General features: G+C 62.8%; 51 protein-coding genes (2 of these 51 only partly in view). 22 read left to right on the top strand and 29 right to left on the bottom strand.

Annotated elements, in window-relative coordinates; genetic code table 11:
- From NP945_RS14535 to NP945_RS14525, 3 genes are all read left to right on the top strand, one after another.
- Nucleotides 1-1,807 carry the 3' portion of a propionyl-CoA synthetase gene (locus NP945_RS14535; protein ID WP_256746721.1) on the top strand. Its footprint begins 101 nt before the window's first position, so 1,807 of the gene's 1,908 nt are visible here — the last part of the coding sequence; its start codon lies beyond the left edge, outside the window; it ends in the stop codon at nucleotides 1,805-1,807.
- 113 nt (nucleotides 1,808-1,920) lie between these two features.
- Entirely contained in the window at nucleotides 1,921-3,003 is a 1,083-nt protein-coding gene (locus NP945_RS14530; RefSeq protein WP_027039748.1) for an acyltransferase, read from the top strand.
- A 245-nt stretch (nucleotides 3,004-3,248) separates the two neighbouring features.
- A complete protein-coding gene (locus NP945_RS14525; protein WP_127395428.1) occupies nucleotides 3,249-4,007 on the top strand; it encodes a metallophosphoesterase family protein in 759 nt (252 codons plus the stop codon).
- A gap of 76 nt (nucleotides 4,008-4,083) precedes the next feature.
- On the opposite strand, the gene NP945_RS14520 is transcribed toward NP945_RS14525, so the two are convergent.
- The 6 genes from NP945_RS14520 to NP945_RS14495 form a co-directional block, all read right to left on the bottom strand.
- Nucleotides 4,084-6,471 carry a polysaccharide biosynthesis tyrosine autokinase gene (locus NP945_RS14520; RefSeq protein WP_256746720.1) on the bottom strand — a complete coding sequence of 796 codons (2,388 nt, stop codon included), beginning with the start codon at nucleotides 6,469-6,471 and terminating at the stop codon, nucleotides 4,084-4,086.
- Between the two features lie 225 nt (nucleotides 6,472-6,696).
- Nucleotides 6,697-7,593: a UTP--glucose-1-phosphate uridylyltransferase gene (locus tag NP945_RS14515; RefSeq protein ID WP_127328794.1), complete on the bottom strand. Its 897-nt coding sequence runs from the start codon at nucleotides 7,591-7,593 to the stop codon at nucleotides 6,697-6,699.
- 74 nt (nucleotides 7,594-7,667) lie between these two features.
- Nucleotides 7,668-8,636, bottom strand: coding sequence for a glycosyltransferase family 2 protein (locus NP945_RS14510; protein WP_128287566.1), 969 nt, complete (start codon nucleotides 8,634-8,636; stop codon nucleotides 7,668-7,670).
- Nucleotides 8,626-9,576: a glycosyltransferase family 2 protein gene (locus NP945_RS14505; RefSeq protein WP_256746719.1), complete on the bottom strand. Its 951-nt coding sequence runs from the start codon at nucleotides 9,574-9,576 to the stop codon at nucleotides 8,626-8,628. Before NP945_RS14505 ends, NP945_RS14510 begins: the two co-directional genes overlap by 11 nt.
- On the bottom strand, nucleotides 9,576-10,571 hold the full coding sequence (locus tag NP945_RS14500) for a glycosyltransferase family 2 protein (RefSeq protein WP_256746718.1): 996 nt from the start codon (nucleotides 10,569-10,571) through the stop codon (nucleotides 9,576-9,578). The genes NP945_RS14505 and NP945_RS14500 overlap by 1 nt, the downstream gene beginning before the upstream one ends.
- A 40-nt stretch (nucleotides 10,572-10,611) precedes the next feature.
- On the bottom strand, nucleotides 10,612-11,784 hold the full coding sequence (locus NP945_RS14495; RefSeq protein WP_256746717.1) for a glycosyltransferase: 1,173 nt from the start codon (nucleotides 11,782-11,784) through the stop codon (nucleotides 10,612-10,614).
- Nucleotides 11,785-11,969: 185 nt separating this feature from the next.
- On the opposite strand from NP945_RS14495, the gene NP945_RS14490 reads away from it, so the two are divergent.
- Both NP945_RS14490 and NP945_RS14485 read left to right on the top strand, forming a co-directional pair.
- Entirely contained in the window at nucleotides 11,970-13,466 is a 1,497-nt protein-coding gene (locus tag NP945_RS14490) for a lipopolysaccharide biosynthesis protein (RefSeq protein ID WP_256746716.1), read from the top strand.
- A gap of 52 nt (nucleotides 13,467-13,518) precedes the next feature.
- Nucleotides 13,519-14,541, top strand: coding sequence for a phosphoribosyltransferase family protein (locus NP945_RS14485; RefSeq protein WP_306283151.1), 1,023 nt, complete (start codon nucleotides 13,519-13,521; stop codon nucleotides 14,539-14,541).
- A gap of 18 nt (nucleotides 14,542-14,559) precedes the next feature.
- Here the strand turns inward: NP945_RS14485 and NP945_RS14480 are convergent, their stop codons facing one another.
- From NP945_RS14480 to NP945_RS14440, 9 genes are all read right to left on the bottom strand, one after another.
- Complete coding sequence (locus NP945_RS14480) at nucleotides 14,560-15,639, bottom strand: glycosyltransferase (RefSeq protein WP_256746714.1); 1,080 nt, start codon at nucleotides 15,637-15,639, stop codon at nucleotides 14,560-14,562.
- Nucleotides 15,640-15,713: 74 nt separating this feature from the next.
- Entirely contained in the window at nucleotides 15,714-16,163 is a 450-nt protein-coding gene (locus tag NP945_RS14475; protein WP_127267655.1) for a hypothetical protein, read from the bottom strand.
- A 13-nt stretch (nucleotides 16,164-16,176) separates the two neighbouring features.
- A complete protein-coding gene (locus tag NP945_RS14470) occupies nucleotides 16,177-17,619 on the bottom strand; it encodes a GMC oxidoreductase (RefSeq protein WP_256746713.1) in 1,443 nt (480 codons plus the stop codon).
- 92 nt (nucleotides 17,620-17,711) lie between these two features.
- Nucleotides 17,712-19,043 carry a UDP-glucose/GDP-mannose dehydrogenase family protein gene (locus NP945_RS14465; RefSeq protein WP_127267657.1) on the bottom strand — a complete coding sequence of 444 codons (1,332 nt, stop codon included), beginning with the start codon at nucleotides 19,041-19,043 and terminating at the stop codon, nucleotides 17,712-17,714.
- Nucleotides 19,044-19,110: 67 nt separating this feature from the next.
- A complete protein-coding gene (locus tag NP945_RS14460; RefSeq protein WP_127328801.1) occupies nucleotides 19,111-19,968 on the bottom strand; it encodes a family 16 glycosylhydrolase in 858 nt (285 codons plus the stop codon).
- 149 nt (nucleotides 19,969-20,117) lie between these two features.
- Nucleotides 20,118-20,513, bottom strand: coding sequence for a hypothetical protein (locus NP945_RS14455; protein WP_127322326.1), 396 nt, complete (start codon nucleotides 20,511-20,513; stop codon nucleotides 20,118-20,120).
- Between the two features lie 291 nt (nucleotides 20,514-20,804).
- A complete protein-coding gene (locus tag NP945_RS14450; protein ID WP_127328803.1) occupies nucleotides 20,805-21,827 on the bottom strand; it encodes a glycosyltransferase in 1,023 nt (340 codons plus the stop codon).
- Between the two features lie 95 nt (nucleotides 21,828-21,922).
- Nucleotides 21,923-22,774, bottom strand: coding sequence for a nucleotidyltransferase family protein (locus tag NP945_RS14445; RefSeq protein ID WP_256746712.1), 852 nt, complete (start codon nucleotides 22,772-22,774; stop codon nucleotides 21,923-21,925).
- Nucleotides 22,775-23,053, bottom strand: coding sequence for a hypothetical protein (locus NP945_RS14440; protein ID WP_256746711.1), 279 nt, complete (start codon nucleotides 23,051-23,053; stop codon nucleotides 22,775-22,777).
- Nucleotides 23,054-23,567: 514 nt separating this feature from the next.
- Here NP945_RS14440 and NP945_RS14435 point away from each other — a divergent pair.
- From NP945_RS14435 to NP945_RS14410, 6 genes are all read left to right on the top strand, one after another.
- Nucleotides 23,568-23,720 (top strand): lasso peptide, encoded by a 153-nt coding sequence (locus NP945_RS14435; RefSeq protein ID WP_013891488.1) that lies wholly within the window; start codon nucleotides 23,568-23,570, stop codon nucleotides 23,718-23,720.
- A gap of 137 nt (nucleotides 23,721-23,857) precedes the next feature.
- Nucleotides 23,858-24,172 (top strand): PqqD family protein, encoded by a 315-nt coding sequence (locus NP945_RS14430; protein WP_127267623.1) that lies wholly within the window; start codon nucleotides 23,858-23,860, stop codon nucleotides 24,170-24,172.
- Nucleotides 24,156-24,719, top strand: coding sequence for a lasso peptide biosynthesis B2 protein (locus tag NP945_RS14425; protein WP_256746710.1), 564 nt, complete (start codon nucleotides 24,156-24,158; stop codon nucleotides 24,717-24,719). The genes NP945_RS14430 and NP945_RS14425 overlap by 17 nt, the downstream gene beginning before the upstream one ends.
- Entirely contained in the window at nucleotides 24,716-26,638 is a 1,923-nt protein-coding gene (locus tag NP945_RS14420; RefSeq protein ID WP_256746709.1) for a lasso peptide isopeptide bond-forming cyclase, read from the top strand. Before NP945_RS14425 ends, NP945_RS14420 begins: the two co-directional genes overlap by 4 nt.
- Before the next feature lie 59 nt (nucleotides 26,639-26,697).
- On the top strand, nucleotides 26,698-27,621 hold the full coding sequence (locus tag NP945_RS14415) for a serine kinase (RefSeq protein WP_372337969.1): 924 nt from the start codon (nucleotides 26,698-26,700) through the stop codon (nucleotides 27,619-27,621).
- Nucleotides 27,622-27,629: 8 nt separating this feature from the next.
- Nucleotides 27,630-29,474: an ABC transporter ATP-binding protein gene (locus NP945_RS14410; RefSeq protein ID WP_256746707.1), complete on the top strand. Its 1,845-nt coding sequence runs from the start codon at nucleotides 27,630-27,632 to the stop codon at nucleotides 29,472-29,474.
- Nucleotides 29,475-29,571: 97 nt separating this feature from the next.
- Here the strand turns inward: NP945_RS14410 and NP945_RS14405 are convergent, their stop codons facing one another.
- Nucleotides 29,572-29,847: an exopolysaccharide production repressor exox gene (locus NP945_RS14405; RefSeq protein ID WP_256746706.1), complete on the bottom strand. Its 276-nt coding sequence runs from the start codon at nucleotides 29,845-29,847 to the stop codon at nucleotides 29,572-29,574.
- Nucleotides 29,848-30,448: 601 nt separating this feature from the next.
- On the opposite strand from NP945_RS14405, the gene NP945_RS14400 reads away from it, so the two are divergent.
- Both NP945_RS14400 and NP945_RS14395 read left to right on the top strand, forming a co-directional pair.
- The gene (locus tag NP945_RS14400) at nucleotides 30,449-31,126 is read left to right on the top strand and encodes a sugar transferase (protein WP_023811581.1); all 678 of its coding nucleotides are present in this window, start codon (nucleotides 30,449-30,451) and stop codon (nucleotides 31,124-31,126) included.
- A 100-nt stretch (nucleotides 31,127-31,226) separates the two neighbouring features.
- Nucleotides 31,227-32,492: a polysaccharide biosynthesis/export family protein gene (locus NP945_RS14395; RefSeq protein ID WP_256746754.1), complete on the top strand. Its 1,266-nt coding sequence runs from the start codon at nucleotides 31,227-31,229 to the stop codon at nucleotides 32,490-32,492.
- 191 nt (nucleotides 32,493-32,683) lie between these two features.
- Here NP945_RS14395 and NP945_RS14390 read toward each other — a convergent pair whose 3' ends face one another.
- The 5 genes from NP945_RS14390 to NP945_RS14370 form a co-directional block, all read right to left on the bottom strand.
- The gene (locus NP945_RS14390; RefSeq protein WP_256746705.1) at nucleotides 32,684-33,997 is read right to left on the bottom strand and encodes an O-antigen ligase; all 1,314 of its coding nucleotides are present in this window, start codon (nucleotides 33,995-33,997) and stop codon (nucleotides 32,684-32,686) included.
- 201 nt (nucleotides 33,998-34,198) lie between these two features.
- A complete protein-coding gene (locus NP945_RS14385; RefSeq protein WP_256746704.1) occupies nucleotides 34,199-35,026 on the bottom strand; it encodes an SDR family NAD(P)-dependent oxidoreductase in 828 nt (275 codons plus the stop codon).
- An 88-nt stretch (nucleotides 35,027-35,114) separates the two neighbouring features.
- Nucleotides 35,115-35,609 (bottom strand): acetone carboxylase subunit gamma, encoded by a 495-nt coding sequence (locus tag NP945_RS14380; RefSeq protein WP_128364530.1) that lies wholly within the window; start codon nucleotides 35,607-35,609, stop codon nucleotides 35,115-35,117.
- On the bottom strand, nucleotides 35,606-37,810 hold the full coding sequence (locus NP945_RS14375; RefSeq protein WP_128287580.1) for a hydantoinase B/oxoprolinase family protein: 2,205 nt from the start codon (nucleotides 37,808-37,810) through the stop codon (nucleotides 35,606-35,608). The genes NP945_RS14380 and NP945_RS14375 overlap by 4 nt, the downstream gene beginning before the upstream one ends.
- 13 nt (nucleotides 37,811-37,823) lie before the next feature.
- On the bottom strand, nucleotides 37,824-39,983 hold the full coding sequence (locus NP945_RS14370) for a hydantoinase/oxoprolinase family protein (protein WP_256746703.1): 2,160 nt from the start codon (nucleotides 39,981-39,983) through the stop codon (nucleotides 37,824-37,826).
- A gap of 112 nt (nucleotides 39,984-40,095) precedes the next feature.
- Between NP945_RS14370 and NP945_RS14365 the strand changes: the two genes are divergently transcribed.
- Entirely contained in the window at nucleotides 40,096-40,875 is a 780-nt protein-coding gene (locus tag NP945_RS14365) for a LuxR C-terminal-related transcriptional regulator (RefSeq protein ID WP_256746702.1), read from the top strand.
- On the opposite strand, the gene NP945_RS14360 is transcribed toward NP945_RS14365, so the two are convergent.
- Nucleotides 40,820-41,218 carry a type II toxin-antitoxin system RelE/ParE family toxin gene (locus NP945_RS14360; RefSeq protein ID WP_372337968.1) on the bottom strand — a complete coding sequence of 133 codons (399 nt, stop codon included), beginning with the start codon at nucleotides 41,216-41,218 and terminating at the stop codon, nucleotides 40,820-40,822. The two genes, NP945_RS14365 and NP945_RS14360, sit on opposite strands and share 56 nt — an antisense overlap.
- A complete protein-coding gene (locus NP945_RS14355) occupies nucleotides 41,215-41,496 on the bottom strand; it encodes a type II toxin-antitoxin system ParD family antitoxin (RefSeq protein ID WP_023811572.1) in 282 nt (93 codons plus the stop codon). The genes NP945_RS14360 and NP945_RS14355 overlap by 4 nt, the downstream gene beginning before the upstream one ends.
- 278 nt (nucleotides 41,497-41,774) lie before the next feature.
- Here NP945_RS14355 and NP945_RS14350 point away from each other — a divergent pair, with 278 nt between their 5' ends.
- From NP945_RS14350 to NP945_RS14340, 3 genes are all read left to right on the top strand, one after another.
- Nucleotides 41,775-43,946 carry a thiamine pyrophosphate-dependent enzyme gene (locus tag NP945_RS14350; protein ID WP_256746701.1) on the top strand — a complete coding sequence of 724 codons (2,172 nt, stop codon included), beginning with the start codon at nucleotides 41,775-41,777 and terminating at the stop codon, nucleotides 43,944-43,946.
- A gap of 84 nt (nucleotides 43,947-44,030) precedes the next feature.
- Nucleotides 44,031-45,593, top strand: coding sequence for an ABC transporter substrate-binding protein (locus tag NP945_RS14345; protein WP_164761653.1), 1,563 nt, complete (start codon nucleotides 44,031-44,033; stop codon nucleotides 45,591-45,593).
- Nucleotides 45,594-45,709: 116 nt separating this feature from the next.
- Nucleotides 45,710-46,939: an aminotransferase class III-fold pyridoxal phosphate-dependent enzyme gene (locus NP945_RS14340; RefSeq protein ID WP_256746700.1), complete on the top strand. Its 1,230-nt coding sequence runs from the start codon at nucleotides 45,710-45,712 to the stop codon at nucleotides 46,937-46,939.
- 33 nt (nucleotides 46,940-46,972) lie between these two features.
- On the opposite strand, the gene NP945_RS14335 is transcribed toward NP945_RS14340, so the two are convergent.
- Nucleotides 46,973-47,710 (bottom strand): GntR family transcriptional regulator, encoded by a 738-nt coding sequence (locus NP945_RS14335; protein WP_127267755.1) that lies wholly within the window; start codon nucleotides 47,708-47,710, stop codon nucleotides 46,973-46,975.
- A gap of 146 nt (nucleotides 47,711-47,856) precedes the next feature.
- On the opposite strand from NP945_RS14335, the gene otnK reads away from it, so the two are divergent.
- Nucleotides 47,857-49,230 carry a 3-oxo-tetronate kinase gene (gene otnK, locus NP945_RS14330; RefSeq protein ID WP_256746699.1) on the top strand — a complete coding sequence of 458 codons (1,374 nt, stop codon included), beginning with the start codon at nucleotides 47,857-47,859 and terminating at the stop codon, nucleotides 49,228-49,230.
- Entirely contained in the window at nucleotides 49,230-49,868 is a 639-nt protein-coding gene (locus tag NP945_RS14325) for a class II aldolase/adducin family protein (protein ID WP_256746698.1), read from the top strand. The genes otnK and NP945_RS14325 overlap by 1 nt, the downstream gene beginning before the upstream one ends.
- A 105-nt stretch (nucleotides 49,869-49,973) precedes the next feature.
- On the opposite strand, the gene NP945_RS14320 is transcribed toward NP945_RS14325, so the two are convergent.
- Genes NP945_RS14320 through NP945_RS14300 form a run of 5 tightly spaced genes read right to left on the bottom strand, consistent with a single transcriptional unit; the run spans nucleotide 49,974 to nucleotide 55,244 of the window.
- Nucleotides 49,974-51,245: a CaiB/BaiF CoA-transferase family protein gene (locus NP945_RS14320; protein ID WP_127808158.1), complete on the bottom strand. Its 1,272-nt coding sequence runs from the start codon at nucleotides 51,243-51,245 to the stop codon at nucleotides 49,974-49,976.
- 35 nt (nucleotides 51,246-51,280) lie between these two features.
- The gene (locus tag NP945_RS14315; protein ID WP_127328823.1) at nucleotides 51,281-52,312 is read right to left on the bottom strand and encodes an ABC transporter ATP-binding protein; all 1,032 of its coding nucleotides are present in this window, start codon (nucleotides 52,310-52,312) and stop codon (nucleotides 51,281-51,283) included.
- A complete protein-coding gene (locus NP945_RS14310; RefSeq protein WP_127328824.1) occupies nucleotides 52,309-53,385 on the bottom strand; it encodes an ABC transporter ATP-binding protein in 1,077 nt (358 codons plus the stop codon). Before NP945_RS14310 ends, NP945_RS14315 begins: the two co-directional genes overlap by 4 nt.
- 3 nt (nucleotides 53,386-53,388) lie before the next feature.
- A complete protein-coding gene (locus NP945_RS14305) occupies nucleotides 53,389-54,231 on the bottom strand; it encodes an ABC transporter permease (RefSeq protein ID WP_127276927.1) in 843 nt (280 codons plus the stop codon).
- Complete coding sequence (locus tag NP945_RS14300) at nucleotides 54,231-55,244, bottom strand: ABC transporter permease (protein WP_023811560.1); 1,014 nt, start codon at nucleotides 55,242-55,244, stop codon at nucleotides 54,231-54,233. Before NP945_RS14300 ends, NP945_RS14305 begins: the two co-directional genes overlap by 1 nt.
- A gap of 184 nt (nucleotides 55,245-55,428) precedes the next feature.
- Between NP945_RS14300 and NP945_RS14295 the strand changes: the two genes are divergently transcribed.
- The 3 genes from NP945_RS14295 to NP945_RS14285 form a co-directional block, all read left to right on the top strand.
- On the top strand, nucleotides 55,429-56,238 hold the full coding sequence (locus NP945_RS14295) for an IclR family transcriptional regulator (RefSeq protein WP_127266932.1): 810 nt from the start codon (nucleotides 55,429-55,431) through the stop codon (nucleotides 56,236-56,238).
- 132 nt (nucleotides 56,239-56,370) lie between these two features.
- The gene (locus NP945_RS14290; protein WP_127328828.1) at nucleotides 56,371-57,123 is read left to right on the top strand and encodes an SDR family NAD(P)-dependent oxidoreductase; all 753 of its coding nucleotides are present in this window, start codon (nucleotides 56,371-56,373) and stop codon (nucleotides 57,121-57,123) included.
- A 212-nt stretch (nucleotides 57,124-57,335) separates the two neighbouring features.
- Nucleotides 57,336-57,671 carry the 5' end (the start) of a glucoamylase family protein gene (locus tag NP945_RS14285; protein ID WP_127266934.1) on the top strand. Its footprint extends 1,014 nt past the window's final position, so the window shows 336 of its 1,350 coding nt (coding positions 1-336); it begins with the start codon at nucleotides 57,336-57,338; the stop codon falls past the right edge of the window.

The following is a 57,671-nucleotide window of genomic DNA, read 5'->3' as shown; positions in this document are numbered from 1 at the left end:
CAAGGTGTTCGACGCCACGGCTGGCGTCTATGGCCGCTGGTTCACCGGCGCCACCTGCAACACCTGCTACAACGCCATCGACCGCCATGTCGCCGGCGGGCGCGCCGACCAGATCGCACTGATCCATGACAGCGCGATCACGGGAACGATCAGGAAGTTCACCTATGCCGAGTTGAAGCGCGAGGTGGTTGCACTCACCTCGGTGCTGAAGAACCGTGGTATTCGCAAGGATGACCGCGTCATCATCTACATGCCCATGGTGGCCGAGGCGGCCATCGCCATGCTGGCCTGTGCCCGCATCGGCGCCGTGCATTCGGTGGTCTTCGGCGGCTTTGCCTCGCATGAGCTTGCCACCCGCATCGACGATGCCAGGCCGAAGCTGATCATTTCGGCATCCTGCGGCCTGGAGCCGGGCCGCGTCGTCGCCTACAAGCCGTTGCTCGACAAGGCGATAGAGATTTCCCGCCACAAGCCGGACGCCTGCCTGATCCTGCAGCGCGACCAATTGCGCTGCGAGCTGAAGGAGCATTTCGACATCGACTACGCCGATGCCGTCGCCCGCGAACGGGCAGCGGGCGCCAATGTCGATTGCGTGCCGGTGCTGGCCACCGATCCGCTCTACATCATCTACACATCGGGCACGACCGGCCAGCCCAAGGGCATCGTGCGCGACAATGGCGGCCACATGGTCGCGCTGAAATGGACGATGGAAAACGAGTTCGGCGTCAAGCCGGGCGAGGTGTTCTGGGCGGCATCCGATGTCGGCTGGGTGGTCGGCCATTCCTACATCGTCTACGGACCGCTGCTGCATGGCTGCACAAGCATCCTGTTCGAAGGCAAGCCTGTGGGCACGCCCGATGCCGGCACCTACTGGCGGGTGATAGCGGAGCATGGTGTCGTAGCCCTTTTCACCGCACCGACCGCGTTCCGCGCCATCAAGGGGCAGGACCCGAAGGGCGAGTTCATTGCGAAATACGACCTCTCGAAGTTCCGCACGCTGTTTCTTGCCGGCGAGCGCGCCGACCCGGAAACCATCAAATGGGCGGAGCAGAAGCTGAATGTGCCTGTGGTCGACCACTGGTGGCAGACCGAGACCGGCTCGCCGATGACGATCAATCCCGCCGGCCTTGGCCTGCTGCCGGTGAAATACGGCTCGCCCGGCGTGCCGATGCCCGGCTACGACATCCGCGTGCTCGACGATGGTGGCCATGAGGTGCAGCGGGGCACGCTGGGCAATGTGGTGATCAAACTGCCGCTGCCGGCCGGCTGCCTGCCGACGCTTTGGAATGCCGATCAACGGTTCCGCCAAGCCTATCTCGACGAGTTCCCCGGCTTCTACAAGACGGCGGACGCCGGCATGGTCGACGAGGACGGCTATCTCTACGTCATGGCTCGCACCGATGACATCATCAACGTCGCCGGCCACCGGCTGTCGACCGGCGCCATGGAAGAGGTGCTTTCGGCCCATCCCGATGTCGCCGAATGCGCGGTGATCGGCATTGCCGACGCCATGAAGGGCCAAGTTCCGCTGGGCTTCGTGGTGTTGAATGCGGGTGTGACGCGTGACGTCGGCCTGATCGAGAATGAAGTGGTCGGCCTTGTGCGCGAACGCATCGGCCCGGTTGCCGCCTTCAAGACGGTGGTGACGATCAAGCGCCTGCCCAAGACGCGTTCGGGCAAGATCCTGCGCGGCACCATGCAGAAGATCGCCGACAAGGAAGAATGGACCATGCCGGCGACGATCGACGATCCGGTCATTCTCGACGAGATCACTGCCGCCTTGAAGGAACGCGGAATCGGACTTTGAGCCACTGAAGGGTGGGCCGCGGACGACCTTTTCGATCGGCAAGCAATACTTTTATTGTGCGACGCAGCAATGCACCCTAAAGTCGTTCGCGGGGGGACATCGACAAAGGTCGCATGGCTCAGCAGAAGATTACATTTGGTGGCGTAGACATCCTGCGCTTTCTCGCCGCCGTCATGGTCATGGTCTACCACTATGGCTTCTGGGTGTGGGCGTATCCGGACGGTGTTTCGGCGCGCGCGACGGGCGGCGTTCCCCCGCAGCCGGCAATAGGCGCCTGGGTCGAATCCGGCTGGGTCGGCGTCCAGATCTTCTTCGTCATCAGCGGTTTCGTCATCGCCTTCAGCGCCGAAAGGTCGACACCCCTACAGTTTTTCGAAGCAAGGGTGAAACGGCTGGCGCCGGCGGTCTGGATCTGCGCACCGGTCACGGCGGTGGTGCTGCTGCTTGTCGGGCTCAGTTGGCCGACCGATGCCGTCATCAGGCTCCTACGCACCGGCCTGTTCGTTCCATACGCGCCATGGGTGGACAGCGTCTACTGGACGCTGGGCATCGAGATCGCCTTCTATGCCATCGTCTGGATCCTGCTCAGCTTTGGCCGCTTCCATCTGATGGAGATTGTGGCCGTCGCCATCGGCTTGGTCAGCACGCTGTTCTGGTGCCTCTACTATCCGCTCGGCTGGGCCGATCTTGCCGAAACACGCACACTCGACCTGCTGCTGGTGCATCACGGCGTTTTCTTCGCCACCGGCGTCATGCTGTGGCTGATGCGCATCAAGGCGGTGACAGGCGCCCGACTTGCCTTCTGCGCCCTGTTCCTGGCCGGTGGTGTGCTGCAGATCGCCAGTTCAGTCGACGTTCATATCCTGAAGGTCGGGCGGGATATGCCGTTCGCGCCGCCGATCCTCATCTTCCTCATCGGCATCGCGCTGATGGCATGGTCGCTGCGGCTCGACCTCTCCTGGAGCGGCTGGCGCCGGATCGGGCTGATGACCTACCCGCTCTACCTGCTGCACGATGTCGTCGGCGCGGCCCTGCTCGGCATCCTGGTTCGCGCCGGTCTGCCACATCTGTTCTCGATGGCGGTCGTCGGCGCGACGATGATCGCGGCAAGCTGGCTGGTGGCGATCGAGGCCGAACCACGCATCCGGCTGCTGCTCGACCACACCGTTTTCCGTTATCGGCTCAAGGCAGCCTGACGACGATCCGGCAGCCCGGGCCGGCCGCCGACCTAAAGCATGTCGCGCCTGAGCGATTCAGGCCCGCTTCAGGCCTTTGTTTCCACAGATCGTTGTCCCAAAACCGAGCTCATTTCTGAGCGACATGCATTGCGGTCCCGACCCGGCGGGGCTGCATTTTCCACGATTGCGGAATTCTCCGTTTCGGGCATGATAACAGGCACTTATGCCTTCCGTATGAGAGCTTGCCTCGAGACGCCCCGCACGTGAACCTGTTCCAGCGAAAACCCCGCATCGCGGCGCGTGCGCGCCTCGATATCGACATGCAGGACGCCGTCGTCTATGCGATCGGTGACGTGCATGGCTGCTACAAGGAACTCCGTGCCCTGGAGCAGAAGATCCTGCTCGATTCGCTGCGCTTCCAGAGCCGCAAGATCATCGTCATGCTTGGTGACTACATCGACCGGGGGCTTCAGTCGGCGCGGGTGCTGGATCACCTCCTGGCGCCGCCGCCGAAAGGGTTTCAGCGCATTTGTCTTGCCGGCAACCACGAAGTGGCGATGCTGAACTATCTCGACGGAAATCTGTCCCGCGAGCCCTGGCTGGCGACGGGCGGCCTGCAAACCCTGTTTTCCTATGGCATCGATCCGGCGCGCCTCGCCAGCCTCTACGGGAGCAGCGCGCAGATCGACCGACGCATAAGGGAGATCATTCCAGACGATCACGTCAGCTTCCTGCGCGGGCTGCCGATCATGGTCCGTTCGCGGAAGTTCGTGTTCGTCCACGCCGGCATCAGGCCCGGCGTCGACCTTGCGGCGCAAACCGACCACGACCTGGCCAACATCCGTTCGGACTTCTTCGAGGCAACGCACCTGCTCGACCGCTGGGTGGTGCACGGGCATACTCCGGTGGACGTCCCGAAGCTCGAAGGGCGCCGGCTCGGCATCGACACAGCCGCCTTCCAGAGCGGACGCCTGACCGCCGTCAGGATCGCCGACAAGCAAGGCAGGCTGATCTTCTCCTGACGCGCATCGATATTCAGGTGTGCTGACCTGAAGATCGATACACTTCAGAGAGGGTCCACTCGCGCAACGGTCGACGTCACACCGGCGCCTTGCCGCGCACTTCCGACTTTTCCAGATAGTAGCTCGAATATTTATCAAAGAATTTTTCCGACCCGCCGAACGATCCGTATTTGGCCAGTTTCTTCAAATCGACCTTGTTCAGCACCGCGCCGACGATCTTGTTGGCGACATAGGGTTCGGATTCCAGCATCGACCTGACCATCGCGCGCGGGGTGCGCCCCCACTCGGTGACCAGTACAAAACCGTCGACCAACGGCGCGAAGGCCTTGGCGTCGACCACCGGTCCGAGCGGCGGCAGATCGACGACGATGTATTCGAACGTCTCCTTGGCGTTCTCGATGAAGCGTCGCATGCCGGCCGAGGAGAGAAGTTCGCTGGTATGCGAGAAATGACCGCGCAGCACCGCCGGGATGATCGCCAGCTTCGTCTGCCTGTCGATCTTGCCGACGGACTGCCAGGTCTGGCCACTGACCACCGCTTCCATCAAGCCCTGCTCGGTTTCCATGCCAAGGCCCCTGCTGAGGCCGGGATTGCGCAAGTCGCCGTCGATCAGCAGCGTCTTGGAGCCATTGGCGGCGAGCAAGCCGGCGAGATTTGCCGCGACCGTCGACTTGCCTTCGCCGGGAAGCACCGAGATGACGCCGATGACGCGGCTGCCTTGCCCTTCCATCACGACGTCGAAGGCGATCTTGGCGCTGCGCAGCGTTTCGGAGAACATCGAGGCTGGAGAATCGATGCTGACCCGCATGCGCGCCCGCCTTTCGGCCGCCGACAGCGATTGGGTGGTCTTGGCGTCTACCTGGGTCTCGCCCGGCTTTTCTTCCTTGCCGAGCTTGCCGCCGATCGTGGGGAGATAGCCGAGGAATTTCAGGTTGACGCGGTCGCGCACGTCCTCGCCGGTCCTGAAGAAGCGTTCGTTGAACTCGTTCAGCCCACCAAAGCCGGCGCCCATCAGCAGGCCAAGCACCAGCGAAAGTCCGAGCACGACGATGGTGCGCGGGCTTGAGGCCGCCATCGGCATCGACGCGTCGGAGATGATGCGGATCTTGCCGACAGGGAAGGATTGCTGTTGCGCAGCTTCCTCATAGCGGCCGAGGAATGTCTGATAGAGCGTGGTGAGCGCCGTCGCCTGCTGATCGAGTTCACGCAGCTTGACTTGCGTCTGGTTGTCGACGGAACTCTTGCCCTGTGCGGCCGCGACGTTGGCCCGGAGCGCGGTCTCGCGTGCCTGCGCCACCTCATATTCGTTGCGATAGCTTTCGGTCAGCTGCTTCAGCTCGCCGAAAATCTGCGTCGATATGTCGGCCTTCTCCTTGGAGAGAGCCACCGCCTGCGGGTGCCCGGGGCCGAAATTCGCCTCGACGTCCTGCAGACGCTTGGCCACCGTGAGGTAGCGGGTCTTGAGCGCCGATATGACCGAGCTGCTCGGCTGGTCGCTCGATATGGCGGCATCCTTGAAGGCGTTTTCGGAGCCGCTGTCGACAATGGCTTTGTACTGCTGGTAGCGGGCGCTGGCGCGCGCGGTGTCGGCCTGCGCCACGATAAGCTGGGCGTTGAGGTCGGAAAGCTGCTTGTCGCTCATCAACTGGCCGTCGCTGTTGGCGGCCAGCCCATGTTCGGCCCTGAATTTCTCAACCGCAAGCGAAGCTGCCTGCGAGCTCTGGCGCAGCTCCGTCAACCGGCCCTGGAGCCAGATCGCAGCCCGCTCGGTGGCATCGAAGCTGGCGTCGAGCTGATCGGCGAGATACGCATCGGCGTAGGCCTTGGTGATCGCGTTTGCCAAAGCCGGGTCCGTCGCCTGATAGCCGAGCGCGATGACGTAGCTTCGCCCGATGCGCGTTGCCCGCACCTCGCTCTGCAGCTTGAGGATCGCGTAGTCGCGGCGCGACGTGGCGATCAGCGCATCGCGGGCGGCCGGGTCGAGCTTGCTGAAGTCAGTGCCACCCGGCATGGAAGAGCTGGGGCGGACATACTGGATCAGGCCGCGGATGAGGCCTATGCCTTGGGCAAGCGCCGACTGGGGCGGATTCATGAATGTGTCGTTCTGGTCGAGCTTCAGCTTGTCGACGACCACGGCGGCAAGCCGCGTCGAGGTCAGGATCTCGATCTGGCTCAGGATCGCCGAATCGGTCTGCATGGTTGTCGACGTCGCCGAAATGTCGTCGACGATTTTGTTCAAGCCCTCATCGATCAGCACGCTGGCGACCGACTGATATTTAGGCGGCGTCGTCTGCAAATAGAGCAAGCCCAGGAAGAGACCGATGACGGCACACACGGCAACCACCTTGGCCTGCCGTGCGGCCATGCCAAGCAGCCGCTCGATATCGATGAAGTCTTCGCCGTCTCCTGCGTCCGAATTCGGCAATGGCATCCTCTTGTCGAGAGGAAAGTTGGCATAATTCATCTTCGGTCCAATTCTAGAGCCGGTCCATCGCAATGGACTCTATCTCACTGTTTCAACATGATCTTTTCCGGAAACCGGGACCCACTTTCCGGGATCATGCCTTGGCTTGCAGGCGCCTCGAAGATCGGGAGCATCGCCAGAAGCGAAGCAAGCGTCGTGCCAGACGGCGAGAACCTGCCGGCCCCTCTTCGCCGGCCATCTGACCATGCTCCCGAAAGATGGGCATTATGCGGCTTCTTCCTGGCGTTCATGCGACCGGACGAACTCCTGAAGCATCTCGAAAACCGGACCCTTCATGTCGTCGCGCGCCAGCGCGAAGGCGATGTTGGCCTGGATGAACCCTTCCTTGGAACCGCAGTCGAACATGCGACCCTTAAAAGGCTGGGCGAAGAACGACTGATCCTTCGACAGACGAACCATGGCGTCCGTCAATTGAATCTCGTTGCCGGCGCCGCGCTGCTGATTGCCCAGAAGCGCGAAAATCTCGGGCTGCAGGATGTAGCGGCCATTGATGTAGAAATTCGACGGCGCATTGGCCGGCGCCGGCTTCTCGACCATGGCCGTCACCTCGAAACCGCCACCGATCTCGGCGCCACGGCCAACGATGCCGTATTTGTTGGTCTCGCTCGGTTCGCAACGCTCGACGGCGATCACGTTGCCGCCCGTGCGCTCATAAAGATCGACGGTTTCGGCGAGGCATCCGCGCCCTCCGAAGGACACCATGTCCGGCAGCAGCAAGGCGAAGGGCTCGTTGCCGATAACCTCGCGCGCGCACCAGACGGCATGGCCGAGGCCTTGCGGCGATTGCTGGCGGATGAAGCTGGTGGCACCGGCCACAGGCAGCATGCTTTCGAGCGCCTCCAACTGGGTCTTCTTGCCGGTCTGCTCCAGGGTGCCGATCAATTCCGGATGCAGGTCGAAATAGTCCTCGATCACCGCCTTGTTGCGGCCAGTCACGAAGACGATGTGCTCGATGCCCGCCTCGAAGGCCTCGTCCACCGCATATTGCACGACAGGCCTGTCGACCACGGGAAGCATTTCCTTTGGCATCGACTTGGTCGCCGGCAGGAATCTTGTTCCAAGCCCCGCCACCGGTATCACGGCCTTCCTGATTTTCTTCATCGCAAATTCCTTCTGAGGAGATCGACTTCAGTCCATTCACAGGCCACGAAAAATCCCTCCATGTGCCTGCATCTTCACCTCCCCGCCCCAACGGCAAATTGTGCCGCCATTCTTCGCAACCGCACGGCGATCGGCATGCCCATATGCCTAACCGCCGCCGGGTCGCTGAGCGCTGTCCGGATCGCCTTGAGCGGGGACCGCGCCTTGATGTGCTGTACCAGTGACAGAAACGATGCCGCCTTGCGCAGGCTGCGGCCGCGCCGGGCGAACGCGGCCTGCGCGGCCTCATCCATCCGATGGGTTTGAGCGAACACGGCATCCGCCCTGCGCATCGCTTCGACGTGGTGAAGCTCGAGCACGCGCGAGATGGAGCCGCTGCGGATATGATAGGCATAGCCGATATCGGGCTCGACGACGCATTTTCCGCCCCTGGCCAAGGCGCCGGCAAACAGGATGTAGTCTTCGCCGATCCTCAGCTTTTCGTCGTAGCGAAGCCGGTTTTCGTTCAGGAACTCGCGCTGGAAGATCGGCTTGAGATAGCCGAGGTTGAACTTGGATTCGAAGACGACGTTGCCGGCGATGTAGGTGGCCAGCGAAATCTCGCGCAAGCCTTCCAGATACTGCCGCGGAAACATCGCGTCCTCGATGACGCCGTCCTCGCGAACGACCTGCAGATTGTCGACGGCGATCTGGGCATCCGCGCTTTCGGCACGAGCGATCATGGCCGCGAGCCGGCCGGGAAAGACCGCGTCGTCGGAATCGAGAACCGCGATCCATCTGCCGCGGGCGGCGTCGAGGCCGGCATTCCTGGCGCCGCCAGGGCCGCGGTTGCTGGCCAGGGCGACGACACGGACGATATCCCCTGGGTAGGCCCGCGCCACGTCGAGCGTCGCATCGCGCGACTTGTCGTCGACGACGATGATTTCGACGCTGACACCCTTCTGGGCGATGGCGCTGGCAATCGCCCGATCAAGGGTCGCCTCGGCGTTATAGGCGGCAATAACGAAGGAAACATCCGGGACAGAGCTGACGTCAGGCTGCACGTTTGCCTCCCTCCTGTGGCGACGGCTGGCCATAGAGGCGAATTTCGCGGATGCCGACGAGGCCGCTGACGACACCAACATGCATAATGCCGCGCAGCACGCTGCGGTTCCTGCGGACCGGACTGACGACGACCGGAAGTGCCGAGGCGAAGCAATAGATGGCCTTTGCCGAGGCCAGGCCGACCTGCTTGACTAGGCCGATGCCGCTGGCGCTGCTGCCCAGGAGATGGCCATGCGTCTGGCCGACGCGGAAGCGGCGGCGGCCGAGCCATTCGAATGCCGCCCTTGAGCGCGGCACCACCTCGTCGATCCACGCCTCGGGCGCGAAGGCGATGCGGCCGCCGGCCTTGTGCATCTGGTCGAAGAATTCGGTGTCCTCGCCGCCGGTCTGGCCACGCGCCAGGCTGAAGCGGCGGCCGCGCAGGCTGTCCGAGCCCATCCGCAGCAGAACATTGCAGGTGTAGCCGGTGCGGATCTCGCCGCGCACCCAGACGGGCAAGGTCGAATGGAAATCGCCGCGCCGCATCCAGTCCGGCGCATCCGGGCGATAGCGCGCCCTGACCGGGCCGAGCACGACGGCGACACCGCTTTGCTGCGCCATCGCGACCAATTCGGCGAGCCATTGAGGCGTGGCCGTTTCGTCGTCATCAATGAAGGCGACGAAATCCGCTGTGCTCGCATCGAGGCAGGCATTGCGGGCGATCGAGATGTTGCGCGCCGGGGCATGCCGATAGTGGATCGGCACCGTCAATTCCCGCGACAGCGCCGCCACCAGGTCACGGGCCGTCGGGGTGTCGTCATTGTCGGCGACGATAATGCGGATATCGAATCCCGCCGGCATCTCCATCGCGTCGAGCGAGCGCAGCGTGTCAGCCAGCTCCGGTCGGCGGAACGTGCAGACGCCGATGTCGATGCTGCGGTTCTTTGCCGACACCGCCATCAGGCCACTCCGCGTCGCGAGCCGAGGCCGAGAAGCTGCAGCCAGAAGCCAACCGACCAGCCAAGATGCATGACCATGGCCGAGACACCGGCCAGCGCAACGTCAGCCTTGCGCTGGCGGATAGCCGTCACCAGTCCGTAGCCCAGGCACACTGACACCCACAGCAACAAAGGCACTGCCGCAATCCAATGCACGAAGGAGAAGGCCGCAAGAAGAACCACCGGGAAGACCGCCAGCGGCACCATCTGCCGGATCTTTGGGATGACGCGGTGCTTCAGCACATTCTTGGCACGCCCGCGACCGTAGCCGAGATACTGGAAATAGAGGCCTGAGAGCGAGGCGCGCGGATAGTAGACCATCTGCGTCTTGCCACTCATCCAGATCTTGTAGCCCGCCTTGCGCAGGCGATAATCGAGCTCGGCGTCCTCGTTATGGCTGAACGCTTCGTCGTAGCCGCCGACGGCGCCGAATGCCGATATCCGCATCAGTGCATGATGGCCGTGATCGATCCACTGTCCCTGCGAAAGATGCCGATGCTTCGAGCCGCCGGTGCCGAGCTTGGAGTTCTGCGCCGCGGCGGCCGCCTTCTGCACGGCACCGCTGCCGCTGGTCAGCATCGAAACGACAACCGAATCCGCTGATGTAGCCAAGGCTTCCTCGACCAGCCGGTCGCAATAATCGTCGGGATAACCGCCATGCGCATCGATGCGGATGAGATAGTCGGCACCATCGCCGAAGGTACCGACGGCGAGATTGATCGCCGCGCTCTGGATGCGCCGCTTGTTGTGGAGCAGGATAACCCGCGGGTCCTTGGCAATCACATCCTCGACGATGGAAAGCGTGCCGTCGGTGCTGCCGCCGTCGGCGACGATGATCCGGGCGCCAAGCCGGGCGGCCGCGGGCCGCAATTGATCGAGCAGCGCACCGATATGGGCGGCTTCATTCAGGCACGGAATGACGATCAGGCTGGATGAGGGTCTTTCGGTCTGCGTCATCAACCTCTGTCCATCTTGCCTCTGTCCATCCTTGGCCATCCTATGCCAATGCCTCGGCGGCAAAGGAGCCGGGCACGGCCGTCAGGCTGCGCAGCCGCTCGACAAGCGCCCGGCAATCGCTGCGATCGTAGCTCCAGGTCCTCGGATTGCGGGCCAGAACGCGCTCCTTCAGCCTGGCGAAGCGATGCTCCTCCATCTTGCCGAGCACGGCTTCGAGCGCTTCGGGCGACGCTTGCGGCAACATCACGCCGATATCCTGCTGTTTGAGGAACCGCCCGGTCTCGGTGTTGCCCATCGAGATCGGCACCGCTCCGAAGCGGCAGCCTTCATAGAGCCGGTTGGGCAGAAGCCATTCGGAGTTCTGCCCCGCCTCGAAGAAATCGATCGCCCACGAAAAATGGACATCGTTGTAGATCGCCGCCATGTCTTCCGGATTGCGGTAGGGCCCGAGAAACGACAGCCACGGCTCGGCTTCGACAAAGCCGTGAAAGTCAGGGAATTCCGACAAAGCCGGACGTCCGCGCAGCACGATCTCGAAGCGGCCCTCCATGCGGCGGGAGAAATCGGCAAGCAGCTCGAGTGAGCGTCGGCAGCGCAGCGCACCGAACCAGCCGATCCGCCATGGCGGACCGACCGGGCTCTCTTCAGTCTCCGGAGCGCCGGGCAAGATCGTCGCGGCCTCGAAATATTTGTTTTCGACCAGCTCGATGGGTGCCGCAACCTGGCCGAACGGCTTGAAATAATTGGCGATAAAGGCAGGAGAACTGGTCACCAGCAGCTTCACATCCCTGGCCAGAAAGCGCTCGGTGGCGCGCAGCGCCTTGCCCAGGACATCGTTGCGCAGCACAAGCCGATGAATGTCGAGGCACTCGTATACGATCGGAACCGATGCCCCGAAGGCTGACCTGGCGCGGCGGGCAAGCGCCAGCATTTCCAGGTTGCGCGCGATGATGAGATCCGGTTTTGGCATACCGCCAAGCGTCGAGCCTATCGAAACGGCTGCTTTGGCGACGGCCGCGAGGCGTTGGCCGAATCGCCCGTCACGCGTCGCGCCGAGGTCGATCGGCCGCAGTCCCTCGATATCCGCAATCGGATTCGCGGTGCGACGGAAGCCGGCCAAAGTGACCTGGGCCCCACCTGCCCTGAGCATCGTGATCCGCCGGCGCACCGCCGGGTCGGAAACGTCGTGCACAAGGTACAAGACATGCAGCATAAAAACTCGACCGCTGTTGGCCCACCCGAGGGAATGCTAGTACAGGTCTTGCTGCATCGCAACATTTTTGGTGCGGCGGTCCACGTTTTCTGTTGCACTGCAAAATTATTGCCGTAGTTTGTGGTCGGCGGCGGTCGTGGATTTTCGGGCTCGGAAATCAACGTAAAAAATCAGGAATCCTGAATTTGGAAGCCAATGCATTCGATCCGCCAGAAGGCTCCTTGCGCAAATCGGTTGGGCGCGGCGCGGTTGTCACGGCCATGGCGCAATCGGTGCGGGTCGCGACACAGATCCTGTCCGTTATCGTCTTGTCGCGGTTGTTGTCGCCACAGGATTTCGGCGTCGTGGCGATGTGCGCGCCGGTGCTTGCCTTTATCGCCCTGTTCCAGGATTTCGGCCTGACCCAGGCGACGATCCAGAAGTCAGGCATCCGGCATGAGGAGGTGAACTACCTCTTCTGGATCAATGTCGCGGTCAGCGCGCTCCTGGCTTGCGTGCTTGCGGGTGCGGCGCCGCTGGTTGCCGCCTTCTACGGCGAGCCGCGCGTGACGGGCCTGGTGGCTGCGTTCGGGCTGCAGATCATGGCCTATGGGCTGGGCGCCCAGCATCTGGCGCTCTTGACGCGCCGCATGCAGTTCGGCCGGCTGGCCGTCATCGACGTCGCCAGCGCCATTGCCGGGCTTGCGGTGTCGATCGCCTGGACCTTTATCGATCGCTCCTATTGGGCCCTGTTTGCCGGCACGCTGACCGGTGCCGTTTTGCCGACGCTCTGCTATTGGGCGAGCTCGCGCTGGCGTCCGGGCCTGCCGCGCAAGGTCGCCGGCATCGGCGATCTGATCAATTTCGGCGCCGGCATCACCGGCTTCAACTTCGCCAATTTCTTTGCCCGCAACCTCGACAATGTGCTGATCGGCAAATATTGGGGCGAGGCGCAACTCGGCCTCTATGACCGCGCCTACAAGCTGCTTCTGTTTCCGCTGAGCCAGATCACCAACCCGCTGTCGAAGGTGATGGTTCCGGCGCTTTCGAGGCTGAAGGATGAGCCGGATCGCTACCGCAGCGCCTATCTGCGCGTCATGCCGCTGATCCTGCTGGTGGCGCTTCCCGGCGTCGCCTTCGCCACCGCGATGTCGGATGTGCTGATCCCCTTCGTGCTCGGCGAGCAATGGCGCGCAAGCGCCTCGATTTTCCTGGCGCTGGGCTTTGCCGGGCTGCTGCAGCCGCTCAACAATCCGGCGGGGTGGCTTTTCGTCAGCCAGGGCCGCTCCGGTGATTTCATGCGCTGGGGCGTCATAACGGCCGTGACGTCGGTGCTGGCCTTCATGCTCGGCCTACCCTATGGCGCGCTGGGCGTGGCGATCGCCTATGCGATCAGCGAATATCTGCGGACGCCGTTCCTGTGGCTCTATGTCGGCAAGAGCGGGCCGCTTCAGGCGCACCATGTACTTCGCGCGGCAACGCCGTTCGTGCTTGGCGCCCATCTGGCACTGGCCGGCATCTGGTTCATCAAGCCAGCGCTGCCGCAGCAGCATGTCGTCGCCCTGGCCAGCGGCGCCGTGCTCGCCTACCTCATCACCATCCTCATCGCACTGGCATTCGCCTCCGGCCGCGAAGCCTTGCGCGAGGCCCTCAAGATGCTGCCGGCAAGGCTGCCTGCGGCGGCGGCGCGCGAAGCGCAATAATTTGGGCGTCTTCGACTGCTACGGACATCTCCTCCAGGACCAGGTCTGAACCATGCACTACCGATCGATCTCCGATATGAACGACGCCATTGTCAGGGGCCTGCACCGGCTGCCGCGCGACATCGACCTGGTGGTCGGTGTGCCGAGAAGCGGCGTTTTGGCAGCGACGCTGGTCAGCCTTGCCGCGAACATCCCGATGACCGATCTCGACAGCTTCCTGGAAGGGCGTATCTATACGTCTGGCGTCACCAAGCGCCATGCCGCTCTCGACCGCAAGGTTTCCGAGATGCGCAAGGTGCTGGTGATCGACGACAGCGTCGCCGGCGGCAACGCCATGCGTGACGCACGCGCCCGCATCCAGGCTGCGGGCATCAAGGCGGAGTTCACCTTTGCCGCCGTGTTCGGCCTTGAGCCCCAGCACCAGGAAACCGACCTCGTCTTCGAAGTCGTGCCGCATCCGCGCATGTTCCAGTGGAACTTCATGCATCACAAATTCCTGGCGCAATGCTGCGTCGACATTGACGGCGTGCTGTGCCTCGATCCGACAGAGGCGGAAAACGACGACGGCCCGGCCTATGAAAAATTCCTCAGCGAAGCGCGGCCGCTCCATGTCGCGACCCACAGGATCGGCTGGCTGGTCACCAGCCGACTGGAGAAATACCGCGCGCTCACCGAGGCATGGCTCGCCAAGCATGAGATCAAATACGACCAGTTGATCATGCTCGATCTGCCGAGCAAGGCGGAACGGCAACGGCTCGGCGCGCATGGCAGTTTCAAGGCCGATTTCTACCGCAAGTCCGATGCCATCCTGTTCATCGAGAGCGAGCACGAACAGGCGCTGAGGATCACCGAACTGTCAGGCAAGCCGGTGCTGTGCGTCGAAACGCATATGGTCAGCTTTCCCAACACGCTGTCGCTGCCGGCACTTGGCCAGGCGGCCAGGAACCTGCCGGCAAGGCTGCGGCAGATCAAGTCGCAAGAGGGCCGCAAAAGCGCCGCCAAGACCATTGCCCGCGCGCTGCTTGGCGCCCGCGGCTACGAGACGCTGAAAAGCCGGGTCAAACGCCCGGCCTGACCTGCTCAGGCGGCGCCGTCAGGCCGCCTGCCGCGCGCGTTGCTGCATGGCCCTGTCCAGTATCGAGAAGAAGGTGATGAACTGGCGATCGGGATCGAGTTCCGGGCGCCCCGCGAAGCTGCGGGCGAGGCTGGAAAGCCGGTCATATTCCTGATTGTCGTTCCACAGCCGCCTGACGGCCGCGACCCAGTCGGCCAGCGGTGCATCATAATCCAGCACCACGCCACCGGAGCCGATCGCTTCGGGCAGACCGCCGCGCCGCGAGCCGACAACGGGGATTCCGCTGCAATGGGCCTCCGACGCGACGCGGCCCCAGGCCTCTTCCCACTTGCTGGGAGCAAGCAGGATCTTCGTGCGGCCGTAGACCGTCTTCATGTCGCTGGTGCGGCTCTCCAGGACGATATTGCCTAAGGGAGCGATCGTCTGTTCGATCCGCGCCCGATGATCGTCGTCGAGCTTCCAGCTTTCGACGAACAGGAATGGAATTTCGCGGCAGGCGCCGGCAATCCGCACCGCGAGCTCGAACCCCTTTTCCTCATAAGGGTTGATCAGCGTGACGAACTGGCCCGTCGTCGGCGTCGAGTAGTGCGCCGGGTTGATGGTTGGCGGGATCACCACCGCCTCGATGCCGAACTCCTGTCTGTAAGTACGTGCGGTGAAGTCAGAATTGGCGATGTAAAGCGCGGAATGCAATTCGCGCAGATCGCCGCCCAGTTCATGGAACTCGACATTGCGGAGATAGACGACCAGAGGCACGCCCTCCGCCTGCAGCGCCTTGCCGATCGGAACCGATTTGTGACACTGGACCACGGCGACATCGGGCTTCAGCCTGTCGACGGCATAGCCCGCTGCTTCCCAGGGAAACCAGGCCCGCACCACCGGATAGCCGGGATAGCTGTCGACAACCGCCGGCTGCCGCAGCAGCTTCATCTTGGCGCGCGCCTTGAAGCCGAAGACACCATCACCGAACAGGGCGGCGAGCACAGCGGCTTCATGACCGTGCTCGATCAGCTGTTCGGCCAGATGATGCGTGCTCGACTGAACGCCGCCGCTGAACTCGGGCGGGTAGCCGTTGCCGCCTGCAAAGAGAACTTTCATGATCGGGCTCCTTGTCGCATCTCGTATTCCTTGCTCGGAGACAACAGGCAAAGTCCGCCGCCTCGCTTTCGACGTCAGGCAAGTTTCGGCGGCTCCAGATTGGCGAAGGGATTGGTACACGATTGCCAGCCGGTAAATCGGATCGGGTCGTTGGGCGAACTGCGCCAGGCATAGTCCGTCAGCATATGGAATTCGGCGACCACCCAGCGGTCGAAATGCACTAGATCTTCCCGCTTTCGCTCGGGCAGCAGGCGGCGTGCTGCGCCCAATTTGAGTTCCTCCACCAGCGTGACGGCGTCGCTTAGTTTTTCGCTTGGAAAGTTCCACGGATTCCTGTTGCGGAACGCCAGAACGAACTGCTGCAGATGCTCGATGCGGATGTTCAACTTGCCAAGGTATTTTTCCAGCGTGACGCGCACCAGATCCTCGTCCGAGAACGAGGAAACGGCGGCGTAGGCGACCCCTGTCGAAACCACTCCGCCAGCCATGACGGCCAGGGCCGAGCGTCTGGAAATCTCGATCATGCGATACCTCCTTTCACGCGATCCGGCTCGCCGCCCGCAAGGACAGCGCTGCCGCGGTCAGGCTCGGGTTGGCGCAGGAGCAGCTCGGATAGGTGCTTGTGCCGACGACGACCAGATTTCTGAGCTGGTGGTGGATCATGCCGCTGTCGATGACCGAATCGGCTGGGCCCGTACCCATCCTCAGCGTGCCCTGGACGTGCGATTCGCTCGGCCGAATGCCGCGGTCGAAGAGCTTTTCGACCGGCAGCGGCGCCAGAAGGCCAGGCAGTTTCTCCAGAGCGCGCGCCATGCCCTTCACCGCATAGTCCGATGGCGCCTTGAAGCTGACGAAGGCATTCTCATCCTCGTCAAGCGTGACGAAGTTCTCGGGATCGAGCAAGTCCTCGGTGACCACGACAAGCGGCAGCGCCTGGCGTAGCCGCCCTTTTTCGGCACGCAGTCCGTGCTGCCAGCGGTTCTCGAAATAGACCAGTGCCGCCGCATGCTCCGATCGGTGAGGACCATCATAGAGGCCGAAATTCAGGCCGGTGGTGATGGTGCTGCCATCGAAATTGTCGACGCCGTCCAGATAGACCTCGAAATTCCAGCCGTAGGATTCATGCAGGCCGCTGCCGACGAATTCGCCGCCCAGGCCGGATCGCAGCATGATCGCCGCGCTCTGGATGGCATTGGCGCCGAGAATGAAGAGATCGCCGCTGACCTGGTATTCCTTGCCGTCATGGCTGAACGTGACCGAACGGACAGCGCCGCCGACGTGATCGAGCCGGCGCACTTCCGCACCGAGGCAGACCGAGACGTCGGGATGCTCGAAGACGTGCATCAACCCGTTGTTGACGGTGAATTTGGCGTCGACCGGGCACAGCCAGCAACGCAGATTGGCACAGCACGAGGTGCGTTGTGATGTCGGCAGCCGCGCCCGCGCGGTTGGCATGACAAAGTGCTGGCCGGGCTGCGCCGCCTTCATCATCCTGTCCGGTGTCGACATGCGATGCGGCGGTTGCGGAAACGGCTTCGAGCGGGGCAGCATCGCCGCCATGTCGGGATCGCCGGAGATCGACATGATGTCTTCCGCGTCGCAATAGAACGGCTCGACGTCGTCATAGCTGATCGGCCAGTCATTGCCGATACCGTAGGTGCTTTTCAGCCGGAAATCATTGGGATGGAATCTTGGCGTCTGCGCGAACCAGCAGTTCGTCCCGCCACCCAGTCCGATCGTGTAGTTCCACGGCTTGTTGGAATTGGTCTTGTAGGTCGTTTCGTCTTCGATGTCGGTGTTGACGTTCTGCTCGAGCTGCCATTCATGGGTGTTGTGGCGCCCCCACTCCAGCACCAGAATGCGTGCCTTTCGGCGCTTGGCGAACTCGTGCAGGAAGAAGGCCGAACCGAAGCCGGAACCGATCGCTACGAGATCGAAATGATCCTTGGTGATTTGCTCCGGCTTTACGTCCAGCACCATCGGCTACAACTCCACACAGAAATACGCGCTCAGTCCCAGCGCCCGCAGGCCATGTGCGGACCGGTCTTGCATCCGTCTGCCAGGGCCTGGTCTCATGCCGCCATTCTGCCGATCGAGTGATATTCGATGCCGTGGCGGGCGATGACCTTGGGGTCATAGAGGTTGCGGCCGTCGAAGATGACCGGCGTAATCAGCGCATCCTTCACCGCGTCGAAGGACGGCGCGCGAAAGCTCTTCCATTCCGTGGCGATCAGCAGCGCATCGGCACCGCGCAGCGCCGCCTCCTTGGTGCCGCACAGAAGCAGGTCGTCGCGCAGCCCGTAGATGGCCTGGCATTCCTGCATCGCCTCGGGATCATAGGCCTGCACATTGGCGCCGGCCTTCCAGAGCGCTTCCATCAGGACGCGCGCCGGCGCCTCACGCATGTCGTCGGTGTTGGGCTTGAAGGCCAGGCCCCAGAGCGCAAAGGTCTTGCCTTTGAGGTTGCCCTTGAAATAGCGGTCCACCTTGTCGAAGAGAACCGATTTCTGTGCGTTGTTGCGCTCCTCGACGGCGCGCAGCAGCTTGGCGTCGAATTTGACGCCTTCGGCGGTCTTGATCAGCGCCCGCACGTCCTTGGGGAAGCACGAACCGCCATAACCCAGACCCGGATAGATGAAATGGTAGCCGATGCGGGGATCGCTGCCGATGCCCTTGCGGACCTCCTCGATGTCGGCGCCGAGTTGTTCGGCCAAATTGGCCATCTCGTTCATGAAGCTGATCTTGGTCGCCAGCATGCAGTTGGCGGCATATTTGGTGAATTCGGCGCTGCGCACGTCCATCACGATCATCTTCTCGTGGTTGCGGTTGAACGGCGCGTAGAGTTCGCGCATCACAGCCTCGGTGTCCTCGCTGTCGGTGCCGACGATGATGCGGTCCGGCTTCATGCAATCGGCGACCGCGGACCCCTCCTTGAGGAACTCGGGATTCGAAGCGACATCGAAAGCCAGGTCCTCGCGGCCTCTTTTCTTCAACGTGTCGGCAATCCTGGCCTTCACCTTTTCGCAGGTGCCGACCGGCACCGTAGACTTGCCGACGACGATCTTGGGTTTGTCCATTTCGCGGCCGATGGTCTCGGCGACGGCCAGCACATATTTGAGATCGGCCGAGCCGTCCTCACCCGGCGGCGTGCCGACCGCGATCATCTGGATCTCGCCATGCCTGACAGCGGCGGCGGCATCGGTGGTGAACTTGATGCGGCCGGCAGCATGGTTTTCCTTAACGAGGTTTTCCAAACCGGGTTCGAAAATGGGAACCAGGCCCTGGTTGAGCCGCTCGACCTTGGCGGCGTCGATGTCGACGCACACCACCTGGTGCCCGACTTCGGCAAGGACCGCAGCCTGCACGAGGCCGACATAGCCAATTCCAAACACCGTCAAATTCATTCGGTTTCATTCCCATGCAAGGCAGCGGACCGTTTTCGGTCCCGCCGGTTCAAATCGACTTTCCCAACTACTTTACACTGCATGCCAGCGATTCCGGAAATTGACAGGGTTCGCCGAGCGCCGTGAAGGCAACCCGCTCGATCTGCAGGGAAAGCTTGCGGCCCGGATCCGCGAACGCTCCCATCCAACCCTTCATCGTATCGCTGCCCCAAAAGCTGAAGAATATCTTCTGTGCATGGCTGGGCAGCTTCGCCGGGTCGGTAATCGTGTTCACCAGCTGGCCGTTGACGTACCATCGCAAGCTGTCCTTCTGCCAGACGAAGGCGTAGTCGTTGAAGGCGTTCTCCGTGCCGCCCGGCACGTCGACCAGCTTCTCGTTCTTGCCCTTGCCCGCGATATAGGCATTGACCTGCACCTTGGAGGTGTCCTTGGTCAGCACCTCGAAGTCGATCTCGTCCCAGGGCTGCTTGTCGCTGGGACCGATATAGGTGAAGAACGCCGCGTTGAGGCCGGAGCCGGTGTCGGTCTTCAGCCGTGCCTCATAGGTGCCGTAGCCGAAGCGCTGCTTGGTCTGGATCTCGCCGCAGACGTAGTCGCGATCCTTCAGCGTCTGCTTTTCGAAGCCGAGCGACAGCACATTATTCGACAGTTCGACCATGCCTTTCGACCAGGTGCAATTCTGATGGCTGCCGTTGTTCCAGCCGTCGGAAACATACCAGCGCGCGCGATCGAAGCTTTTGAAATCATCGACGAAGGACGGCGATGTCGGAATGTCCTGGGCGTAGGAAGGGGTTGCCAGGAAACCACCGAGAGCAGCCAGCAGCAACGCACCGAGCGACCCCAGCCGTCGCCAGGCGGCTTGTCCGGTCCGATATGCGAGAGGCGGCGCGTCAATTGCTGTCGTAGGTTTCGGATTCGACTTCATATCAAACTCACCTTTGCGCTGTGTGTCCCCAACCCAAAGTCGACGTGCGAACCGCTCCTGAACGGGCCAACCTTGACCTTCCCTGTGACCCTCTCGATTGCTTCCCGCCTTGCATCAAATCTGTTGCAACAGTTCCGAGCCTTCACGTTTCAACCTCTGCCGGCGCCTGCCGGCCAGGCGAATTCCGCCGAGGCGGCCGAATCGGCGTCCTCGTCGAAGACCATATCCAGCGAATGACGGAGCTCTTTCATCATACCGTCCTGGCGTGACAGCGCTGCAATGCGGCGTTCGCAATTCAGGATCGACTGTGTCAGTGCGCTGACTTCCGAAGACCGCTTGTCGGACGCTGAGCCGTTTTCCATGGCTTCGACCAGGAAGGCGGCGTTGGTCGACGTTGTCCGGTAGCGATTCTCAAGCCCGGTTCTCTCGGCCTCGATCTCGGCCGCAATCTGTTCGAACAGCTTTGCCAGACGATCAAGACGTGAAACATCGGCCTGCCGGTCGCGGGCCGGATCCCTTGATCTGAAACCGAATATCGAGGCCATGGGCTCAGGTTCCTGTCATCGCCGGCTTGTGGGCCGGGCTTCTGGCCGATCCCCGCAGCCGGGGCTCAAAAACTCGTGTTGCGTTGTCCTGCTCCTTTTGAGGGAGAGACATCGGACCAATCCGATCGGGGGCCAGTTCGGCTGGTCGTCCACTATGCTGCACCGCAACATAGACTGCCATCGTCGGAGCCGCGAGGCAACCACCCAATTCGTAAACTCATAAATCCAGCCGAAATGGTTTGCGTGATGACGTGTCGCGAGCGGACAAACCGCAGGCCTCGGGCCTCGCTCTCAGCGTTCCTTGCCCATGCTGGTTCCAGCCATCAGAAAGCGCCGCGGCGGCACAGGCTTTTGGCTGGACATAAGGCCGACGCGACGAAACAGCGCCTCGAGCTTGTCGGAAGCCACGCCCTGGACGATGGGGACGAGGTTGGACAGGCTGGCGAAAGCGTAAGCCGCGGCCGATGCCAGCCCCCGCTCAGCCTTGACGTCAAGGAAATTGCGCAGCCGATATTTGTCGCGCACGTGCCGTTCATGCCGCCGCAGCACCGCCTTCGAGCCTTCCGGCAGACTGTCGATCGCCAGCAGCGCCAGGTCCGCATCGGCCAAACGCTTCAGGTCCTGGGTCTTGTGGCGGCCGCTCAAAGAATCGGCGCGGACGACGGCGCCGTAGCCGCAGGAGCGAATGACCTTGAACCGCGCCCCGCATGCGACCGCGCGGGCGTAGAGTTCATAGTCCTCGCCCAGCCGCAGGCTCTCGTCGTAGCTCAACCCGTGGCGGTGGAGGAAGGCACGGCTGATCACCGGCTTCAAGAAGCCCAGTTCGCCCCTCTGCACGCGGCGCCTGGAGATGTTGCCTTCGACGAAGCGCTCGAAATCGAGGAATTCCGGATCGGCGGCAAATTGCGGCGCGACGATTTTCGTCGCGTCGCCCGTCGCATCATCCCTGATCAGCATGATGTTGTCGGCCGCGAAATCCCAATCGGCGCCGGCAAACAGGTTGCGAAACCGGCCTTCGAGGAAAAAATCGTCGGCATCAAGAATGCTGATGAACGGCGATTTCGAGCCGGCGATCGCTGCGTTGCGGGCAAAGGAGGGGCCGCGGTTGACATCGAGGCGCATCACGGAGAGCCGCCCGCTGCCATCATCGGCGGATCGTGCGACATCGGCGGTGTCGTCGGTGGAGGCATCATCGACAACGACGACCTCCGCCACTTCCGGTTCGCGCAACGCGGATGCGATGGCGACGGCGATTGTCGCTGCCGCGTTTTTTGCCGCGATGATCACGCAGACCTCGGATTTCGTCATCGACATGGATTTGCCTCTCGTACAGGTAATATCGATTTGCCCTCGCCCCGTACTCCTTCGATGCCCTACAGAATTGCCACCAGCACCCAATTTGCCTTCATTCAGCGACTCCCCGGCCGCTCGAAGATGCGGCGGCTGATATCGGCGGACGCCGCCCAACCGGCTTCGGCCAGATAGCGGACCGGCGCGCGGCCGCACAGTTCCCACAGCACCGTTCGCCGCTGTGGCCACCGCAGCGACGGCAGCCATGGCGCGATGACCATGCTGAGCAGATCCTCATTGCCGATGCGCGACAGGATCCTGGTCGCGCGCTGCGACAGCAGCGTGCCAGCGCCGCCGAGTAGCACATCGGCGGCGCGCAGGCCAAGCAGCAGCGTGTCGTCCAAACCTTGCACGGTTGCGGCATCGAGCAAACGCTGCTGATCCCCCTCGTCGAGGCGGGCGGCGCTGGCACCGATATCACAGACGTAGCCCGCGCAGGGTTCCCGGTTGAAAAGTGCCTTGGCGACGCTGATGCAGGACAAAAGCAAAGTATCGGCCACCGAGGTGAACGGCACCGTCGCACCGGCGATTTCGACCTGTCGCTTGCGCCGCAGGAACCCGTCCGCGTCGCGCGGGCTTGGCGAGCCGGGCTGCTGGAGGCGGTAATGGAGATCTACCGTGGACGACCTCGGCCCGTCGTCCCGGGTCATGTGCTGTTCGCCGAGGAAGCGGACCCACCAGACGGAGTTCGACTTGCCTGATACCTCATAACCGATCTGGCGAAGCGCATCACGCGCCCTGAAAAATCCGAGCGGCGAAACCAGGATGTCGACATCGCCGGACGGCTTCATGAAGTGGTCGTCGTAGAGAAGCTGCTGCTGGAACGGACCCTTCAGAAAAACAAAATCGATCTCGCTGGCGCGCAGCACATCATGGACCGCCATGGAATCCATGATGCAGGACGCGTTCATCTAAACCGTCCTCCTGCGGTAGGTGTCGAGCCATCGGAAAAGCTCAGGCGGCCTCTCAAGCGCGGGTGCGCGCGAAAGGGCCTTGAGGACAAAGGTGGCGACCTTGTTCAGCCTGGCGATGTCGGCAATTTTGGCACCGTCCAGATCACGCATCGAAATGTCGCCCGCGCCGGCGTGCGGTCCGGCGAAATACAATCGCAGGCAGGCCTGCACGTAGGCCACCTCGTCGGCACAGCCGGCGGCGCGCAATCGTTCGTATGAGCCGTCAGGCAAGGCCATTTAGCGCACAATCTCCCAAGAAAGCGGTTTGCGCGAACACTTATGCTGCACGTGCGAAGCAAACATCACCAAAAACCTCGATGCCGTAAAGCCTTTCCTTTTGCAGTGCGAATTTTTGCAACCGAAGCGTCTATCGAGATCGCGTCGGAAAGAAGTGAGAACCGCGGCTGAAATATCCTTGCCAGGTCTTTTAGCCGATCCCCGGCCGAATTTTCCAAACAGAAAATTCTTTCCATTAGCGAAGCCTAAAAATAAGCACAAAGCAAACGATTTATGCAAGCAAAATCATATGCTTAAAGAATCAGCACAGGCGCTGCCATCATGCCCAAGGAATCGGCTAAAAAGTGACAAGTTTTAGGCATGGCCGCTCATGTCCTGACGCCAGCAACGTAATTGATTAACGGAAGGTAAAACAGTCTTGACTCATAAATGCTGCCGTGCAGCTATTGCATTGCAGCATAAAAGTGCTGACGGCACTCGACAGGCCGTTTCCAGTCCTAAATCGGAGAGTAAAATGGAACAGAATGTTGAAAAGCATGAATACGAGACACCAAGCCTGACGGTTCATGGTTCGATTGAGACCATCACCCAGGGTGGCGGCGGCAACACGGCGATCGACGCGTCGTTCCCCGCGCACACGCCGATCGGCGACCTGACGTTCTCCTGAGACTTATAGCCGTTTCCAGAGTGACATTTTGGGACTCTGGATTCAAAAGCAGACGTAAGAGGGGTCGGGGGGCCAGCCTCCCGACTTCTCCTGCGCCAACCGGAGATGTCGAAGCGTTTTGTCAGTGAGGTGCGGGGATGAACGGGAAGCAATCCGACCATGATCTGGCCGACCACGATAGCGTGAGTGCGACCAAGGATGCCGTGGCTTGCGAGTTCGGCGATGGCTTGGCGCTGCTCAATCTCAAATCCAATGTCTACTACAGCCTGAATGGCGTCGGCGCCTTCATCTGGGATTTGATCCAGGAGCCCCGGTCGATCGGCGACATCCGCAGCGCCGTGCTTGCGCGCTATAATGTCGACCCGGTGCGCTGCCAGGCCGATGTCGACGCATTGCTGAAGGGCCTGACCGATAATGGGCTTGCGAGACGGCATCATGAGGCACTTGTCTAAGCCGGCCCAGCACAAGGCGCTGGTTTCGCAGGCCATAGTTCCGCGGGCCCTGGTTTCGCGGGCCACGGCCTTACGGCAGGAACCCGCGAGGGAAACAGGCTTCAAGCAGTCGAAGCGCGGCGGAAGCCGGCACGGGCTGGTCAGGATTTTCTCCCTGAGCGGCTCGGAAATGATCTTCCTTGGCCATTGCCTGCTGGTGGTGGCGACAGTTCGGCTGGGGCTGACGCTGCTGTCCTACAATCGTGTACGCAGCCTGGTGACGCGCCTAGACGCACGGCAGTGCGCTTCAATGGGCGAACTGCGGCGTGTCGCCTGGGGTGTTGCCGCCGCGGCCCGTTTCGTCCCTTACGCTACATGCCTGACCCAAGCGCTCTCCGGCCAGTATATTCTCGCCCGCCAAGGCAATGAATCGACGATACGCATCGGCATCGAACGTGGTACGGGCGAGCAGTTGAAAGCACATGCCTGGCTGGTCAGCGACAACCATATCGTGCTTGGCGGATCGATCGACGGCTTCGCCCATCTCGTCGACCACGGCAGCCGATGAGCGGCGTCGCTGGAATCCTGCTGCGCGGAGCACACGCACCGGCGGTCGCGGCGGCAGACATTCAGCAAATGCTGGCGCGCATGCGCCATCGCGGTCCCGACGGCAGTTCTTGGTGGCTGGACACCAGCATCGCCCTTGGCCACGCCTGGCTCAACACATCGGATGAGGTCGGTCCAGGCCCTTTGACGATGGCTGGCGGCCGGCTCGCCATCACCGCCGATTGCCGGCTGGACAACCGTGACGAGTTGCTGGCCAGGCTCGGTATCCGCGACCAGTCGATGGCCGACGCGATCGTGCTGATGCGGGCCTATCTGCGTTGGGGCGAAGCCTGTCCGGAGCATCTCCAAGGCGATTTCGCGTTCGCCATCTGGGATGACGAGCGGCAATCGCTGTTTTGCGCGCGCGATCATTTTGGCGTCAAGCAGTTCTACTACCACGCGGCGGACCGGCGTTTTGCCTTCGCGTCCGAGATCGGGCCGATCCTGGGCGTCGAAGGTATCCGCGCACGTGTCAGCGAGCGCCAGATCTCCGGCTTCCTGGCCGGGCTTCCCGACGACCCGCAGTCGACCCCCTACAGCGATATATTCAGCCTGCCGGCCCGCCACAGCCTGACCGTCACCGCGCAACAGGTGATGTTGCGTCGATACTGGCAGATCGAGCCGTCGGCGCGGCCCTTGCGGTCGGATGCATCGGAGGAATTCGCCCATCTGTTCTCGCAATCGGTGCGCAACCGCATGCGAGGGACCTCGGCAGTCGGCGCAATGCTGAGCGGCGGCCTCGATTCCTCATCTATCGCCTGTGTCGCCGGCCTGCAGAATGCCGCTGCGCGCAAGCCGAAGCTGCCGACCTTCTCGCTGGTTTTCGAGAAGGGCTCGCCGATGGACGAGCGGCCCTTCATCGATGCCGTTCTCGACCAGCAGAAGGTCGACGCGACACTGATCCCGGTCGGCAACTATGCCCCATTCGCCGAATTCGAACGCGTGCTGGAAGAACAGGAAGGAACGTTCCTGGCGCCGGGCCTGACGCTTACCCGCGGGATCTACCGGACTGCCGGCGCCAAGGGCATCAAGGTGCTGCTGGACGGCCATGGCGGCGACGAGGTCGTTTCCCAAGGCCATGGTCACCTGCACGAGCTTGCGAATGGCGGCCGATGGATGGATCTGTGGCGCGAGGTCCGCAGCGCCTCCAATACCTATGGCGACAGCACGCTTGGCCTTTATCTCCAGTTCCTGACCCTCTACGGGCCGGCCTGGCGCATCGCCAAGCTGAGGCATCTGGCCAACCGTGCCCTGAACAGGATCCGCAAGCCCGCGCACGTGCAGCGCGCACGAAGCTGGCGCGACCTGATCAATCCGGACCTTGCCAAGCGCACCGAGCTTGTCGACCGGTTTCACCGGGCCGGCTATATGCCGCCCGGCGTTCAGGCCAGCGACGCCTTGAGCCATCGCTGGATCCTGTCGAACGGCTATGTCCCGCATGCTTTCGAGGTTCTCGACAAGGCCGCCGCCAATTTCGGCGTCGAGCCGCGATACCCATTCTGGGACAAGCCGCTGGTCGAGTTCTGCCTGGCATTGCCGGGCGAGGAGAAGCTGAGCCACGGCTTTGGTCGCTATGTGCTGCGTCGCGCCATGCAAGGCGTATTGCCGGAGGCGGTGCAGTGGCGACGCGACAAGATCGACTTCACCGCCAATCTCGTCAACGGCATGCTGCGCAACCATCGCGACCTCCTGGAACAGCTGCTGGTCTCGGATGCAGGCCGCATCGCGCCTTATGTCAATCTGCCGCAAGTGAGTGCTGCCTATGCGCGGCTGCTGCGCCAGCCCGATCAGGCAGCCCCCCTGGATGTCCAGTATGTCTGGCGCTCGGCCTCGCTGTCGCTCTGGCTGCGGCAACTCCAGCACGGCGGGAGCCCCACGTGATGCCGCGCAACGAGCCGATGGCCGCATACAGTGATAATCCCCGTCCGCATGGCCGGGCCATGCGAGAACGCCGCTTCTACCGCGCCTATGGTCTGACCATCGCGTCGGAGGTGATGTTACCCGAACTGCAGCCGGCGCCGCCCGGGGCGGCGGATGTCGTGATCGCCGTCGGCGTGATCGACCTGCCAAAGCCGGCGCCCGAAGCCGCGACCGACTTTCGCTTCGAGCCGGACCGGCAATATCTGGCCTGGCATGCCGTGGGCGCGTTCCTGATCACCGATTCCAACCGTATCGACATTGAACCGGCGCCCGGCGTCGACGACGCGCTGCTGGCGTTTCCGCTGCTCGGCCCGGTCATGGCGCTGCTCTTGCACCGGCGCGGCCTGCTTGTCCTGCATGCCAGCGCCATCGCCGCCGCCCGCACGAGCGCCATCTTCATGGGTGACAAGGGTGCCGGCAAGTCGACGACCGCAAGTGCGATGATCCGGGCCGGGCATCGACTGCTTACCGATGATGTGGTGGCGCTGGACCTCGCCAATCCGAGTGAGCCAATGACCGTTCCGGGCTTTCCGCAGATCAAGCTGGCGGCCGACGCCGCGGCGGCGATCTCGCTCGGGGAAGCGGAAGTGCGGCCGCAAGTGCATCCGGCGATCGACAAGATGCAGCATCGCCTGAACGGTGACTTTTCGGGCGATAAGGTGCCGGCGACCAGGATCTACATCCTCAAGCGCGGCGAAAGGGCTGGCATCACGCCCTTGCCCGCCATTGCCGCCCTGCCGGCCATCATCAAATTCTCCTATGTGACGCGCTTCGGCCGCGCGGCCCTCCCCGACGACTTCGCGGCGGCGCATCTTCGGCAATGTTCATGGATTGCCAACCATATCGGCGTGCGGCGGCTGGAAGTCCCGACGGGCCTGGACAGGATCGGTGAAGCCGTGGAATTGATCGAAAAGGATCTGTCGGCTGGCAGCCGGCGGTCGTGAGCGCAACCATGTCGAAGCCCCCAACCCTTCGCCTGTCGCTGTTTCGAGAAATTGCCGCATTCGGCGCCGCCATTGCCCGGATCGGCGGCCGGCGAACATGGACGGCGCTTTTCTTCCTCATCCTCGGCAGCCTGACCGAGGGCATCTCCATCCTGCTGCTCATCCCGCTGCTGCATCTGGTCGGACGCGCCGACCAGGATTTCGCTGTTCGGCTGCCCAACAATGATTTCGTGCGCTGGCTGGTGCCTGACGGCACGCTGCAACTGACGACCGTGCTTTGCATGCTGGTCGGGCTTGTTGCAGCGCAGGCGGCGTTCAATCGCTTCAAGTCGGTCTACATGGCCAAATTGCTGTTCGATTTCGTCAACCGCGTTCGCATGAACCTGTTCGAAAGCATCGGCAAGGCGCGCTGGGGCGTTTTTACCCGCATGCGCAGTTCCGACCTCGATCATGCCCTGACCGGCGACATCGACCGCGTCCAGGGCGCGGCGTTCTCACTGCTGATGCTGGTGCAGATCACCGTTCTTCTGGCTGGCTATCTCCTGGTTTCCATGTTCATCTCGCCGGTCATGACGCTGTTTGCCGTCGTCATCGGCATGCTGATGTTCGTGGCGCTGCAGCCCTTCCGGACACGGGCCACTGCCTTCGGCCGTGTGCTGACCGCCAATCGACAGGATCAGTACCGGACGGTCTCGGAATTTCTCGGCGGCATCAAGGTGGCCAAGAGCCTGAACGTCGAGGACAGCTATTTCGCGCAGCTGCGGTCGACGCTTGAGAAGATGAAGGCCGACAACATCGACTATGTGCGCAACAGCACCATCGGCACCGCGGTATTCCAAGTGGCGAGCGTGGTGGGCCTGAGCCTGTTCATCTATGTGGCTTTGGTTCGCTTCAACCTGTCGCTGGCCGAAATCGTCGTCCTGCTCCTGGTCTTCATGCGCATCGCGCCGCGCTTCATGGACATGCAGACGCAAGCCCAGCAAGTGCTGATCAACCTGCCCGCCTTTACGGCAATGCGCAGCCTGCAGGCACGTTTCGATGCCGAACGCGAACCAGGCCATACCGAGTTCGCCGACGCCGGGACACTCTCCCTCAATACGGGATTGAATATTCGCGGTGTCTCCTTCGCCTATGGAGATGCTGGCGACAAGGTGGTGGTGAGCGGCATCACCTTCGGCCTGCCCGCCGGCAAGGTCACCGCCCTGATCGGCCCGTCCGGATCGGGCAAGAGCACGATCGCCGATATGCTGCTTGGCCTGCTGGAGCCCACCACCGGCATGATGCTTGTCGACGGCGTCGAGATCGATGCCAGCAATCGCCGTCGCTGGCGCGACCAGGTGGCCTATGTGCCGCAGGACGTGTTCCTCCTGCACGACACGATCGCGGCGAACCTGCGCCTTGCCGCGCCACGGGCCAGCGATGGCGACCTGTGGGCCGCGCTGCATCAGGCGCACGCCGGCGAGTTTGTCGAACGGCTCGACCTCAGGCTCGAGACGGTGGTCGGCGATCGCGGCGTGCGGCTCTCGGGCGGCGAACGCCAGCGCATCGCGCTCGCGCGCGCGCTGCTGCGCAAGCCGTCACTGCTCATCCTGGACGAGGCGACCAGCGCTCTCGACTGGCAGAACCAGTCGCTGATCGCCAGGTCGATCGACGGATTGCGCGGCACGATGACGATCCTGACCATCGCGCACCGGCCGTCGATGATCGCCTTCGCCGACTGGGTGGTGGCGATGGAAAACGGCCGTATCGTCGAGGTCGGCCAATATCAGCGGCTGAAGGAAAAAAACGGCAGCCGGTTGTCGAGGATGCTGTCGGGGGAACAGTCAGAGAGCGAACCCGCCGATGTCGCGTGAGCCGGCGACCAAGACGCGCCGAAACGGATTCACGCGGCGCCTAGTCTCTTGTTTCGAAGCATGCCTACAAACCGGGGGCAGGTTTGAGCAATCTGCATCAATGCAGGCCGCGCCTGGCACCGCCCAGCTTCTCGCTTTCGGCGACCTCTGGTGCGTTCAGTTTGCGCTCGGCGTCACGGGCTATGTCGGCAGGCGTCGGCGCGCTCCTGGCGATCATGGTGTAGATGAGCACGAAATAGCCGGCCTGAATGATCACGGCGCAGATGATGACGCGCACCAATATCGTGCTTATCGACGCTCCGCCCAGCCAGGACCAGCCGACGACGATCGCCAGAGCGAAAATCATCCCGAGGATGAATTTTGGAAGTGCCATACCCAACAGCCCATAAACCGGCTCGGGTATTATCACGATTGCCCCACCCGAGCGCCGTCCCTTGTCATGTGGGCTTGTTAAGGTCGCCCACTCTCGACCGGTTGCTTCCGGCCTTTTCCACCTGTCGTCACCGTGACAGGTATAATTTGCAATTCTATTAAGGCGAGCAATAGGCGGCAAGGGCAACTTCGGATATTTTTGATCGAGCTTTTGCGATCGACTCTGCCATGCTGCAATGCACGCAACGGGAGCTAAGCCGATCTCCTCTCCTCGGCATTTTCCAGTAAGATAGACAATATTAAGTAGTATTTTATACGGTTTTCACCAAGCATCAGGGCATGATCAAGCACTAATTTTCAGCTTGCCTTGGCAAATAGGTAGGTCCGCCTAAAAACCGCCCCACAAAGGCCTCTATTTTTTCGGCCGTGCCCATTTATTGTCACAAATGTGCTAAATACGCCGAAATTTGTGCATGACAAGCTTATTATTTAGTCAATTCATGACGTGACTATTTCAATGGGGTGGTAAATTGTGTGTTGCGCTGCAACATTTTTTTGGTATCGTGCGCTGAACCATTCGTTCAACGCATGGAGTTTACGGCATGAGGGACGTTGCCAAGTCGGCCACGGCGAGCTTTTCGCAGGCTGACATCGATTTTCCGCCACCGATCGGCGGCTTGCTCAAACGCAGCTTCGATATCGCCGGTTCACTGATTGGACTGATCGCACTCAGCCCGCTGTTTGTCATGATAGCGTTGCTGGTCAAGTTTTCCGACGGCGGCTCGATTTTCTACGGTCACAGGCGAATTGGACGCGGCGGGCGGATTTTTCCTTGCCTGAAGTTCCGCACCATGGTTCCGGACGGCGACAGGGTATTGGCAACCTATCTCGCCACCAACCCGGACGCCAACGCGGAATGGATCGCCACCCGCAAGCTGAAGAACGATCCGCGCGTTACCCGTGTCGGAGCTGTGCTGAGGAAACTCAGCCTCGACGAGCTGCCGCAGATCATCAACATCCTGCAGGGCGACATGAGCCTTGTCGGCCCTCGTCCGGTCGTGCGCGACGAGCTGGAGATCTATGGCACGTCCGCCGTCTATTACCTGAAATCCCGCCCGGGCCTGACCGGCCTGTGGCAAGTCAGCGGCCGCAACGATGTGTCCTATGACAGCCGCGTCGCCTTCGATCGCCACTATGTCGAGAACTGGTCGCTGTTCGAGGACGTTCGCATCATCATCAAGACCGTCCCGGCCGTCTGGATGTCGCGTGGTTCTTACTGACCGGCCGGTGGCCAATGCCAGACATTGGCATCGGCCATTCGACGCAAGCTCATCGGGCGATGGGGCTATAGCGGATCGGAACGTTGAGTTGAAAACAGATTTGTTCGAAGCCTTTCGTAGCGGCCCGGATTCCGGCCGGCTGCGGCGGGCGCGTTTGCTGGCCACATGCCTTGCCGTGGCGCTCGTCGTCCCGCACATCGCCGCCGCCGGCGACTATCGCCTCGGCTCGCAAGACAAGCTCACCATCCGCGTCGCCGAATGGCAGACAGTCGAAGGCACATTTCGTGATTGGTCGGCGGTGAATGGCGAGTACACGGTCGGTCCATCCGGTACGCTGTCGGTGCCGTTCGCCGGCGAGTTGCCGGCATCCGGCAAGACCACGTCCGAAATCGCGGCGGCGATCGGCGAGGCGCTGCAGAAAAAGCTCGCTTTGTCGGACCGACCGGAAGCCTCGGTCGAAATGGCGCAGTTCCGGCCATTTTACATTTCGGGCGAAGTCCAGAACCCAGGCCAATTTCCTTATGTCCCGGACCTGACGGTGTTGAAGGCGATCAGCGTCGCCGGCGGCATCAGGCGCAACGCCGATTACGGCCCCCAGCTCGGCAAGGACCTGGTCACCGCCAAGGGCATGTTCGACATCTCCGACGACCAGCGCATCCGACTGATCGTCAGGCGCGCCCGCATCGATGCGGATATGGCCGGCAAGGCGAGTTTCGACGTGCCGAAGGAGGTCGAGGGCGATCCGAGACTGCCGGCCATCGTGGCGGACGAGATGACGATTCTGACGGCCGACCAAAAGGCGCTGAAGCTGAAACTCGAGGCGCTCGACGACCTGAAGGGGGTTTTGGAATCTGAAATCGAGTCGCTGCAGAAGAAGATCGTCAATCAGCAGCAGCAGGTCGACCTGGCGCAGCAGCAACTCGCCAGCATCGGTCCGCTGGCGCAAAAAGGCCTGATCGCCAATGCCCGACTGCTGGATTCGCGCCAGTCCGTGGCCGACCTGCAGGGCAAGATCCTGGACTACGAAACCGCCATCCTCACCGCCAAGCAGGCGATCAGCAAGGCGAAGCAGGATGCTATCGATGCCCAGAACACCTTGAGTTCAAGTCTCGCCACTGACCGGCAGCAGACCGAAGCCGACCTGAACGAGGCCGCGTTGAAGGTGAACATGCAGAAAGGCCTGATAGCCCAGGCCAGCGATCCCGCGATGGCGGCCGCTATGACAAATGATCAGCAGCCGACCCTGCTCTATTCACTGGTGCGCAATGTCGACGGCAAGACCACCGAAATAGCCGCCAAGGAAGAAACCCCGGTGCTGCCTGGCGATGTGATCAAGATCAAGCTGGCGCCGCTGGCCAGCCAGTAGACCGACTTCCAACACGATCCAGTGTTTCGAGCCAGAGCCTCACCCGACAAATCGGGATGAGGCTCTGACTCGGTTGTTTGAACATCTCCCTGCGGAAACCATAATAGCCGTCTCGGGATCGAGGCTTCCCGTCCGAGCACATGCTTGCTCAAAAAAGGAAGGCCGCTCCCTTCAGCCCGCGAGATGATAGTTTATGAGGGACCGGCGCCCGCCGGATGGCCGGCATACCGAGGCCAGTCAGTCTCGCCCCCGGCCGCGTCAGCCGGCTCCAGAGCCGGTGACCGCCGCCTGCGGGTAACGGGCAGCCGCGCCAGCTTGAAGAAGCTGAAATACATCAGGAAAGAACCCATGATGTAGGGGTTCAGTATCTCGACCTCGACGAAGGAGCGGATCAGCAGCAGGACCATCACGCCGAAAAGGATCACCGAGTCCGCCTGCCATGCCTTGAAAATCACCGCCGAGACGTGGCCGTAGAGCGTGCGCAGCATGATCAGCGACACCAGCGCCGCTCCGACGAAGCCGAGTTCGACGAGGGCCTCGATATAGGTGTTGTGGAAGTGGAAGCCGGTGCGGGTGGTGATGTAGAATTCGTTCCACAGCCGCTCGGCTTCAGCGAAGCCCTGCACCCAATAGGCGGCATAGCCGACGCCGAGAATCGGCGATTTCTGGACCGTGTTCCAGCCTTGCTCCCACAGATAGGTTCGCCCGGTGAGCGTCGAATCCTTGCCGAAGAGGCCGAGGACGAAGTCCATCAGCCCGAGATTCAAGGCGACGAAGGCCGTCACGACCAGCAGGCCGGCGCCGATCAGGAAGATGACCCGGCGATAGCGGCGTGACAGAAGTTTGCTCATCGCAAGAAGCGCCACCAGCGCCAGCACCGCGGGTATCGACGCCATCGAGGTGGCGGAATGCGAAGCGACCAGCACATAGGCCGACAGCAGCACGACGGGCACCGCCAGGATGAAGCTGAGCCGGCCGCGCCTGTAGAAGGCAAGGAAGACAACGCAGAAATAGATGCCGAGCGAGCCGACAAAGCCGATCTGATTCTTGGAGGCGAAGGCGCCGACGAAGTTCACGGTGCCGTCGAGGACATCCTCGGAATAGTTCCCGACCTTCAGCGAATAGATGAGGACGACGAATATCCCGACCAGCGCCCCTATGGTCAGCGTGCGCACGCTGACGGTGCGCGCAGCTACGTAGGCGCAGGCGATATGGGAAAAATACTGGACCGACGTCCTCGCGGTGACGCCGGGGGCCTGCGACCAGAAAACCGAGAAGCAGATATAGGCCGCAAACAGCAGCGGCAGCCAGGCGCTGGACAGATGCCGCAGAAACCGCCGGTAGTCGACCAGGATGAGCGGAAGCCAGACCGCATAATAGGCCAGGATCAAGATCTGGCCGAAGATGACCGAATAGGAAAACGCCCAGATCGAAACGGCTACGGCAAAGGCGCCATAGACCGAGTTCTTCTCGGGATCGATCAGCAGTGACTTTGGAATCTTCATCTCAGGGTCCCGCCGACACGACCCGGGGCCGGCAAGCCATGAGCCGGCCGGAATCTTCGCAAATATGGGCGTGCAATAAACGGCGTCTCCATTGTGCAGTGCAATATAACCTATTGCGCCCTGTGCTCAATGGCAAATCCGGTCACCTTGTCTTACAGCGAGGCATCTGCGGAGAGATCAGCTGGTTGCGCGTCCGAGACGCTACCAAAGCGCTCCGCCGGTGATCTGGATGTTCTCCATGGTGATCCCCTTGGCCAGATCGGAGCACAGGAAGACCGCCAGAGCCGCGATTTCCTGCGGCTGCAGCATGCGCTGCTGCGGGTTGCCCCTGGCGATCTCGGCCATCGCTTCCTCAGCGGTGCGCCCCTTGCCTTCGCGCTCGACGACCTGCGCCACATTGCGGCGCATCAGTTCGGTCTCGACCCAGGTCGGGCTGATCATGACACAGGTGACGCCATGCGCTGCCCCTTCCAGCGCCACGCAGCGTGTGAGGCCGAGAAGGCCGGCCTTGGACGCGCAGTAGGCTGGGTTGTCCTTCCAGCCGACCGAGGCGGCGGTTGAGCCGATGTTGACGATGCGGCCCCAGCCGCGTTCGATCATGCCCGGCAGTACCGCACGCGTGACGCGGAAGGCGCCGGTCAGGTTGGTGTCGACAATCTTTTCCCACAACGCATCGGAATGGCCGCAGACCGGCTGCTCCGCGGTCGTCCCAGCGGCATTGACCAGGATATCGGCGGGGCCGATGGCCGCCTCGGCGTCAGCCGCGAACCGATTGGCGACGTCGCTGTCGCGCACGTCGAGATGAGCGGCGTGAACCCTCGTTCCGTGGGCGGCAAGAGCCGCACGCACGCGCTCGATCTCGTCCGCGCCGGGATAATAGGCGGCATCGGACCTGTCGGCGCCGGCCGGCGCGATGTAGGAGCCGACGGCGACATTGGCGCCGGCTTCAGCCAAAGCCGTGGCAATGGCGAATCCCATGCCCGAGAACCCACCGGTAACGATGGCGCTTCGGCCGGAAAGGTTGTTCATGGCGCACGATCTCCGCTTCGTTCCGGGCAGGCAATCAGGCCTGACCGGATTTGGCAATCACACCGGCGCAGCCTCCATCGCCAGCGTTTCATGTTTGCTGGAGCGGCTTGCCTAGCCATTCGCGATAGAAGCCTTCGAGGTCGGGCTCGAAATCGTGGACGATGGGATAGCCAGGTGCCGCCGCTTCCACTTCGTGCAGCGTGCCGCATTGCGGACAGATGAATTCGCGGATCTCCATCCATTCGGGATCGGGGAGATCGCTGTTGGGATAGATTTCGCGCAAAGCCTCCTCGGTGTTGCGGACGTTGATCGCGGCGTTGAGCTTCCAGTTCTTGCGATAGTCGCCGAAGGAGTGGCCGCATTCGCAGCGGGTAATGCGCTCATCGCCGCTCTGGCAGATGAACAGATGGTCCGAGACCGGCAGCAGGATCGGGTCCTTCCAGGCAACGCGATCCTGATAGACGGCAACCATCTTGAAGAAACGGTCATCGTCCTTGTAGGCACTCATGATCCGCCTTGTCTGTGGCCAGGGCAGCTTGCCTGCGGCCAGATCGCCCAGGACTTCCTTGCTATACGAGGTCATGGCTTTGCTCCCGGCATGAAGATCGATCTGGCATCGACGTTCCAGAACTCGCTGAATTCGCTGGTGAAGCGCGGCGACAGCTTGATCGCGCTGGCGTACATTTTCTTCACCTCGGGGGCGAAATCGGCCCTTTCGACACGACCACGCTCCTTGGCGATCCAATCCACCACAGGGACCGCCTTGGCCAGACGCTCCTTGCGCATGGCGGCGCGCCGCTCGACCGTGGCGTCGATATCGGCGATGGGATAGCCGTCTTCATCGTCCTTCAGCACAATGCCGAAAACCTGGTCCGCCGCTTGCCGGGTGAGAAAGCCGTTCTCGACATCCCAGGCGGTCTTGATTGGATCGCGCTCCAGCACGTCGCCATAGCCGCCGCCGCCATTGTAGGAATGGCTGAAGATGTCGCCGGATTTGTGCGGCGCGGTGATGTAGGGCCCCTCGACCACGACATGGTCGCCGCCGATGTTCCGCTCGTAATCCGAGACGTGCGGATCGATGCCGGGCGCATGCGCCAGCGGTTCGCCTTTTGCCGCGAGTTCGTGAATGTCTGAGTTGCGCACCGCGCGATGCTTCTGGCAAGTCGGCGCCGGATAGCCGCCGCACATGCCGCCATTGTCGAACACGCGCGAGGAGTGCTCCGAGGTGTGGAGCCGCAGGTGCGACGTCTTGTTGATCAGCCAGGTCGAGACGAAGGAACAGCCGCCGCGATATTTGCCGGCACCGCCGGAGTTGGGCACGATCGAGCGGCCGATATAGACCATCGGCATCGACTGTTCCCAGACCTCGATGTTGCCCATGTCGGATTCGGGGTTCCAGCCGACATAGGCGGTGTCGAGACCATCCTTGATGGCGAGCGCGCCGGAGCCGGCGGCGGCGCATTCAAAATGGGCCATGCCAAACGGCGTGCCGTATTGGCTTTCGCCACCCATCTCGATCATCGGGCTGTTGACCTGACCGACGAAGGCCTCCTCGACAAAGCCGCGCGCGACAAAACTGCGCGACAAAAGCCGCTGGAAGACGCCATAGGCCGGCAGCAGCAAAGCCCATGAGGTGGCGGTCGCCACCATCTCGTTGTCGGGGTTGGTCCAGGTGCCGTGCGGCAGTTTCAGTTCGGTCGCCATCCACGCGCCGTCATTGACCAGCCCTTCGAAATTCATGTGCTGGGTCAAGGTGACGAACATGCCGCCATCCATGCCGGCCGGCGTGCAGTTCATCGAATGGTAGCCCCAGGGCTGCGTGCCCTCGAAGTCCATGGTGATCTTGCCGTCGGTGGTGATCTCCATCTCGATCGGGATGTTGTAGAGCCAGTCCGGATCGCCGAGCAGCTGGAAGCCGGGTTTGCCTGCGGTGACGTGGCCGTAAAAAGTATGGCCGCGATAGATTCCGGGGACGGTGAGCTGGCGGGTGCGGGCGAGCTGGGCGCGGCGGCCCTCCTCGATGAACTCCTTCGACACCTTCATCCAGTAGTCGAGGCCGATCTCGGAGATGAGCTGCTTGACGCTTTCGCGCATATCGATGCAGGAGGCGACCTTGGCCTTCTCGTCCAGCACCCAGTAGATCGGCATGCGCAGATTGCGTTCGCAGCGGATAACGTAGTCGCGGCGGATCTCGTCGTTCTCGCCGATCTTCTCGGCGCAGACGAACAGACCCTCGGTGAAGCGCTCCTGCGCGAGACACACATCACCGCCTGGGGTAATGCCGCCGGCCTCCAGCTCGTGGCAGACGGCGCCGGCCCAGCCGACAAGCGTGCCTTCATGAAAGATAGGCACCACGTCCATCACGTCGGGCACCTGCACGGTGCCTATGAAGGCGTCGTTGTTGGCGAAGATGTCGCCTTCGCGGATGCGCGGGTTGTCCTCGTAGCCGTTTTTGATCATCCATTTGATGAAGCGGCTCATCGTATGGACATGCACCATGATGCCGTTGGAGAGAGCGATGGCGTCGCCCTCGGGCGTGTAGATGGCGACCACCATTTCGCCGACCTCTCGCACGCCGGGCGAGGCCGAGATGCGGCGGGCCATTTCGCGCGCCGAGACGCAATAGGCGCGCAGCTTGGTGTGCAGCGTCTCGAATTTCAGCGGATCCTGGTTGCGCAGCGTGAGTTCCGTAATGCCGTCATAGCAACCGGTCTCTTCCATCAGCCGCTCGGAATCGAGCAGTCTTTCGCGAAGGCGCAGGGCCGAGGCAGGTTTGTCCAACATGGCGGTCGCCCTCTCAAGCGTGGGTGTAGTGCAGCAGCGTCCATTCATCGACATGGACACGGTCCTGCGGATGAACGACGAGCGTGGTGGCGGGATGTTCGATGATGGCCGGGCCGATGACTTCGTGGCCTGGCTGAAGCAGATCCATCTCGTAGAGATTGGCCTTGTGCCAGCGCCCACCGATATAGGCCTCGCGCACGCCCTTGTGGGCGGCTGCCGGGTTGGAGGCGCCGAGCGGCCGCTTGAGCAGCACCGGCTTGACCTTGTCGGCGGTGGCGATCAGCCCGAGTTCGGTGATGGTGAAGCCGGCTTCGCCATAACGCGACACGCGATGGTTGACCTTGGCATAGACCGCCTCGAACTCGTCGATAACCCTGCGCATGTCGTCGGCCGAACCGACCTTGGCAAGCGGCGCCATGACTTCGACGTCCTCGAGCTGGCCGGTGTGGCGCATCATCAGGAACGGCACGGTCCTGATCTTCTCCCTGGTATGGCCGTCGGCGATCATCTCGTCGACCGCTGCCTTGGTCAGGTCGTTCCAGACCGTGGTGACCTTGGCGCCGAAGGCGGCCAGCGTAGCCTCGTCGGCGCGTGACGGGATGTCGTGCTGGGTGGAGACGGAATGACGCCGCATGAAATCGGCCGTGGTGCAGCCGAAGGCGGAGAAGGCGGCCGCGAACTGGAAGGTGATGATGTCCTTGAAGCCGATGCCCCTGGAGCAGCCGGCCAGATGCAAAGGTCCCGAGCCGCCATAGGACAGCAGCGTGAATTCGGAGGGATGGATGCCTTGCCCGGAAATGACCCGGCGCAGCGCGTTGTTGGCATCGGACTCCAGCATGTCGATCATGCCTTCCGCGGCTTCCTCGACACCAACGCCGAGCACGCTGGAGCACTTTTCCTCGAAGGCGCGGCGCGCCTTTTCGACCTGCAGCACGACCTTGCCGCCCAGGAAATAGTGTGGGTTGAGGCGGCCGAGGATGGCGTCGCAATCGGCGATGGTCGGCTCGGTGCCACCGCGATCGAAGCAGATCGGACCGGGATCCGAGCCGGCGCTTTCCGGCCCAAGCGAGACCTTCTTGGTCAGGGGATCGACCTTGAGGATCATGCCGGCGCCGGCGCCGATCGTGTCGAGATGCAGCGTCGGCACGTTGAGCTTGAAACGGTCCATCAGCGGCTCGTTCTCGATTCGCGTCTGGCCGCGTGTGATGACGCCCATGTCGAAAGAGGTGCCGCCCATATCCGAGCAGATCAGCGAATCATTGCCGATCAGCTTGCCGACATAGGCAGCACCGAGGATGCCGCCGATCGGGCCGGAGATCATGGTTTCGTGCAGGCGCGGATGGTTGATCGAGGTCAGGCCGCCGAAGGAGAGCAGCGTCTGCACGCCATATTTGAAGCCGTATTTCTTCGAGACGTCCTCGATACCCCTAAGCTGCTTGCGGCCGCGCGAGGTGGCGTAGGCCTCGATCAGCACCGAATTCAGCCGCGACTGCTCGCGGATGACCGGGCGGACCTCATGGCTGGTGTAGACGATGATGTCGGCGCCGGCCCTGTCGACCTCCGCGCGGCAGATCTCGGCGATGCGCTTCTCGTGCACCGGATTGACATGCGAGAAGATGGTCATGATGCAGATCGCCTCGACCTTGTCGGCGATCAATTTTTTCGCGGCGATGGAGACCTCGTGTTCGTAGAGCGGCAGCACGACGTCGCCGAACTGGTCGATGCGCTCGGTGACGCCATGCGTGCGGCGGCGCGGCACCAGCGGATCGGGATGATGATGCGTGACCGCGTGCAGCCGGTCGGCGTAGGAATAATCGGCCCAGGCCTGCAGCCCGCGGCCCATCAGGATCATGTCCTCAAGGCCCTTGGTGGTGATCAGGCCGAGCCGGCGGCCGGTGCGCGACAACAGTGTGTTGAGCATGCCGGTGCCGGAATAGAGCACGACGTTGACGCCGGAAAACAATGATTCCAGCGAGATGCCCCAGGCATCCGCCGCGTCCTCGGCAGACGCGAGAAAACCTTCGGCTTCGTTCTTCGGCGTGGTCGCCGACTTGCCGATCTTGAAGTGGCCGTCCTGATCGACAAGAATCGTGTCGGTCATGGTGCCGCCGGCGTCGATACCGATGACGATTGGATTGCCGACGATGGGGCCGGTGAGATTGGGTTGGGTCACGGTCGCCTCGGGATCTGGTCTAGGTTGACGCAAGGCTAGATTCGATGGGCGGCTTCGCGCCATATGCCTAAAGACATAATGACGGCTGAGCTGACATCGCCGAAAAAAGGGCATGCGCATGGGGACCATCTGGGCGCCGCTCGCCAAAGCGATCGCCGCCACCGGCACGGACAGGCATGTCGACTGCCTGATCGACCTGATCGGCGCGGATATCGAGCACGACCTCGTCACGGTGACGCGCTATTCGACGACGCAGACACCCGAATTCATCAAACACCGACGCTTCTCGGACGAAATGGTCCGGCGCTATCTCGACAATTACTATGTCTTCGACCCGTTCTATGCGTCGTGGCGACGCGAGCGAAGGCTGGGCATCATGCCGCTGAAACGGCTTGCCAACGATGAGGCCAAGCGCGGCCAGTACATAGCCGGCTTCCTGGCGCAGTCGGAGATCTGCGACGAGGTTGGCATCATGCTGGCGGACGGCGGCGACTGGTGCCTCGGCATCTTCCTCGACCGCTCGACCACGTCATTCAAGGACAGCGAAATCGCCCTGCTGGATGAACGGCTGCCGGTGTTCGAGGCGCTGCATGCGCTCGACATCAAGGCGCGCGGAACGGAATTCTCCCGCACGTCAGCGCCGACAGGCCTCGGCGCCTCGCCCCGCCAGGAACCGACCATTCCAGCCAGCCTGTGGCCGGAGCTGTCACTGCGCGAGCGGGAGTTGGTCCAACTGATCCTCGCCGGTCACCCGACGGCCAACATCGCCGAACGCCTCGGCATCACCGTCGGCACGGTCAAGAACCATCGTCGGCGCATCTACGAGAAGCTCGACATCACCACGGAGCGTGAATTATTTTTGCAGTTCTTCCAGCATCGGGTCGACCGATAGCCGGGGTTCGGACAGCTAGCGGGTTACGCTTTTCCCGTTGCAGGTTAGAGCTCATCTCCCAATTGGCGCCGCCATAGAACACACGGAAGATCACCACTTGGTCGGATTCCACTGTAAAGGTCACCGTTACACGGCGCTCGAAACCGACAACCCGAAGCCCTGGCCGCAGATCGTCACGGCGTGTTCCGCGCTCCGAGGCGTAGTCGAGACCCTGGCAGTAGGCTTCGATACGCTCGATATAGCGTATGGCCGTGACGTTGCCGGCGGCGATCTCGATGGTGTCGTATATCCATCTTAAGTCCGCTAAGGCTTCCGGCAACAGAACAATATGCCGGCGCTTCACACATCCCTCTTAAAGCGGGCGGCGTGGTGAGCGCGGATGTCGTCAAAAGCCTGGTTGGCTGGGATAACTCGGGAAGGATCCGCCTTCCACCTGTCATAGGTCGGCACAACCTCCTCGCGGAGCCAGCGCTCTACTGCCGCGTCGCGCTCTTGCAGGGCGCGAAGGCCGGCGCGGATCACTTCACTGCTGGTCGCGTAGGTTCCTGATTCAACGAGACGGTCGATGAAAGCAGCCTGCTCTGTTGGCAGGCTGAAGGTGCGCTTTTCGGTGGCAGCCATGATTTCTCCTATAATGTCGGTGTGATTATATCATACCAATATCCAATACGTGAGAAAACCTGTCGGCCCAAGAAACCGACATCGGCGCTGCTAGCAGTCTCAAAATTCCTCTTGCGGAACCGCGCCGTCCCGGCTTAGTCTTTGCCTTCTCGCAAAAATGAAATTTAATTCCATTTGCCTGCAACCTTCTTGCCAGCGTCGTGCCCCAGGAAAAATGAACGGCCCAATCGACTGAGAAAATATTTGATATATCATCTACCAGAACGGAAATAGCTGACATGGTCCAGCAGACATCGATCCAGCCATCGGCGCCCTGGTTGCGGCTAGATGTCGATGATTCGGACTGGACCGACGCCGAGGTGTCGAGCCTGGTGCGCTGGTATCACCAGATGCTGCTCATCCGCCGTTTCGAGGAAAAGGTGCTCGATCTGGCCAATGCCGGGCTGGTGCATGGTCCGGCCCACGCCAGCATCGGACAAGAGGCCACGGCGGTCGGCGCCATGTCCGTGCTCGGCACCGGCGACCGCATCAACGGCACCCACCGTGCCCATCACCAGGTGCTGGCCAAGCTTGTCAACGCGCAGACGCCCGGCGGATTCGACCCGCTGCATGATGCTTTCAACCCAGGCATGCAGGGATCGGTTCGCGGCCTGATGGCCGAGATCATGGGCCTCAAGTCAGGCTATTGCGGCGGCCGTGGCGGCTCGATGCATATGCGCGACGATGCCTCCGGCATCCCAGGCACCAGCGCCATTATCGGCGGCAACCTGCCGCACGCGGCGGGCTATGCGCTCGCCGACAAACTGCTCGGCACCGGCAACATCTCGGTCGCCTTCTTCGGCGACGGCACGATGATGGCGGGACCGGCCTATGAGGCGATGAACATCGCCGCGCTCTACCGGCTGCCGGTGATCTTTTTCGCCGAAAACAATCTCTATGCCGTCTCTACGCACATCAACGAGCAGACGCGCGAGACGCGGCTGGCCTCGCGCGGACCTATGCTCGGCTTTCGTGGCATCGAATGCGACGGCATGGATGTGGTGGCAGTCCACCATGCCATGCGCGAGGCGCGCCGGACGATTGAGGAAGACGGCGGCCCGGTGCTGGTCGAGGCGCTCTGCTATCGGTTTCTACACCAGAGCGGCGCCCGCCCGGGCAGCGAATTCGGCTACCGCACGCGCGCCGAGGAAGACGTCTGGAAAGCGCGCGACCCGCTTGCGACGATGGCGGCTCGCCTGAAGACGATGGGCATCCTGAACGCTTCGGACCTCGGGACACTCGACCAGCGCGTCATGGAGGTGGTCAACACCGCTGCCGATTCCCTGACCGAGATGAGCGGCAACGCGCTGCGCATTCCTGATCATCTGTGGCCGGACCCAAGCGACGTCGACAACCAGATCCGCGGCGATCTTTCCGAACTGAAGGGCGAGCGCTTCCTCGAGATCGAGGACGCGCCGGCCGACACCAGGCCGGTCAAGTTCATGGTTGCCGCGTCCGAGGTGATTGCGCGCGCCATGGAGCAGGACGCGCGCATCATCATCATGGGCGAGGATGTGCACCGGCTGCGCGGCGGCGTTTCGGGCGCCACAAAGGGCGCGCTGGAGCGCTGGCCGGAGCGTGTGCTGGCGATGCCCATCGCCGAGAATGGTTTTGTCGGGGTGGCGCTGGGTGCAGCGCTTTGCGGCTTGCGGCCGATCGTCGAGATCATGTTCGGCGACTTCTGCCTGGTTGCCGCCGACCAGCTGTTCAACGCGGTCAGCAAGGTGCGCCACATGTTCGGCGGCGGCTTTCCGGTGCCAATCGTGGTCAGGGTGCGCGTCTCGCCGCACACCGGCTACGGCTCGCAGCATTCGGGCGATCCGTCCGGCCTGTTCGCCCTGTTTCCCGGCTGGCGCATCGTCGCGCCGACGACGCCCTTCGACTATATCGGCCTGATGAATTCAGCGCTGAAATGCGACGATCCGGTCGTCGTCATCGAGCATGTCGAGCTGTTCCCGAGCGAAGGCCCTGTGCCTGCGGACGACCGCGACTATTGCGTGCGGCTCGGCAAGGCGAAGATCGTCAGGCCGGGCAGCGCCTGTACACTGCTCACCAGCGCCAGCATGGTTGCCGTCGCCAGCCAGGTGGTCGAGGAGACCGGCGTCGATGCCGAGATCATCGACCTGCGCAGCCTCGACCCGACCGGGCTCGACTGGCCGCTGGTGGAGGCCTCGATCCGCAAGACCAACCGGGTGGCCGTCATCGAACAGGTGCAGCGTGGGCTATCGCTTGGCGGACGACTGACACAGGAGATTCAGGATCGCGTGTTCGATTATCTCGATCACGAGATCCTGCATGTGACGGGAAGCCTCTCGGCTCCCGTCGTATCGGCCCCGCTCAACCGCGCCGCACTGGGCGGCGCTGAAAAGCTCAAGGCCGCGCTTCAATCCCTCACTGCCGTGGGTGGATAGAGCGAACGCATTGCCACAAAGATCCGACAAGAAAATGGGAGAACTGACATGAGCATCCTACAGAGAAACAAGACCAGGGCGAAGATGCTGGCAGCCGTGCTGCTGGCCACCAGCGCCTTCTGGGCGCCGGCCACGTTCGCGCAGGACAGCAAGCCGCTGGTCATTGCGCGCAACATCGACCTCAACTCGCTCGATCCGCACCGCGCCTTCTGCGACACCTGCCAGATCTACAATTCCAGCGTCTATGAATCGCTGCTGACGCTGGACAAGGACAACAAGCTGATCCCGCTGCTCGCCTCGAAGTGGGAAGGCAATGCCGACCAGAGCAGCTTCACCTTCACGCTCGACCCGGCCGCCAAATTCTCGGACGGTTCGCCGGTCGAAGCCAAGGACGTGAAATGGTCCTGGGAGAGGCTGAAGAACCTCAAGGGCAGCGCCTCGTTCCTGATGGACAATGTCGCCTCGATCGAGACCCCGGACGCGCATACGGTGGTCGTCAAGATGGTCGCGCCGAGCTCCGAATTCCTCAACATCGCGGCGGCGCCCTACGCAGCGGTCGTCAACAGCAAGGTTGCTTCCGAAGCCGGCGCCAAGGCCGATGCGGACGCTTCGACGACAGACAATGCCGAGGCCTGGTTTCTGGCGCATTCGGCCGGCAGCGCACCGTTCGTGCTGAAATCCTATGAGCCCAATTCGGAACTGCGGCTGGCACGCAACGACAAATACTGGCGCACGGCGCCGGCGCTGAGCGAAGTCGTCATCCGCCAGACCAAGGATGCGGTGGCCCAGGCACAGATGCTGCAGAGCGGCACCGCCGACATCGCCATGCAGATCGACCCGGACACGGCCAAGACGATGACCGGCAGCGACGTGAAAATCGAGACCGTGCCGTCCTACAATTTCATCTATGTGGCGCTGTCGCCCGGCGCCAAGGCCAACAAGGTTCCGCTGACGCCCGAAGTGCGCGAGGCCATTTCGCTCGGTCTCGACCGTCCGAGCATCCTGGACTTCACCATCGGCTCCGAGGGCCAGTTGATCAGCGCACCGATCCCGCTCGGCTTCCCCGGCGGTTCGGGCTTCGAGGCGCAACCCTATGACGTCGCCAAGGCAAAGGAACTTCTGGCCAAGGCCGGCCATGCCGACGGCTTCGAGATGGAAGCGGCGTTTCCCGGCATGAACGTCTATGGCGTCGATCTGTCGCTGTTGATGCAGAAGGTTCAGCAGGATTTGGCCAAGATCAACATCAAGCTCGACCTGCAGCCGATCCCCTTCGCCAACTGGCGCGAACGCGTCAATGGCGACGGCATCCCGATGACGGCGGTGTTCTACGCGCCGGACTATTACGGCACGTCGCAATACGTCGATTATTTCGCCATGACCAAGGGCAGCCCGTGGGCGCGCCGCGCCGGCGCGGAGCGCGACCCGTCGGTGCTCAACCCGAAGGAAGCGGATATCTACAAGGCAGCCCTTGCGGCGAGCGGCGACGAGGCTGCCAAGCTGTGGCACCAGGCCGGCGAGGAGATGATCAAGGACAGGATCATCCTGCCGCTGATCAGCCCGAACCTGATCCTGGCCTACAAGTCGGACGTCAAGGGCGTGCGCTACAGCGCCTGCTGCAACCTGCCGCTGGCGGAACTCAGCCACTGAGCGAAAAAAGGGAGGCGGCCAGCCGCCTCCCGCTTCCTCATCCTGGACGGTCAGCAAATCCTGTTCTTCCAGCGTTAAGATCAATATATGATATATCAATACGCGGAGAACTCGCTATGCCTTCCCTGATCAACTCCAAAGACCAGTTGCTGCGCGAGCGCGCGGCCTCGGTCATTCCGGGCGGCATGTGGGGGCACATGGCGACGCGCTATCTCGGCTCCGCCTATCCGCAATTCTTCGAGCGCGCCGACGGCTGCCGGGTCTGGGATGTCGATGGCCGCGAGTACATCGACCTGATGTGCAGTTGGGGCCCCAATATCCTCGGCCACCATCATCAGGCGGTCGAGGCAGCGGCCGAGCGGCAGCGTCGCCTGGGCGATGCGATGAACGGCCCTGGCGAGGTGTTGGTCGAGCTGGCCGAACTGCTGGTCAAGACCGTCGCGCATGCCGACTGGGCGATGCTGCAGAAGAACGGCACCGACGCCACCACGGCCTGCGTGACGATCGCACGCGCCGGCACCGGCCGGCGCAAGGTGCTGGTCGCGCGCGGCTCCTATCACGGCGCCGTGCCGTGGTGCACGCCTTCGCTCGCCGGCGTCACCGCCGAGGACCGCGCCCATATCGTCCATTTCGACTACAATGATGTTGCCAGCCTCGAGGCAGCCGTCGAGCAGGCCGGCAGCGATCTTGCCGCCGTCGTCGTCACCGCTTTCCGCCACGATATCGCCCGCGACCAGGAACTGCCGACCGCCGCCTTCGCCAGACGGGCGCGCGAGCTCACCACCGCCGCCGACGCGGCGCTGATCGTCGATGATGTCAGGGCCGGCTTCCGCATCGATCTCGCCGGCAGCTGGGAACCGCTCGGCGTACGGCCGGACCTGTCCGCTTTCTCGAAGGCGATCGCCAATGGCTATCCGCTTGCCGCGATCACCGGCACCGACCGGTTTCGCGAAGCCGCGACCAAGGTCTATGTGACGGGGTCGTTCTGGTATGGCGCCGTCGCCATGGCCGCCGCGATCGCCACCATCAACACGCTGCGCGACACCGACGCCATCTCCAGGATGACTGAAGCCGGCGACAGGCTGCGCTCAGGCCTCGATGCGGCAGCGAAGAAGCATGGCCTGTCGCTTCGCCAGACCGGCCCGGTGTCGATGCCGATGGTGCTCTTCGACGGCGATGCCGAATTCAAAAAGGCCGACGCCTTCTGCTCGGCCGCCTTGCGCGAGGGCGCCTATTTCCACCCCCGGCACAACATGTTCCTGAGTGCCGCGCATACCGCAAAAGACATAGATCTCGCCCTGCAGGCTGCCGATGCCGGCATGGCCGCAGCGGCGCAGGTGGCGTGACCAGCGCCGATGCGGTGGGAAGGAACAAATCGCTCAGCCGACGGCCGACACCAGGCGGCCGTTCTGCGCCGCGCGGCGCAGTTCCTCCGGCGTGACCGCACCGTCGTTCAGCCGTTCGAGAACCTTGACCAACAGGCGTCCGCCTTCGATCATGTCCTGCTGAATGCCCTTGCGCACGCCGTTCTCGTCACGCGCCCGCAGCGCGTCGAGAATGTCGAGGTGCCGATGGCGGCCGTCGTAGGTCGGCCTGGCGTGCGGGTATTGATAGTTCACCAGTGGTCCGTTGCGCAGCCAGATGCCCTCGATGATGGCCAGCAACTCCGGCATTTGCGCCGCCTGGTAGATCGAGTGATGGAATTCCCAATTGTCGCGGACGGCTTCGAACCAATGGCCATTGTCCTCGTTGGCAATCAGTCTGTCATGCACCTCGGCCAGACGGTCGATCTCCCGTGGCTCGATGCGCGTTGTTGCCGCCGCCCCCGCCATGCCTTCGAGATGCAGCCGGATGCTGCGCAGTTCCAGATATTGGGCCAGCGACAGCTGGGCGACGGTGATCGAACGGCCAGCCTCCATCTCCAGGCCTTTTTCGCGCACCAGCTGCATCAGCGCCTCGCGCACTGGCGTCTCAGACACCTGAAGGCTGGCGGCAAGGTCGCGGATCTTGAAGCGATGGCCCGGCCAGAAGCGGCCCTCCATCATGGCGCGGCGAAGCTCCTCGTAGACGCGCGTCGTCAGATTGTCGCGCGCGATCGGCGCGATAGAAGCAGTCACATCCGCTCTCCGTTCTTGCAGCGGCGCCGGCGTCGCCTGCGTCGCGTGGGCTGTGTATATGATACCACGAATGGCCTGACCACCGACATGAGACAGGCAACTGCGAGACGGGCAGCCATGGTGCAGACGGACATGAGACGGGGCGCATGACCGCGACGCCTTCACTCCTGTTCGGCGCCATAGCCGACGATCTGACCGGCGGCACCGAGCTGGCGTCGATGCTGGTGGCGCGCGGCATTCCAACGGGATGCACGGTCGGACTGAGTGCGCCGATCCCACCAGGCAATCTTGCCCATGTGATCCTGCTGAAGACCCGCGTCATCGCGGCCAGCGATGCGGTGCGCCAGGTTCTGGAGGCGGCGGACCGGCTGCTTGAAGCTGGTGCCCGGCAGATCTTCTTCAAATATTGCGCCACTTTCGATTCGACGCCTGCCGGCAACATCGGTCCTTGCGCCGAGGCGCTGCTCGAGCGGCTCGGCGGCGGCGTCACGCTGTTCACCCCGGCGCTGTGTGAGACCGGCCGCACCGTCTATCAGGGACACATGTTCGGCGGCGCCCAATTGCTGGGTGAATCGCCCAAGCGCTTCGATCCGCTGACGCCGATGACCGATTCCAATCTGGTTCGCGTGCTGCAGGCGCAGAGCAAGGGCAAGGTCGGGCTGGTGCCCTATCTCGTCGTCGATGCCGGGGCGGAGGCCATCCGCAACGCCATACGAGAGCACAGCGCGGGCGGCGAGACGCTGCTGGTCACCGACACGATCCGCGAGCGCGACCTGGTTGCGATCGCGGAAGCGACCTTCGACCTGCCGCTGATGACCGGCAATTCCTCGGTCGCCGCGCATCTGCCACGGGCCTGGCTCACGCATGGGCTGCTGAATTCAGTCGATCTCGTTACCGCCAGCCTGCCGGCCATAAACGGCCCAGCGGCGGTGCTGGCCGGCAGCGTCGCCGACCGCACCATCGAACAGCTCGAACGCTTTGCGCAAAACCATCCACTGCTGACGATCGATCTGGCCAGAGCCTTCGCCGGCGCCGATGTAGTGGCCGAAGCGCGTGCCTTCGCCCAGCGGCATTTGCCCGGCGCGATGATCGCCATTGCCACGACAGCGCCGCAAACGACGGTCGAAGCGCTGCAGCAGGCGCATGGCCGCAACGCGGTGGCGGCAAAGGCGGAAGAGATGCTGGCCGGGATTGCACAGATTCTGGTGCGTGAACTCGGCGTCCGACGGCTGGTCGTCGCCGGCGGCGAGACAGCCGGTTCGGTGGTCAAGGCGCTCGGCATCGACCGCATCGCCATGGGTGCCTATGAGGGGCCGGGACTGTCGCGTGCGACTGCTCACCTCCCCGGCCTGCCATCCGAGCCGCTGGCGCTGATGTTGAAATCGGGGAAGCTCGGCGGCCCGGATATTTTCGCCGACGTCCTGCAAGACATGACACGGGCGACCACCGTCGCGCCGGCGATCGATATATGGCCACCGGCAAAACCTGTCATGCGGCCAACCACAGGAAAAGCATCGTGATGGACACCGAGACTGCACGCGCCAGCCTGATCACCGCGACGCAGACGCTGGACGCCAGCGGGATGAATGTCGGCACCACCGGCAACATCAGTGTGCGCACGACAAGCGGCATGATGATCACGCCGACGGGAATAGCTACAAGCGCGCTTCGGCCGGAGCAGATGGTGCCGATGCAACTCGATGGCAGCTGGGAGGGAGCGTTCCGGCCGTCGAGCGAATGGGAAATGCACGCCGAGATCTACAAGGCTTTCCCCGAGGCCGGTGCCGTCGTGCATGCCCATCCCGACCATTGCGTGGCGCTGTCGTGCCTGCGCGAGCCGCTGCCGCTGTTTCACTACATGGTCGCCGGTTTCGGCGGCGATGATGTCCGCTGCTCGGACTATGCGCTGTTCGCGTCAAGCGAACTGGCCAAGGTTGCCGTCGTCTCGCTCAAGGACAGGTCGGCCTGCCTGCTCGCCAATCATGGCATGATCGCTTTCGGCGGCGATCTCGACACGGCGCTCGTCCGCACCATCAAGCTCGAGACCTTGGCGCGGCAATACCTTTTGGCGCGCAGCGCCGGTACACCGGTGCTCATCGAGGGCAGCGAGCTTGCCGCCATTCGCGGGCGGTACAAGAATTACGGCCAGCAGAAGTAGCTGGCCGAGCATTTCCGGGAACGGCTCTTCGCGCTCTTGAAGTGAAGAACCACTCAGTCGTCGACCCGCAAATGCGAGACGAGGGCTGCCACGTTCCGTGGAAGATCAGGCGGGGATCGGTTCGGCTGCAGGCGCATAGACGCTGACAGCCCCGGAGCCGATCAGTTGGTCGATGGTCTCGGCGCTGTAGCCGAGCACGTCGGCCAGCACGGCAGCTGTGTCCTGGCCCAGCATCGGCGGCGCGGTAAAGTCGGCGGTCAGCTGCGCGGCAAGTCCCTGTGCCGGGCGCACCATGGCGACGGAGCCGAGATGCGGATGCGGCAAGGTCTGGACGAGGCCACGTTCGCGCACATTGGGGCTATCGAAGACTTCCGGTATCGATTTTACCGTGCCGGCCGGCACGCTGGCGGCGGCACAGGTTGCCATCCAGTGGTCGCGTGGCTTGGTCTTGAAGGCAGCCGCCAATTCGGGGATCAAAGCCTCGCGGTTGGTGGCACGCGCGCCTGCCTTGATGAAGCGCGCATCCCCAGCCAGATGTGGCAGATCAAGGACCTTCTCGCACAGCGCCGCGAACTGGCGGTCATTGCCGACAGCCAGCGCGAAGCCGCCATCGGAGGCCTCGAATATCTGATAGGGGACAACCGTCGGATGCGCATTGCCGTAGCGGGCGACCTCGCGGCCGGTGTTGAGGTAACCGCTGCCGACATTGATCAGCAGGCTGAGCGCGCAGTCGATCAGCGACAGGTCGAGGAACTGGCCCTTGCCGGTCGTCGCGCGCTCGTAAAGCGCTGCCAGGATCGACTGCGTCGCGACCATGCCGCAGACGATGTCGGTGATGGCGACGCCGACGCGCATCGGCTCGCCATTGCTCTCGCCAGTGATGGCCATCAGGCCGCTTTCGGCCTGCATGACGAAATCATAGCCGGGCCGTCCGGCATCGGGTCCGGTCTGGCCATAGCCGGAGATCGAGCAGTAGATCAGCCGCGGGTTTGGCGCGCTGAGTTCCTTGAAACCGACGCCGAGGCGGTCGGCGGTGCCGGAGCGGAAATTCTCGACGACGATGTCGGCCTTCGCCGCCAGTTCGCGCACGATGGCCAGCCCCTGCGGGCTTTTCATGTCGAGCGCGATGCTCTGCTTGCCGCGATTGGCGCAGAGATAGTAGGTCGAGACACCCTTGTAGCTCGGCACCGACCACGCCCTGGTGTCGTCGCCGCCATCTATGTTCTCGATCTTCCAGACCTCGGCGCCGAGATCGGCAAGGCTCATCGTTGCCCAAGGACCGGCGAGCACGCGGGAAAGATCGAGAACCTTGATGCCTTCGAGCGGCAGGCGCGCGGATCCTGCCGTACCGGCATTCTCGGAATGGTCCTCAGTCACGATCAAGATTCCTTCGGGTGAATTCGGCAGGCCAATCACACAGTCTTGAACGTGTTGACCGGCTCCGGAAAATGACAGGCGACGCGATGCGAACCGCCAGCCGGATCGAGCGGTGGTTCGACGGCAGCGCAGATCGCCTGCGCCTTGAAGCAGCGCGTGCGGAAGCGGCAGCCGGATGGTGGGTTGAGCGGGCTCGGCACGTCACCGGTCAGTACGATGCGCTCGCGCTTACGCTCCTTCTCGGGATTGGCGAGCGGCACCGCCGACAGCAGCGCCTGCGTGTAGGGATGCAGCGCCCTCGAATAGAGTTCGGCCGCGGGTGCGATCTCTACGATCTTGCCGAGATACATCACCGCGACCTGGTGCGAGATGTGGCGCACGACCGAAAGATCATGTGCGATGAACAGATAGGATGTGCCGAAGGACTGCTGGATATCCCTGAGCAAATTGAGCACGCCAGCCTGCACCGAAACATCGAGCGCCGAAACCGGTTCGTCGAGGATCACCACTTGCGGGTTGAGCGCTAGCGCGCGGGCGATGACCACGCGCTGGCGCTGGCCGCCGGACAGTTCATGCGGATAGCGCTTGCCGTGATCGGGATTGAGCCGCACGAGTTCGAGCAATTCGGCGACGCGCGCCCGGCGGTCGGCCGCCGACATGTCGCTCATGCGCAAAGGCTCGGCGATGTTGTCGGCGATGCGCATGCGCGGATGCAGCGACCCGTACGGATCCTGGAAGACCAGCTGGATGTAGCGCCGCATCAGGCGCATGTCTTCGTGGTTGAGGGCGAGCAGGTTCTGGCCCCGGAACCAGCTTTCGCCGCTGGTGGGCTCGATCAGCCGCATCAGGCAGCGTCCGAGAGTCGACTTGCCGCAACCGGATTCGCCGACGAGGCCCAGCGTTTCGCCCGGCGCCAAGTCAAAGGACACATCGGCCACCGCACGCACATGGGCAACCGCGCGATCGAAGACGAGGCCACCGCGAACCGGAAAATCCTTGACAAGATGGCGCACGGAAAGCGCTGCCGCCGGCTTGGTTTCGACTTGAGTTTGCTCCACTGCGCTCATGGGGCCATGCTTCCACTGTCCAGTTCTGCCGCCGCCAGCGAGGCGCTATGGAAGGGCGGCAAGGTCGTCGCGAAATGGCAGGCCGAGAAGCGGCCGCCTATGTCGTGCAAAGGCGGATCCTCGGTCCTGCAGCGTGCCTCGGCATAGATGCAGCGCGGATGGAAGGCGCAGCCGCCCGGCAAGCGCCCAAGTGCGGGTGGCGAGCCATCGATCGAAAACAGCCGCTCGCGGCTTTCCTCGAGATTGGGGATCGAGGCAATGAGGCCGCGCGTATAGGGATGGCGCGGGTCGGCGAACAGCTCGGATACGCCAGCCTGTTCGACGACACGGCCGGAATAGACGACCGCGACGCGGTCGGCATGACCGGCGACGACGCCGAGATCATGGGTAATCAGCACCAGGCCAAGGCCGAGCCGCTCCTGCAACGAACGCAGCACTGCCAATATCTGCGCCTGCACCGTCACATCGAGCGCCGTGGTCGGTTCGTCGGCGATCAGCAAATCGGGATCGTTGGCGACGGCCATGGCGATGACCGCGCGCTGGCGCATGCCGCCGGAGAATTCATGCGGATACTGGTTCACCCGGCGCTCCGGCTGCGGGATCGCCACCAGATTGAGCAATTCCACCGCCCGCGCCATGGCCTGCTTGCGGGTGACGCGCTGATGCAGCCTGACCGCCTCGGCGATCTGGGCGCCGACGGTCATCACCGGGTTTAGCGAGGACAGCGGGTCCTGAAAAATCATGGCGATGCGCGCGCCCCTGATCTTGCGCATTTCGCGTGACGATTTGCCGACCAGTTCGTCGCCGTTGAAGCGGACCGAACCGGTGACGACCGCGTTCTTCGACGTCAGGCCGAGCGCGGCGAGCATGCCGACGGACTTGCCCGAGCCGGACTCCCCGACAATGCCGACCACTTCGCCCTTGGCGACTTCGAGGTCGATGCCGCGCACCGCTTCGAACTGATCGCCTGCCCGCCGGAAGCCTACCCGCAGGCCGCGTATGGACAGCAGCGGCTCACCTTTGCCCGCCTTGTCGACTGCACCCGGCGGCGCTGTAGATATCTGTGCGCTCATCGCTTAATCCGACCTTGGATCGAGAATGTCGCGCAAGCCGTCGCCGATGAAGTTGAAGCCGAGCACGATGGTGAGGATGGCGACGCCCGGACCGAAGGCGATCCACCATTGGTAGAAATGGACGGCGCCATCGGAGATCATCGACCCCCATTCGGGCGTCGGCGGCGTGGCGCCGAGACCGATGAAGCTGAGCGACGCGGCAAGCAGCACGACCTGGCCGAGATCCATCGTCGCGCTGATCAGCACCGGGGTCCAGCAAAGCGGCAATATGTGCGTGAACAGCACGCGGCGCGGCCTGGCGCCGGCGGCGATCGCCGCCTCGACATGCTCACGCTCCTTCACCTCCAGCACCTGCGCCCGCATCAGCCGGGCATAGACCGGCCACCAGACCAGAACCATGGCGATGGCGGCATTGCCGAGGCCCGGCCCAAGCGACGCCGCGACGGCCATAGCCAGCAGCATCGGCGGGAAGGACAGAGTGACGTCGACAAGCCGCATGATCGCCGCACCGGTCAGCCCGCCGACGAACCCGGAAATGGCACCGAGCAGCGAGCCGATCACCACAGCCGAGACGACGACCAGAACCGCGATCGGCAGCGAATGCGCCGCCCCGTGCAAGGTGCGGGCGAGAACATCGCGGCCGAGAGCATCGGTGCCCAGCCAGTGCGCCCAGCTCGGCGGCTGCAAGCGGCGCGCGACCATTTCGAGCGGATCGAACTGCACGATTAAGGCGGCGAAGACGGTCATGAACAGCCAGAACAGGATGACGACCGTGCCGATGACCAATGGCGCGGTCAGCCATTCGGGAACAGCGGCGGAATGGGATTTGGTTGTGACCGCCGACATCAGCTCAACCTCACGCGCGGATTGGCCACCACGTAGAGGATGTCCGTGATGAGGTTGGTGACCAGGAAGGCGAGGCCGCCGACGATGGTGACACCGATGATCGCCGGGAAGTCGAGCGCGCGCGCCGCCTCGACGGCATAGGAGCCCATGCCCGGCCAGGAAAAGATGGTTTCTGTCAGCACCGCGCCGGTGATCAGATAGGCGAAGGAATAGCCGATGACGGTCAGGGTCGGTACCATGGTGTTGCGCAACGCATGGACGATGACGACGCGGAATTCGCTCGCCCCCTTGGCGCGCGCGGTGAGGACGAACTCGCGGCTCATCACATCAAGCATGTTGGCGCGCACCAGCCGCGATATGGTGCCGGAAACCGTCCAGCCGAGGACGAAGGCCGGCAGAAGCAGGTGCCAGAGCGCGTCCTTGAAGACGGTCCAGTCGCCAGCCAGAAGCGAATCGATGGTCAGGAAGCCGGTGATGCCGGGCGGCAATGCCAGGCGGGCATCGACCCTGCCCGGCCCCGGCAGCCAGTTCAGCATGACGGAGAAGATGAACAACAGGCCGAGCCCCGACCAGAACACCGGCAGCGAAGAGCCGAACAAGGCGAACAGCCGCGCGCCATGGTCGATCAGGCTGTTGCGGAAATAGGCGGCCAGCACACCAAGCACGATGCCGAGCGTGGTGCCGAAGATCATCGCAGCGAAAACCAGTTCGAGCGTTGCCGGCAAGCGGTAGAGAATGTCGGTGCCGACATTGCGCTTGGTGATGAACGAGGTGCCAAGATCGCCGCTCAGCAGATTCCCAAGATATATCATATAGCGTTCCGGCAAAGGACGATCGAGACCCCAGCGCGCCTTGGCGGCGGCCACCACTTCGGGGTTGCTCATCTGCTGTTCGGCGACAATGGCGGTCAGCGGATCGCCCTTGGTCACCGTGGTGATCAGGAAGGCGATGGTGACGATGCCGAGCACCAGAAACGGCATGGCGATAAGCCGGCGCAAAATATAGCGAGACACGTGGCTACCTTCACAAGGAGGGGCTTCGTAAGATGGCACAGGGCGCTTGGAGATGCCATCGAGGGAAGCATATTGACAGGGGGGGAAAGCGCCTGTCAATATAAATGGAATTTAATTTCATTTTTTAGACAACGCCGGCGACGCTGGCCCGACAGGCGGACGACGACGCCAGAAAGACCTCAGCGTGCGCAAGCGAGCAACCAGGGACGAGACGGAGCTTGAAGGCGAAGGCGCGCAGCTTTCGTCGTCGCTGGTGCGCGGGCTCGGCATCCTGCGCGCCTTCCGCCCGGGCGATGCCTCACTCGGCAACCAGGACATCATTGCCCGCACCGGCCTGCCCAAGGCCACGGTTTCGCGCATCACCTATACGCTAAGCGCGCTCGGCTATCTCCTCTACGACAAGGACCTCGGCCGCTACAGCCTCGGACCCGCCACCGTGGCGCTGGGTTATTCGGCACTGAGTTCCAGTGCGGTCGTCCACGTCGCCCGGCCGCTGATGCAACCGCTGGCCGATCTGACGGGGGCGGCGGTGGCGCTTGGCACCCGCGACAGCCTCAACATGGTCTATCTCGCCAACTGCCGGTCGGAGAGCCTTGTCACGCTGCGCCTCAACCCGGGCTCCTACCTGCCGATCTGGAAGACATCGATGGGGCTGGCCTATGCGGCGGCCCTTTCACCTGAGGAGCGCGCTCGCCTTGTGGAGGCTTTGCAGGAGGCCGAGCCGGACAGGGCGGCGATGATCGGGGCGGCGATCGACGATGCGATCGCCCAGTATGCAGACAAGGGCTATGTGACGTCGTTCGGCGCCTGGCACAGCTATATCCATGCGGTCGGCGTGCCGTTCCGTCCGAGTGACGGCTCGCCGCTGGTTGCCATCACCTGCGGCGGCATCGGCGAGATCATCACGGAAGAGCGCGCGCATGCCGAGATCGGACCGGCGCTGGTGGCGATGGTGAAGGCGCTGGGCAGAGAGCTCGAGGGAAATCCTGGGTAACGGGATTGGCCCAGACGATCGGCCTCGCATGCCGGCTTGAACTCGCCTGATGGTGACCGCACAGTCGCAGTCGATGGTATGGCGGTCGCGTGCCGTCATCGTCCATCGGGTTGAGATGATCGGGAAAATAGGATGCCGATGAATTTTACAGGGCGGTTCAGCGATCGAGCGGCGGTGATCACCGGCGGCGCTTCGGGCATCGGTCTGGCAGTGGCTCAGAGGATTGTCGAAGAGGGCGGACGGGTTTCAGTCTGGGATCGCGATCCGGCTCAGATCGAACAGGCCAAAGCCACCCTTCCCGGCCTCCACGGTGTTGCCATCGACGTCGCCGATGCGGCCGGCGTGGAACGCGCCAAGCAGTCGGCGATCGAAGCGCTTGGCGGTGTCGACATCCTGGTCACCAGTGCGGCGATCACCGGGCCGAACATGACGACCTGGAACTATTCGACCGAGGATTGGCAGAAGGTCATCGACATCAACATCAACGGCGTCTTCTACTGCAACAAGGCGCTCGTGCCACACATGCTCGAGCGCAACTATGGCCGCATCGTCAACATAGCCTCGATCGCCGGCAAGGAAGGCAATCCCAATGCCTCCGCCTACAGCACCTCGAAGGCTGCGGTGATCGGCCTGACCAAGTCGCTCGGCAAGGAACTGGCCAAGACCAAGGTGACGGTCAATTGCGTCACACCGGCGGCCGTGCGCACCGCTATCTTCAAGCAGATGAGCCAGGAGCACATCGACTTCATGCTGTCCAAGATACCGATGGCGCGCTTCGGCGAGGTCGAAGAGGTGGCGGCGCTGATCTGCTGGATTGCCTCGGAAGAGTGTTCGTTCACGACCGCCGCCGTGTTCGACGTTTCCGGCGGCCGCGCCACCTACTGAGGCAGGACGCATTTCAATTCCGCGTGACGACGCAACGAACGGGAGCGTAGGGGCGTATAGTCCCAGGCGTCGAATCGACGTTGACGCAACAAAGCTATACGGGAAAGCTATGACGCGGCATGACAGTTCAGCATGCGTGATGATCTGCCGGTGCGGGGCAACTGGTTGGCGGTTGACGGACGCTGCAACCATCCGGCGGGAGCTTGTTTCCTTTGCTTAGAGCCGAGCCTGCCGCGCTGTCCGACGACGAGCTTCTGGACCGCTATCAGCGCGCCGCCTTCGACTATTTCCTCGAGAACGTGAACCCCGAAAACGGATTGGTCGCCGACACGTCGCGGCCGAATTCGCCGGCCAGCATCGCTGTCGTCGGCTTCGCGCTGTCCAGTTATCCGATCGGCGTCGAGCGCGGCTGGATGGCGCGCGATGCCGCCGCGAAGCTGACGCTGGCCGCGCTGCGCTTCTTCTCGGCCAGCCCGCAAGGCCATAGCGACGACGTCACCGGCCACAAGGGTTTCTACTACCATTTCCTCGATATGCGGACCGGCCTG

It is taken from the genome of Mesorhizobium sp. LMG17149 (genome assembly GCF_024518695.1).
Taxonomy (GTDB): domain Bacteria; phylum Pseudomonadota; class Alphaproteobacteria; order Rhizobiales; family Rhizobiaceae; genus Mesorhizobium.
Note: the sequence above shows the minus strand (reverse complement) of the source record. Positions and strands in the feature narration are given on the sequence as shown.

Bases quoted from the DNA above. Each gene is read 5' to 3' on its own strand.
- NP945_RS14390 (WP_256746705.1), bottom strand. From the start codon at position 33,997: ATGAAGATTCCAAAGTCACTGCTGATCGATCCCGAGAAGAACTCGGTC.
- NP945_RS14520 (WP_256746720.1), bottom strand. From the start codon at position 6,471: ATGAATTATGCCAACTTTCCTCTCGACAAGAGGATGCCATTGCCGAAT.
- NP945_RS14530 (WP_027039748.1), top strand. From the start codon at position 1,921: ATGGCTCAGCAGAAGATTACATTTGGTGGCGTAGACATCCTGCGCTTT.
- NP945_RS14365 (WP_256746702.1), top strand. From the start codon at position 40,096: ATGCGCATGGGGACCATCTGGGCGCCGCTCGCCAAAGCGATCGCCGCC.
- NP945_RS14305 (WP_127276927.1), bottom strand. From the start codon at position 54,231: ATGTCGGCGGTCACAACCAAATCCCATTCCGCCGCTGTTCCCGAATGG.
- NP945_RS14400 (WP_023811581.1), top strand. From the start codon at position 30,449: ATGAGGGACGTTGCCAAGTCGGCCACGGCGAGCTTTTCGCAGGCTGAC.
- NP945_RS14445 (WP_256746712.1), bottom strand. From the start codon at position 22,774: ATGAACGCGTCCTGCATCATGGATTCCATGGCGGTCCATGATGTGCTG.
- NP945_RS14480 (WP_256746714.1), bottom strand. From the start codon at position 15,639: ATGAAAGTTCTCTTTGCAGGCGGCAACGGCTACCCGCCCGAGTTCAGC.
- NP945_RS14410 (WP_256746707.1), top strand. From the start codon at position 27,630: ATGTCGAAGCCCCCAACCCTTCGCCTGTCGCTGTTTCGAGAAATTGCC.
- NP945_RS14500 (WP_256746718.1), bottom strand. From the start codon at position 10,571: ATGACGCAGACCGAAAGACCCTCATCCAGCCTGATCGTCATTCCGTGC.
- NP945_RS14345 (WP_164761653.1), top strand. From the start codon at position 44,031: ATGCTGGCAGCCGTGCTGCTGGCCACCAGCGCCTTCTGGGCGCCGGCC.
- NP945_RS14435 (WP_013891488.1), top strand. From the start codon at position 23,568: ATGGAACAGAATGTTGAAAAGCATGAATACGAGACACCAAGCCTGACG.
- NP945_RS14375 (WP_128287580.1), bottom strand. From the start codon at position 37,810: ATGTTGGACAAACCTGCCTCGGCCCTGCGCCTTCGCGAAAGACTGCTC.
- NP945_RS14515 (WP_127328794.1), bottom strand. From the start codon at position 7,593: ATGAAGAAAATCAGGAAGGCCGTGATACCGGTGGCGGGGCTTGGAACA.
- otnK (WP_256746699.1), top strand. From the start codon at position 47,857: ATGACCGCGACGCCTTCACTCCTGTTCGGCGCCATAGCCGACGATCTG.
- NP945_RS14350 (WP_256746701.1), top strand. From the start codon at position 41,775: ATGGTCCAGCAGACATCGATCCAGCCATCGGCGCCCTGGTTGCGGCTA.
- NP945_RS14310 (WP_127328824.1), bottom strand. From the start codon at position 53,385: ATGAGCGCACAGATATCTACAGCGCCGCCGGGTGCAGTCGACAAGGCG.
- NP945_RS14470 (WP_256746713.1), bottom strand. From the start codon at position 17,619: ATGGTGCTGGACGTAAAGCCGGAGCAAATCACCAAGGATCATTTCGAT.
- NP945_RS14315 (WP_127328823.1), bottom strand. From the start codon at position 52,312: ATGAGCGCAGTGGAGCAAACTCAAGTCGAAACCAAGCCGGCGGCAGCG.
- NP945_RS14380 (WP_128364530.1), bottom strand. From the start codon at position 35,609: ATGACCTCGTATAGCAAGGAAGTCCTGGGCGATCTGGCCGCAGGCAAG.
- NP945_RS14495 (WP_256746717.1), bottom strand. From the start codon at position 11,784: ATGCTGCATGTCTTGTACCTTGTGCACGACGTTTCCGACCCGGCGGTG.
- NP945_RS14385 (WP_256746704.1), bottom strand. From the start codon at position 35,026: ATGAACAACCTTTCCGGCCGAAGCGCCATCGTTACCGGTGGGTTCTCG.
- NP945_RS14475 (WP_127267655.1), bottom strand. From the start codon at position 16,163: ATGATCGAGATTTCCAGACGCTCGGCCCTGGCCGTCATGGCTGGCGGA.
- NP945_RS14420 (WP_256746709.1), top strand. From the start codon at position 24,716: ATGAGCGGCGTCGCTGGAATCCTGCTGCGCGGAGCACACGCACCGGCG.
- NP945_RS14465 (WP_127267657.1), bottom strand. From the start codon at position 19,043: ATGAATTTGACGGTGTTTGGAATTGGCTATGTCGGCCTCGTGCAGGCT.
- NP945_RS14505 (WP_256746719.1), bottom strand. From the start codon at position 9,576: ATGGCGGTGTCGGCAAAGAACCGCAGCATCGACATCGGCGTCTGCACG.
- NP945_RS14325 (WP_256746698.1), top strand. From the start codon at position 49,230: ATGGACACCGAGACTGCACGCGCCAGCCTGATCACCGCGACGCAGACG.
- NP945_RS14415 (WP_372337969.1), top strand. From the start codon at position 26,698: ATGCGAGAACGCCGCTTCTACCGCGCCTATGGTCTGACCATCGCGTCG.
- NP945_RS14425 (WP_256746710.1), top strand. From the start codon at position 24,156: ATGAGGCACTTGTCTAAGCCGGCCCAGCACAAGGCGCTGGTTTCGCAG.
- NP945_RS14440 (WP_256746711.1), bottom strand. From the start codon at position 23,053: ATGGCCTTGCCTGACGGCTCATACGAACGATTGCGCGCCGCCGGCTGT.
- NP945_RS14485 (WP_306283151.1), top strand. From the start codon at position 13,519: ATGCACTACCGATCGATCTCCGATATGAACGACGCCATTGTCAGGGGC.
- NP945_RS14430 (WP_127267623.1), top strand. From the start codon at position 23,858: ATGAACGGGAAGCAATCCGACCATGATCTGGCCGACCACGATAGCGTG.
- NP945_RS14460 (WP_127328801.1), bottom strand. From the start codon at position 19,968: ATGAAGTCGAATCCGAAACCTACGACAGCAATTGACGCGCCGCCTCTC.
- NP945_RS14340 (WP_256746700.1), top strand. From the start codon at position 45,710: ATGCCTTCCCTGATCAACTCCAAAGACCAGTTGCTGCGCGAGCGCGCG.
- NP945_RS14455 (WP_127322326.1), bottom strand. From the start codon at position 20,513: ATGGCCTCGATATTCGGTTTCAGATCAAGGGATCCGGCCCGCGACCGG.
- NP945_RS14405 (WP_256746706.1), bottom strand. From the start codon at position 29,847: ATGGCACTTCCAAAATTCATCCTCGGGATGATTTTCGCTCTGGCGATC.
- NP945_RS14290 (WP_127328828.1), top strand. From the start codon at position 56,371: ATGCCGATGAATTTTACAGGGCGGTTCAGCGATCGAGCGGCGGTGATC.
- NP945_RS14450 (WP_127328803.1), bottom strand. From the start codon at position 21,827: ATGTCGATGACGAAATCCGAGGTCTGCGTGATCATCGCGGCAAAAAAC.
- NP945_RS14355 (WP_023811572.1), bottom strand. From the start codon at position 41,496: ATGGCTGCCACCGAAAAGCGCACCTTCAGCCTGCCAACAGAGCAGGCT.